Annotated in this window: 46 protein-coding genes; 18 read left to right on the top strand and 28 right to left on the bottom strand. The window is 56.6% G+C overall.

Annotated features, from left to right (window positions below; translation table 11 throughout):
- The first annotated feature begins 153 nt into the window (after window positions 1-153).
- Complete coding sequence (locus ACAW74_RS16220) at window positions 154-978, top strand: aminotransferase class IV (RefSeq protein ID WP_370699252.1); 825 nt, start codon at window positions 154-156, stop codon at window positions 976-978.
- Between the two features lie 23 nt (window positions 979-1,001).
- Here the strand turns inward: ACAW74_RS16220 and ACAW74_RS16215 are convergent, their stop codons facing one another.
- From ACAW74_RS16215 to ACAW74_RS16200, 4 genes are all read right to left on the bottom strand, one after another.
- Complete coding sequence (locus ACAW74_RS16215; RefSeq protein ID WP_370699251.1) at window positions 1,002-1,472, bottom strand: lipocalin/fatty acid-binding family protein; 471 nt, start codon at window positions 1,470-1,472, stop codon at window positions 1,002-1,004.
- Between the two features lie 171 nt (window positions 1,473-1,643).
- On the bottom strand, window positions 1,644-2,729 hold the full coding sequence (locus ACAW74_RS16210) for an isoaspartyl peptidase/L-asparaginase family protein (protein ID WP_370699290.1): 1,086 nt from the start codon (window positions 2,727-2,729) through the stop codon (window positions 1,644-1,646).
- Between the two features lie 202 nt (window positions 2,730-2,931).
- Entirely contained in the window at window positions 2,932-3,441 is a 510-nt protein-coding gene (locus ACAW74_RS16205) for an anthrone oxygenase family protein (protein ID WP_370699250.1), read from the bottom strand.
- A gap of 65 nt (window positions 3,442-3,506) precedes the next feature.
- Entirely contained in the window at window positions 3,507-4,025 is a 519-nt protein-coding gene (locus ACAW74_RS16200; RefSeq protein ID WP_370699249.1) for a KdsC family phosphatase, read from the bottom strand.
- A gap of 27 nt (window positions 4,026-4,052) precedes the next feature.
- Here ACAW74_RS16200 and ACAW74_RS16195 point away from each other — a divergent pair, with 27 nt between their 5' ends.
- The 3 genes from ACAW74_RS16195 to ACAW74_RS16185 all read left to right on the top strand — a co-directional run bounded on the left by ACAW74_RS16195 (window position 4,053) and on the right by ACAW74_RS16185 (window position 6,817).
- Window positions 4,053-4,643 carry a Crp/Fnr family transcriptional regulator gene (locus ACAW74_RS16195; RefSeq protein WP_370699248.1) on the top strand — a complete coding sequence of 197 codons (591 nt, stop codon included), beginning with the start codon at window positions 4,053-4,055 and terminating at the stop codon, window positions 4,641-4,643.
- A gap of 91 nt (window positions 4,644-4,734) precedes the next feature.
- Window positions 4,735-5,388, top strand: coding sequence for a DUF8737 domain-containing protein (locus ACAW74_RS16190; protein ID WP_370699247.1), 654 nt, complete (start codon window positions 4,735-4,737; stop codon window positions 5,386-5,388).
- A gap of 40 nt (window positions 5,389-5,428) precedes the next feature.
- Complete coding sequence (locus ACAW74_RS16185; protein WP_370699246.1) at window positions 5,429-6,817, top strand: methyltransferase RsmF C-terminal domain-like protein; 1,389 nt, start codon at window positions 5,429-5,431, stop codon at window positions 6,815-6,817.
- Window positions 6,818-6,951: 134 nt separating this feature from the next.
- On the opposite strand, the gene ACAW74_RS16180 is transcribed toward ACAW74_RS16185, so the two are convergent.
- Window positions 6,952-9,117: a 3-hydroxyacyl-CoA dehydrogenase NAD-binding domain-containing protein gene (locus ACAW74_RS16180; RefSeq protein ID WP_370699245.1), complete on the bottom strand. Its 2,166-nt coding sequence runs from the start codon at window positions 9,115-9,117 to the stop codon at window positions 6,952-6,954.
- 257 nt (window positions 9,118-9,374) lie between these two features.
- Between ACAW74_RS16180 and ACAW74_RS16175 the strand changes: the two genes are divergently transcribed.
- Window positions 9,375-9,830, top strand: a complete 456-nt coding sequence (locus tag ACAW74_RS16175) for a type II toxin-antitoxin system VapC family toxin (protein ID WP_370699244.1) — start codon at window positions 9,375-9,377, stop codon at window positions 9,828-9,830.
- Here the strand turns inward: ACAW74_RS16175 and ACAW74_RS16170 are convergent.
- A complete protein-coding gene (locus tag ACAW74_RS16170; RefSeq protein ID WP_370699243.1) occupies window positions 9,827-11,035 on the bottom strand; it encodes an acetyl-CoA C-acetyltransferase in 1,209 nt (402 codons plus the stop codon). The two genes, ACAW74_RS16175 and ACAW74_RS16170, sit on opposite strands and share 4 nt — an antisense overlap.
- A 184-nt stretch (window positions 11,036-11,219) precedes the next feature.
- Between ACAW74_RS16170 and ACAW74_RS16165 the strand changes: the two genes are divergently transcribed.
- On the top strand, window positions 11,220-13,343 hold the full coding sequence (locus tag ACAW74_RS16165; RefSeq protein ID WP_370699242.1) for a helix-hairpin-helix domain-containing protein: 2,124 nt from the start codon (window positions 11,220-11,222) through the stop codon (window positions 13,341-13,343).
- A gap of 196 nt (window positions 13,344-13,539) precedes the next feature.
- Here the strand turns inward: ACAW74_RS16165 and ACAW74_RS16160 are convergent, their stop codons facing one another.
- Both ACAW74_RS16160 and ACAW74_RS16155 read right to left on the bottom strand, forming a co-directional pair.
- Window positions 13,540-14,283: an acyl-[acyl-carrier-protein] thioesterase gene (locus ACAW74_RS16160; protein WP_370699241.1), complete on the bottom strand. Its 744-nt coding sequence runs from the start codon at window positions 14,281-14,283 to the stop codon at window positions 13,540-13,542.
- A gap of 47 nt (window positions 14,284-14,330) precedes the next feature.
- Window positions 14,331-15,056, bottom strand: coding sequence for an MIP/aquaporin family protein (locus tag ACAW74_RS16155; protein WP_370699240.1), 726 nt, complete (start codon window positions 15,054-15,056; stop codon window positions 14,331-14,333).
- A 199-nt stretch (window positions 15,057-15,255) separates the two neighbouring features.
- On the opposite strand from ACAW74_RS16155, the gene ACAW74_RS16150 reads away from it, so the two are divergent.
- The gene (locus ACAW74_RS16150) at window positions 15,256-16,227 is read left to right on the top strand and encodes a zinc-dependent alcohol dehydrogenase family protein (RefSeq protein WP_370699239.1); all 972 of its coding nucleotides are present in this window, start codon (window positions 15,256-15,258) and stop codon (window positions 16,225-16,227) included.
- Window positions 16,228-16,299: 72 nt separating this feature from the next.
- On the opposite strand, the gene ACAW74_RS16145 is transcribed toward ACAW74_RS16150, so the two are convergent.
- Window positions 16,300-16,725, bottom strand: a complete 426-nt coding sequence (locus tag ACAW74_RS16145) for a hypothetical protein (protein WP_370699238.1) — start codon at window positions 16,723-16,725, stop codon at window positions 16,300-16,302.
- 141 nt (window positions 16,726-16,866) lie between these two features.
- Here ACAW74_RS16145 and ACAW74_RS16140 point away from each other — a divergent pair, with 141 nt between their 5' ends.
- On the top strand, window positions 16,867-17,991 hold the full coding sequence (locus tag ACAW74_RS16140; RefSeq protein ID WP_370699289.1) for an NAD(P)/FAD-dependent oxidoreductase: 1,125 nt from the start codon (window positions 16,867-16,869) through the stop codon (window positions 17,989-17,991).
- A gap of 102 nt (window positions 17,992-18,093) precedes the next feature.
- On the opposite strand, the gene ACAW74_RS16135 is transcribed toward ACAW74_RS16140, so the two are convergent.
- Window positions 18,094-18,552 carry an Lrp/AsnC family transcriptional regulator gene (locus ACAW74_RS16135; RefSeq protein WP_370699237.1) on the bottom strand — a complete coding sequence of 153 codons (459 nt, stop codon included), beginning with the start codon at window positions 18,550-18,552 and terminating at the stop codon, window positions 18,094-18,096.
- 195 nt (window positions 18,553-18,747) lie between these two features.
- Between ACAW74_RS16135 and ald the strand changes: the two genes are divergently transcribed.
- Together ald and ACAW74_RS16125 are read left to right on the top strand one after the other, a co-directional pair.
- Window positions 18,748-19,881, top strand: coding sequence for an alanine dehydrogenase (gene ald / locus ACAW74_RS16130; RefSeq protein WP_370699236.1), 1,134 nt, complete (start codon window positions 18,748-18,750; stop codon window positions 19,879-19,881).
- 99 nt (window positions 19,882-19,980) lie between these two features.
- Window positions 19,981-21,255, top strand: coding sequence for a metal-dependent hydrolase family protein (locus ACAW74_RS16125; protein WP_370699235.1), 1,275 nt, complete (start codon window positions 19,981-19,983; stop codon window positions 21,253-21,255).
- A 6-nt stretch (window positions 21,256-21,261) separates the two neighbouring features.
- Here the strand turns inward: ACAW74_RS16125 and ACAW74_RS16120 are convergent, their stop codons facing one another.
- The 6 genes from ACAW74_RS16120 to ACAW74_RS16095 are packed head-to-tail and all read right to left on the bottom strand — an operon-like array spanning window position 21,262 to window position 28,843.
- Window positions 21,262-22,473 (bottom strand): glycosyltransferase family 4 protein, encoded by a 1,212-nt coding sequence (locus tag ACAW74_RS16120; protein ID WP_370699234.1) that lies wholly within the window; start codon window positions 22,471-22,473, stop codon window positions 21,262-21,264.
- Window positions 22,470-23,999 (bottom strand): heparinase II/III domain-containing protein, encoded by a 1,530-nt coding sequence (locus tag ACAW74_RS16115; RefSeq protein ID WP_370699233.1) that lies wholly within the window; start codon window positions 23,997-23,999, stop codon window positions 22,470-22,472. Before ACAW74_RS16115 ends, ACAW74_RS16120 begins: the two co-directional genes overlap by 4 nt.
- 8 nt (window positions 24,000-24,007) lie before the next feature.
- Window positions 24,008-26,161, bottom strand: a complete 2,154-nt coding sequence (locus ACAW74_RS16110) for a bi-domain-containing oxidoreductase (RefSeq protein WP_370699232.1) — start codon at window positions 26,159-26,161, stop codon at window positions 24,008-24,010.
- Between the two features lie 59 nt (window positions 26,162-26,220).
- Window positions 26,221-27,327, bottom strand: coding sequence for a non-hydrolyzing UDP-N-acetylglucosamine 2-epimerase (wecB, locus tag ACAW74_RS16105; protein WP_370699231.1), 1,107 nt, complete (start codon window positions 27,325-27,327; stop codon window positions 26,221-26,223).
- Entirely contained in the window at window positions 27,324-27,995 is a 672-nt protein-coding gene (locus ACAW74_RS16100) for a class I SAM-dependent methyltransferase (protein ID WP_370699230.1), read from the bottom strand. Before ACAW74_RS16100 ends, wecB begins: the two co-directional genes overlap by 4 nt.
- On the bottom strand, window positions 27,983-28,843 hold the full coding sequence (locus ACAW74_RS16095; protein WP_370699229.1) for a glycosyltransferase family 2 protein: 861 nt from the start codon (window positions 28,841-28,843) through the stop codon (window positions 27,983-27,985). Before ACAW74_RS16095 ends, ACAW74_RS16100 begins: the two co-directional genes overlap by 13 nt.
- Window positions 28,844-28,899: 56 nt before the next feature.
- Between ACAW74_RS16095 and ACAW74_RS16090 the strand changes: the two genes are divergently transcribed.
- Window positions 28,900-29,631 carry an FkbM family methyltransferase gene (locus tag ACAW74_RS16090; RefSeq protein WP_370699228.1) on the top strand — a complete coding sequence of 244 codons (732 nt, stop codon included), beginning with the start codon at window positions 28,900-28,902 and terminating at the stop codon, window positions 29,629-29,631.
- A gap of 7 nt (window positions 29,632-29,638) precedes the next feature.
- Here the strand turns inward: ACAW74_RS16090 and asnB are convergent, their stop codons facing one another.
- From asnB to ACAW74_RS16030, 12 genes are all read right to left on the bottom strand, one after another.
- On the bottom strand, window positions 29,639-31,492 hold the full coding sequence (asnB, locus tag ACAW74_RS16085; RefSeq protein WP_370699227.1) for an asparagine synthase (glutamine-hydrolyzing): 1,854 nt from the start codon (window positions 31,490-31,492) through the stop codon (window positions 29,639-29,641).
- A complete protein-coding gene (locus ACAW74_RS16080; RefSeq protein WP_370699226.1) occupies window positions 31,480-32,613 on the bottom strand; it encodes a glycosyltransferase in 1,134 nt (377 codons plus the stop codon). Before ACAW74_RS16080 ends, asnB begins: the two co-directional genes overlap by 13 nt.
- A 3-nt stretch (window positions 32,614-32,616) precedes the next feature.
- The gene (locus tag ACAW74_RS16075; RefSeq protein WP_370699225.1) at window positions 32,617-33,618 is read right to left on the bottom strand and encodes a glycosyltransferase family 4 protein; all 1,002 of its coding nucleotides are present in this window, start codon (window positions 33,616-33,618) and stop codon (window positions 32,617-32,619) included.
- 4 nt (window positions 33,619-33,622) lie between these two features.
- A complete protein-coding gene (locus tag ACAW74_RS16070; protein WP_370699224.1) occupies window positions 33,623-34,357 on the bottom strand; it encodes a class I SAM-dependent methyltransferase in 735 nt (244 codons plus the stop codon).
- Window positions 34,354-34,659 (bottom strand): lipopolysaccharide biosynthesis protein, encoded by a 306-nt coding sequence (locus ACAW74_RS16065; RefSeq protein WP_370699223.1) that lies wholly within the window; start codon window positions 34,657-34,659, stop codon window positions 34,354-34,356. The genes ACAW74_RS16070 and ACAW74_RS16065 overlap by 4 nt, the downstream gene beginning before the upstream one ends.
- Window positions 34,660-34,749: 90 nt before the next feature.
- A complete protein-coding gene (locus ACAW74_RS16060) occupies window positions 34,750-35,649 on the bottom strand; it encodes an MATE family efflux transporter (RefSeq protein ID WP_370699222.1) in 900 nt (299 codons plus the stop codon).
- Window positions 35,642-36,643: a CgeB family protein gene (locus tag ACAW74_RS16055; protein ID WP_370699221.1), complete on the bottom strand. Its 1,002-nt coding sequence runs from the start codon at window positions 36,641-36,643 to the stop codon at window positions 35,642-35,644. The genes ACAW74_RS16060 and ACAW74_RS16055 overlap by 8 nt, the downstream gene beginning before the upstream one ends.
- Window positions 36,640-37,842, bottom strand: a complete 1,203-nt coding sequence (locus ACAW74_RS16050) for a glycosyltransferase (protein WP_370699220.1) — start codon at window positions 37,840-37,842, stop codon at window positions 36,640-36,642. Before ACAW74_RS16050 ends, ACAW74_RS16055 begins: the two co-directional genes overlap by 4 nt.
- Window positions 37,843-37,937: 95 nt before the next feature.
- Complete coding sequence (locus ACAW74_RS16045; RefSeq protein ID WP_370699219.1) at window positions 37,938-39,278, bottom strand: DUF8712 domain-containing protein; 1,341 nt, start codon at window positions 39,276-39,278, stop codon at window positions 37,938-37,940.
- Between the two features lie 29 nt (window positions 39,279-39,307).
- Window positions 39,308-41,683 carry a GumC family protein gene (locus ACAW74_RS16040; protein ID WP_370699218.1) on the bottom strand — a complete coding sequence of 792 codons (2,376 nt, stop codon included), beginning with the start codon at window positions 41,681-41,683 and terminating at the stop codon, window positions 39,308-39,310.
- A 48-nt stretch (window positions 41,684-41,731) separates the two neighbouring features.
- Complete coding sequence (locus ACAW74_RS16035) at window positions 41,732-42,544, bottom strand: polysaccharide biosynthesis/export family protein (protein WP_370699217.1); 813 nt, start codon at window positions 42,542-42,544, stop codon at window positions 41,732-41,734.
- A gap of 21 nt (window positions 42,545-42,565) precedes the next feature.
- Window positions 42,566-43,846, bottom strand: a complete 1,281-nt coding sequence (locus ACAW74_RS16030) for a nucleotide sugar dehydrogenase (protein WP_370699216.1) — start codon at window positions 43,844-43,846, stop codon at window positions 42,566-42,568.
- A gap of 571 nt (window positions 43,847-44,417) precedes the next feature.
- Here ACAW74_RS16030 and ACAW74_RS16025 point away from each other — a divergent pair.
- The 7 genes from ACAW74_RS16025 to ACAW74_RS15995 form a co-directional block, all read left to right on the top strand.
- Window positions 44,418-44,861, top strand: a complete 444-nt coding sequence (locus ACAW74_RS16025; protein ID WP_370699215.1) for a YkvA family protein — start codon at window positions 44,418-44,420, stop codon at window positions 44,859-44,861.
- A gap of 89 nt (window positions 44,862-44,950) precedes the next feature.
- On the top strand, window positions 44,951-45,151 hold the full coding sequence (locus tag ACAW74_RS16020) for a Sec-independent protein translocase subunit TatA/TatB (protein WP_015330686.1): 201 nt from the start codon (window positions 44,951-44,953) through the stop codon (window positions 45,149-45,151).
- Between the two features lie 143 nt (window positions 45,152-45,294).
- Window positions 45,295-46,737: an Asp-tRNA(Asn)/Glu-tRNA(Gln) amidotransferase subunit GatA gene (gatA, locus tag ACAW74_RS16015; protein ID WP_370699214.1), complete on the top strand. Its 1,443-nt coding sequence runs from the start codon at window positions 45,295-45,297 to the stop codon at window positions 46,735-46,737.
- Window positions 46,738-46,823: 86 nt separating this feature from the next.
- Entirely contained in the window at window positions 46,824-48,428 is a 1,605-nt protein-coding gene (locus ACAW74_RS16010; protein WP_370699213.1) for a lytic transglycosylase domain-containing protein, read from the top strand.
- A gap of 104 nt (window positions 48,429-48,532) precedes the next feature.
- Window positions 48,533-49,120: a Holliday junction branch migration protein RuvA gene (ruvA, locus tag ACAW74_RS16005; protein WP_015330683.1), complete on the top strand. Its 588-nt coding sequence runs from the start codon at window positions 48,533-48,535 to the stop codon at window positions 49,118-49,120.
- A 211-nt stretch (window positions 49,121-49,331) separates the two neighbouring features.
- Window positions 49,332-56,885, top strand: coding sequence for a T9SS outer membrane translocon Sov/SprA (gene sov, locus ACAW74_RS16000; RefSeq protein ID WP_370699212.1), 7,554 nt, complete (start codon window positions 49,332-49,334; stop codon window positions 56,883-56,885).
- Window positions 56,886-57,233: 348 nt separating this feature from the next.
- The coding region (locus ACAW74_RS15995) for a PKD domain-containing protein (protein ID WP_370699211.1) at window positions 57,234-57,671 on the top strand (438 nt) is incomplete at its 3' end.

The raw sequence follows: 57,671 nt of genomic DNA, 5'->3' as shown, positions 1-57,671 counted from the left end.
GCCAGACGCTAAGCAAATGGTCACTGCTGCGAATTTCCCGGCGATCAGTACTGACAAAATATGCCCGATGTTTGTAGCTTGACGGCCATGTTTGTTTGCCCTGACCCTAAGGCAACGAAATCTCAATCCCGGTAAACCATTATACTGCATTTTATGCCTTACTATGGCTATTTCAACGGAATTATCCAACCCGTAGAACAGATTGGCGTGGGCGTTACAGATCTAGGCCTATTGCGTGGATTCGGCTTATTCGACTATTTCATAACCTACAACGGACGACCCTTTCAGTGGGATGGGTACTGGGAGCGCTTTGCCAATTCGGCCCGGCGCATGACCCTGCAACTGCCCGTTGGTAAAGAAGAGGTGTACGCCATTCTGCTGGATTTGATCCGCCGATCGGGGCAGCCCGACGTGGCCTTTCGGTTTTTATTAACCGGCGGTTATGCCCCCGACAGCATCAGCATCGTTCAGCCAAACCTAGTGATCCTGACCGAGCCGATCCACAACGTACCTGAGTCCCAGTACGAAGAAGGCATCCGGGTGATGGTCGACGATTACGTCCGCGAGATGGCCGAGGTCAAAACGACCGACTACAAACGGGTGATCCTGCTTGCCGGGGCTATGCGTAAAGCCAACGCGAGCGACATTCTCTACCAGAAAGACGGAGAAATCAGCGAGCTGAGCCGTAGTAACTTCTTCATCGTGAAGGGCAATCAGCTCATTACCCCCAATCAGCACATTCTGTACGGGATCACCCGCCGCGTGGTGATCGACCTTGCCCGCCCCGATTTTAGCGTCGATGAGCGCGCCGTGATGCTAACCGATTTGCAGGATGCCGACGAGGCCTTCACCACCAGCAGTACCAAACAGGTGTTGCCCATTGTGCAGGTCGATGATCTCGTGATTGGTGATGGTAAACCCGGCCCCATTTCCCGCGAATTGCTCAGCCGATTCAGAGCGATGACGAGAAGGTGGTAACCCGCAAACGCGTTTGCTGACAATTACGGGTTACGAAGCAGCGTTAGCGACGCCAGGTGTGGGCGCAACTGCGCATCCTGCCTGATCTGGCTTTTGATCTGGTCGACAACGTCGGGCGATAACGTTGATTGCCGACTGATGATGTCAATGCCCTCTGGTGTGAATAGCGTTTTGGAAAACCAGATGACCGCCCACTGCCCATCGGGGTCCTGCAAAGCCACTCGCCAATGGCTACGCAACAGGCTCATCAGACCCTTGCCCCGCCAGATAAACGCCGTGCTGTCGTTTGGGTCGGGGTAGTCGTAGCCCGCTATGGTTCGGGACCGGCCGTTTTTCACGTACCTGACTTCATCCAGCAGGATCGCTGTACCATCGGGCTTCGTGATGAGCGAATAAGTAAACGTCGGGTGGGTTTTATCGCCCTTTAGCCACATAGGGAAATTGGTCCCGCAGATGATCCACGTACCAACCAGCGTATGCATCAGTGTTTTCATGGATGAAGAATCAGAACAGGCACGAAAAGGGCGCCCGAGAGCGCCCTTTTCAATAACCAGTGTAACCTGCGTTTTGTGTTATACTGTGGTAAAACACGAAGCCTGCGCGTTCAAGATTGATGTTGGCGTAATTGCCTGCACCTCAGCAACATCGTTAAGACATACGTTCATCTAATCTTTGTAAATCAATACGTCGCTGCTGCCGTCGGCTTTGATGTAGCCGCGATACATACCCTCTGAGTTGAAAGGCATAGCAAAATTACCGTTGCGGTCGAGAGCGATTACGCCGCCTTCGCCACCCCGCTGCACCAGTTTCCGCATCACCACTTCGTTGGCAGCATCGCTCACAGTCAGGCCTTTATACTCCATCAGCGCCGAGATATCGTAGCCCACCACCGACCGGATAAAGAATTCCCCATGGCCCGTGGCCGACACGGCACAGGTTGCGTTGTTGGCATACGTACCGGCGCCAATGATGGGCGCATCGCCCACGCGGCCATACCGTTTGTTGGTCATCCCCCCCGTGGATGTGCCCGCCGCCAGATTGCCGAACCGGTCCAGCGCCACACAACCGACCGTGCCATACTTTTTGCCTTCGTCGAAAATGGCCGGGTCGGGTGCCCAGCTGGTTTTGATCGGCCGGGCCCTGGGTGTTTTGACGGGTGCCTGCGTTTTGTCGGGTTTAGCAGCCGGCTCTGAGTGGTCGAGTTGTACTTTTTCTTCGGCCAGCGCTTTCTGAAGGCCTTGCCAGCGAGCTTCCGTGTAAAAATACGTCGGGTCGACCAGCTCCATACCCTGCACTTTGGCAAAGGCTTCGGCGCCGCGCCCCACCATCATCACGTGTTCTGAGTGCTCCATCACCCGGCGGGCTGTGCTGATGGGGTTGCGGATAACGGTCACCCCGGCGATGGCGCCAGCCTTCAGATTGCTGCCGTCCATGATGCTGGCATCGAGTTCGTTTTTGCCCTCATGCGTAAATACCGCGCCTTTACCCGCATTAAACAGGGGCGAATCTTCCATCACCCGGATCGTCGCCTCGATGGCGTCGAGGCTGGTGCCCCCCCCCTTCAGGATGGCGTAGCCCGTTTGCAGGGCCTGATTCAGCACGGCTTTGTAGGCTTTCTCCTTTTCCGGGGTCATGTTTTGCCGGGTGATCGTGCCCGCCCCGCCATGAATAACGAGGGTGATCTTCTGGCTGTAATCGGCCGGGGGCGTGTCCTGCGCCTGAACGGGCAAATGCGCCACCAGCAAGGCCATTGCTGCCGCCGACAGATACGACGGTTGCACGTTCAATCCACGATCTGACCAGTCACGCATGAGGTGGGTAATTTTACCCGTCAATTGTGCAAAAATTGCGCCGATATTGCTCATAATCATAAGGTTAGCTGATTATACCTTGTTTCAATCTGGATAGTATACACGTTTGGAAACATTGGGCGGATAAAGTAGTACAATGAGGCTATGGTTCAACGAGTTTAGCGGGCTGAAAGCAGGCAAGCACAACCAATACAAGGGCGATGACTGCCGCCACCGTCCGGACGGCGTGCAGTCGATTCCAAGGTTGCTCAAAAGTCGCGCGGGCGGTTGCTAATTCCGATTCCGAAGCCGCTGGCAAATTCACGGTATCCAGCGCCTCATTGAGGGGGACGTTACCCATCACCGTCACGCCGAACACAGCAGTAGCATACAAAACCGTGGCGGCCAGCAGGAGCCAGAACCGGTTTGAAAGCGGCTGCGTGTAGTGTAGCCACGTACTGACCGGCAGCAACATCAACGTACCCATAAAGCTGACAAAAAAGACCGGGTTTAAGATGGCGCGGTTGATCGACTGCATAGCGGCCAGGTACTGCGCATCGGTCAGCCGCCCCAAACCCGGATTCACCGAGCAGGAATAGGCATAAAAAAGTCCGGCAATCAGTGCGGTACAGACAGCCGTTGCGCTCAACACAAGATTCGGCAGAGTTAGCATATATACAGGCCCGTTAGGCTACAGGTTCAACGCAAGTCGGGAGGATACAGGCAGGAGCGGGTCGATTAAAGCCAGCTGGCCCAGACGCCCTGCGCTTTCATCACCTGCTCGATTACATCGCGGATAGCACCGCGGCCGCCGGGTTTGGGCGAGATGTAATCACAAACGGCCTGAATTTCGTCGGCGGCATCGGCGGGGCACGTACTCAGCAGCGCCGTGCGGCTCAAAATGGCGTAATCGGGCAGGTCGTCGCCCATGTACAGCACTTCGGCTTCGTTGAGGGCATCGCGGTTGAGGTAGCCGAGGTAGGCGTTCACTTTCTGGTCGGTGGGGCCGCCCATAAACACGTCTTTGATGCCCAGGAAAGCGAGCCGTTTCCGAACGCCATCCTGGTTGCCCGCCGATACCACCGCCACCCGGTAGCCGTTCTGAATGGCTTTCTCGATGGCGTAGCCGTCGCGGATATTAAATGTGCGGTACATTTCGCCCGACGCCAGCGCATTGACGCTGCCATCCGTAAAAACGCCGTCGACGTCGAAGATAAAGGTTCTGATCTGTTTGAACCGGTCTGTTAGTGCAGTCATGCTACAAAGAAACAGTTACTTTACAGCATGAACAATGCCCATTTTCTGGCGCAGGTATTTAGCCAGCCGACGTTCAGCGCTGACGAGCAGGATACCATTATGGCCGCGTTCCGGCGAGTCGAGTTTGGCCGCCACGATTGCCTGCTCAACGCGGGGCAAACGGCGGCTTACTATTGGTTTGTCGAGCAGGGTGTGGTGCGGTCGTTTGTGATTGACGTGGCAGGCAACGACATCAGCACAAATTTTTATACGCCGGGCGATGCCGCTATCGACTGGCCTTCATTTTTTCTGCGAAAACCCGCCCGCGAAACCATGCAAACCCTGACTCCCTGCGTGTGCTGGCGAGTCGATTTTGCGCAGTTTCAGCAGTTATTCCATACCATCGAAGCCTTCCGGGAGGCGGGTCGGCGGCGGCTGGTGACCAGTTATTCGGCCCTGAAACAGCATCACCTCGCGCTGATTGCCGACCCCGCCAAAGCGCGTTACCAACAGCTACTGGCCGAGCGCCCTCAACTGGTGCAACACGTACCCCTGAAACAACTGGCAACGTACCTGGGCATCACGGCGACCTCGCTCAGCCGCATCCGCAACGAACTGGCTCGCGAAAGTGCTGCGTGATTTCTTGCCATAGGGCAAGTGCCGAACAACGGGGGCACGCTAGTTTTGACCCTACCTGAGCCTTCATAACTCCCGCAGGCGACGCGCACTTATGGTTTGGTTATCCGTTCTTTTTGTGGCCATTACGCTCCTGGCGTTTGTGTTTATCTGGCTGGCTACCCGCCGCAACCGGCTAGTCGGCCTGCTGTATCCTGTCTGGATAGTTGTCGTAAGCGGTGTAGCCTACAGCGGCTTTTTCAGGATAACCACGGCCTTCCCACCCCGGCTGATTTTTGTGTTGCTGCCCGCTATCGGGCTGGTCACGTACCTGTATCGGCATCTGGATGCCCGGAACGTACCCACAACCTGGCTGCTGGCGATTCACGGCCTGCGAGTGCCGGTCGAGTTGGGGCTACATGAGCTATACAAGCAAAAACAGATTCCGGTCTTCATGACGTTCGAGGGCTGGAATTTCGACATTCTGAGTGGATTGTCGGCCCTGTTGCTGCTGGCGTATTGTTTGCTGACAAAACGCGAACTACCGCCGCGTCTGTTTCGGGTCTGGAACGGGCTGGGCCTGCTGCTACTGGCGATTATCGTGCTGACGGCCCTCCTCTCGGCACCGTCGCCGCTACAGCAACTGGCCTTCGATCAGCCCAACGTCGCCATCCTGTCGTTTCCGTTCACGCTGCTGCCTGCCGTAATCGTGCCGACGGTTCTGCTGGCGCATCTGCTCGCTTTAAAACGGCTTAGGGCACTAAAGTAAGGGTGGCGATGGTTCGGGAAGAAGAACCCCTCTGTTTTGTATGCCCCAACTACCCGACGCGTTTCAGCACCAAATGCAGCATCTGCTCGCTGCCGATTACCCTGCTTTTGCCAACGCCCTGGGTACGTTGCCCCCGGTAAGCATCCGCCTGAATCCGCGTAAACCCGCCTTCGACACCACTGGTCTTCAACCGGTTCCGTGGTGTGCTGATGGTTTTTACCTGCCCGAACGACCCGTCTTCACGCTCGATCCGCTGTTTCAGGCGGGAGCTTATTACGTGCAGGAAGCCTCATCGATGCTCTTGGCGGAGGCGATTCGGCAAACGGCAGGAGCCCGTAAACCCTACGCCGGACAGCCGCACCTGCGCGCGCTCGATCTGTGCGCGGCACCGGGCGGAAAAAGCACGCTGATGGCCTCGGCCCTACCCCCCGACAGTCTGCTGGTGTGCAACGAGGTCATTCGCAGCCGGGTGCCGATCCTGCGCGAAAACATCGACAAATGGGGCTATGCCAACGTAGTCGTTGCCAACCACGACCCCGACGATTTTGCCCCGCTGACCGGCTTTTTCGATCTGGTGATGGTCGATGCGCCCTGTTCGGGGGAAGGCTTGTTTCGGAAAGACCCAAGAGCTGTGGATGAATGGTCGCCCGATCACGTGCAACTGTGTTCGGCGCGGCAAAAGCGTATACTGTCGGCGGCGGCCCCGCTGGTGGCCGAGCGGGGTTGGCTCATCTACAGCACCTGTACGTATAACGATGCCGAAAACCTCGACAATGTGCGGTTCCTGACCCAGAACGGATTTGAGAACGTACCCCTCGCGCTACCCGATGATTGGGGCGTGGTGACGCGCACCGTCGACGGCAGCGAAGGCTACCAATGCTACCCGCATCAGGTACGTGGCGAAGGCTTTTTCATCAGCGTGTTCCGCAAGAAACTTGGCGGTGAATCGGGGCCAGTCAGCAAGGGGCGGGGGCTTAAATCGGCCCGACCGGTGCACCACAAACAGTTGGGTACGTTGCGCACCTACCTGCGTAACCCCGATGCGTTTTCGTTCTGGCAAAAACCCAACGACGAGCTGATCGCCGTACCGATTGCGCTCGAAAAAGACCTGGTGCTGATCGACAGTGCTCTCCGCAACAAAGGCTTTGGCATCGCGATGGGGCAATTCAAAGGCACCGATTTCCTGCCCGATCATGCGCTGGCCCTAAGCACCGAACTCACGCCCGATCTGCCCGGCCTCGACCTGGATCGCGATGATGCCCTGCATTACTTCAAAAAAGAAAATCTGACCGTCACCAACGTGCCCAAAGGCTGGTTATTGGCGCGGCATCAGGGCCTGCCGCTCGGCTGGCTCAAAGGGCTGGGCAACCGCGTCAACAACTACCTGCCGAAAGAGTGGCGCATCCGGATGGACATACCGGAGTTTTGAGCACCGCCTGACCGATACTTGGCGTAAAGCCTGCCGTTTCGGGGCTACTACGCGCTGAATAGCCTAAAGCCGTACCTGCTGTTTGTGCGTCACCAATAGCAGGTACGGCTTTAGCGTACAATCTAAACTTATAACTAAGCAGCGGCTTTCAGACCTGCTCGTTCGCGCAGCTTATCGGTGGGCCGGAAGCGTTCGCCATACTGATCGGCCAGCCGGTCGAGCGTGCTGACGAACGTACCTACACCCACGAAATCGACAAACGCCAGCGCCCCGCCCGTATACGCCGGGAAACCCCACGCCAGAATGGAACCCAGGTTGGCATCGAGTTGGGTACGTATCACGCCTTCCTCGAAGCAGCGCACGGCCTCGATGGCCTGCCGATACAGCAGTCGGGTCTTTACTTCGTCGAGCGTTGGCTGTTGGTCGGCCAGCGGAAACAGCTCCGATAGCCCCGGCCAGAGTTGTTTGGCGCGGCCATCCTCGGGGTACTCATAAAAACCGGCTTTGGCTTTTTTGCCCAATCGGCCCAGTTCGACAAACTGTTTGGCCACCTGATAGCTGGTGTCGGCCTCGGCCAGAACGCCGTCTTTGATGCTTTGGCCCGAAATCTTGTACACCAGACCGAGCGCCACTTCATCAGTAACGGCCAACGGACCAACGGGCATTCCGGCGGCTTTTCCCGCGTTTTCGATCAGGATCGGGTTGACGCCGTCGCGCAGCAATTCCATGCCTTCGGCCGTGTAGGTACCGAAACAGCGCGACGTGTAAAAGCCTCGGCTGTCATTGACGACGATGGGCGTTTTGCGGATTTTGCGCGTGTAGTCCATCGCCACGGCCAGCGCGTAATTCGACGTTTGGTTACCCACGATGAGTTCCACCAGCATCATCTTGTCGACGGGCGAGAAGAAGTGAATGCCGATGAAGTTGGCCGGGTTCTGCGATGCTTCGGCCAGGCCAGTGATGGGCAGCGTCGACGTGTTGGACCCAAAAACGCCCCGGGCTGGATGGCCAGTGTCGGCCAGCATCGGCTCGGCTTCTTTCGTGACGGTAGCTTTCAGCTCACGATTCTCGAAAACGGCTTCGATAATCAGGTCACAACCCTGCATATCGGCGTAATCGGCGGTGGGCCTGATGCGGTCCAACGTCGTATCGACGCTCAGCGGATCGACCTTGCCGCGCTCAACGCCTTTCTTTAACAGATTGCGTGAATAGTCTTTGCCTTTCTCCGCTGCTTCTATCGATACATCCTTTAATACTACTTCGATACCCGCCACCGCCGACACGTAAGCGATCCCTGCGCCCATCATGCCCGCGCCCAGGATACCCAGTTTCTTTACGTCGGTTTTGGGTACGTCCTTCGGCCGGCTTGCGCCTTTGTTGGCCTCGTTCATGCCCAGAAACATCGTCCCGATCAGATTTTTGGCCACTTTCGAAGTCGCTACTTTCACAAAATGCCGCGCTTCGATGGTCAGCGCCCGGTCGATATTGACCTGCAGGCCTTCGTACACGCAGGCCATAATTTCGAGCGGCGCGGGGTAGTTGCCTTTGGTTTTCTCCATCAGCATGGCCGTGCCCGCCGCGAAGGTCTGTGCCCCCACCGGGCTTTGTACGTTGCCACCCGGCACCTTGAAATTATCGCGCGCCACAATCTTGCCCGTTTTCTTGTCAATCTGATCCCACGGCTTAATCGGCTGCGGGTTGGCCAGAATCCAGGCGCGGGCCTTATCCATCATGGTGGTGGGCGTTTCGGCGATGTCGTCGATCAGGCCGTTTTTCAGTGCGTCGGCCACATTCAGCTTTTTGCCTTCCAGCAGCAACGGCAGCGCGGCCTGCATCCCGATCATGCGGGGTAGGCGTTGCGTACCCCCGCCGCCCGGCAACAGGCCGATCGTAACTTCAACCAGACCGATCTGTGTTTTCGGGTTGTTCAGGGCAATTCGGTGATGGCAGGCCAGACAGATTTCGTAGCCCCCGCCCAGCGCCGTACCGTTAATGGCCGCCACGATCGGTTTGCCGCTGGTTTCCATCCGCCGGAAAATTCGGTTCAATTCGGCTGATACCTTCAGCATTTCGGCCGGGTCTTTGTCGTTGTTGCGCAGGATCATTTTCAGATCGGCACCGGCTACGAACTCGGGTTTGTCGGAAGTAATGATGATGCCTTTAACGGCTTCGTCGGCGTAGGCGCGGTTGAGCGCGTCCTCAAATTGTGGGATCGATTCGTCGTTCAGCACGTTCATCGGGCTGCTGGTCAGATTCCAGCGGATGACCGCAACGTTTTGCTCGACCGTGTAGTTAATCATTAGAAAAAACGTTTAGTAGATTTACCAAAAAACAGGGTATACAATGACAGCTATTCGATTGATTCAAAAGCCAGTAGATGGCAAGATCATATTCGACGTACCTGAGGATATGCGGGACGAAACAATTGTTATTGACTTTCGGCCCGCCCGCGAAACCGAGCCCCAAAAGACGTTATCTGAAGTGTCAGATACTTTTTTTAACCGACTAAAACGACCCAAACCTGATCCTAACTTCGACTTGGACTCTTTAACCCCCTATGAGCAGTAGCCTCTTTCTCGACAGCTCAATTCTGGTCGAAAAGTTGAAGGGCAAACGTGTTGACCTATATGATTGGTTGATAGCAGATCCGTCGCTTACGCTTTGCATCAATCAGATCGTGTTGAGTGAGTTCGCCTTCTATTTGGTAGCTGAGGAGGGGGGCAAGTCGCCGCTTACGCTAAAGCGGGATCAACGAATTCCAGCTATACTTCGCGAAAATGACCCCACTGAACTGTTAGAACGGTTTACGTACCTTGATACGGATCACTCTGTCATTTCACTTTACTTTTTCTATATGCAGCAGTACAACCTACTGCCCAACGATGCGCTCATCCTGGCGACTTGCAAACTGCACCGCATCACCCGAATCGCTAGCTACGACGCCGATTTCGCTACGGCCTGCGCGGGTGAAGGCATCCAACTGATTCAGCAGGTAACCGACCTGACCGTCTAATTCAGCCGCTCGAAGATCGTGGCGATGCCCATGCCGCCACCGATACAGAGCGTCGACAGGCCAAACTGCTTATTGGTCCGCTCCAACTCATCAAGCAGCGTGGCCGAAATGATGGCCCCCGTAGCTCCCAGCGGATGACCCAGCGCAATCGATCCGCCGCTGATGTTGACCTGACTATGGTCGACGCCAAATTCGTCCATAAACAGCATCGGTACGGCCGCGAAGGCTTCGTTCACCTCGAACAGATCGATGTCGCGGATACTCATCCCCGCTTTTTTGAGCACTTTATAGGTTGCCGGCACGGGGCCTGTCAGCATGATCGTTGGCTCGGAACCCACAATCGCGAAAGCCACAATGCGGGCGCGGGGTTTGAGGCCCGTCGACTGCCCGAAGGTTTCGCTGCCCACCAGCACACCCGCCGCCCCGTCGACAATCTGCGACGAATTACCGGCATGGTGCACGTGGTTGATCTGAGCCAGATCGGCGTATTTGAGCAGGGCCAGCGCATCAAGCCCCATCTGCCCCATCGCTTCAAAAGCGGGTTTTAGTTTACCTAGGCTCTCGGCGGTCGTACCGGGCCGAACGCCCTCGTCGCGGTCAAGCACGGTTACGCCGATGTCGTCTTTCAGCGGTACCAGTGTCTTCCCGAATCGGTTTTCGCGCTGCGCCACTTCGGCCCGCCGGTACGACTCTGCCGCAAACGCATCCACGTCGCTGCGGCTGTAGCCCTGCCGGGTGGCAATCAGGTCGGCCGAAATGCCCTGTGGCACAATGTTATGCTGCGCCACAATCTGCGGGTTCATGAAAATGGCACCGCCATCGGAGCCCATCGGCACCCGCGACATCGACTCGACGCCACCAGCAATGACCGCATCAACTTGCCCCGACATCACATAGGCCGCCGCCTGATTAATGGCTTCCAGCCCCGACGAGCAGAAGCGATTGAGCTGCACACCCGCCACCGACTCGGCATAGCCCGCCTCTAGCACGGCCGTACGGGCAATATCGGCCCCCTGTTCGCCAATGGGCGTTACGCAGCCCATGATCACGTCGTCGACCAGACGTGTATCGAGGTTATTGCGGTCGCGGAGGTTTTTCAGCACGCTCGTCAGCAACGTGATCGGTTGAATATCGTGGAGCGACCCGTCGCTTTTGCCACGCCCGCGCGGGGTTCTGACGGCGTCGTAAATGAAAGCGTTAGCCATGTTTAGTCTAAAGTTTGGCGTTTTTGAGGCAAATTAGTATGCATGCATACGGTTCGACAAATGTAAGCAAGGCAGGATAAAGTTGTACGGTGGGGCGATACGAGCAATCGCATAAGTCACCATTAAACTTGATTTATATCAACTAAGCTAGTAGCTTTCGCACTCCCACCGAACGCTATGCTCCTTGACTGTCCGTACCTATCTACCTACGCTAGTGGGGTGGCTGCTGCCCCTTGCCGTTGTAGCGCAGTTGCCCACTTCATCCACCACCGTTACAGCTCCTCCCCCAGCTACCCGTACCGACGATGCGCTGAACCGACTCTTTCAGGAGTTATTTCCAACCCAGGCCGAGGGCATCGATTATCAGGCGCTGTTCGATAATCTGGCGCAACTCTACAGCCATCCGCTTGACCTGAACACCGCCACCCGCGACGAACTGTCGGCAACGTACCTGCTCAGCGAGCGGCAGCTTACCAGCCTTCTCGCCTACCGGGCCGCCAACGGACCGCTGCTCGACGTAGCTGAACTACAGGCAGTACCCGATTTCGACGTACCCACCATTCAGCGGATGCGGGCGTTCGTCACCGTGCGCGCGGCTACGCTCACGGCCGACCTGCCCAGCCCGTCGGACCATTATTTGCTGGCCCGCTACGAGCGCGTGCTGGAAACGCAGAAGGGGTTTTCGGAGGCCATCCCTAACAAAAATGGCACGCTGCCGATGCGCTATCTGGGCAGCCCCGGCCAGTGGTATCTGCGCTACCGAAACAGCCGCCCCGGCGTGTACAGCGTAGGCCTGACACTGGAACAGGACCCCGGCGAGCCGTTTCGCTGGAACCCCGCGACACGCCAGTATGGGCCTGATTTTGTCTCGTTTCACGCCCAGATTCGGCAGCGGGGGCGGTGGAAGAATATCATCATCGGCGATTTTCAGCAGCAGCTTGGGCAGGGCCTGATTCTGTCGGCCGGTTTTTCGTTGGGTAAAAACGCCGAAACGATCCTGACTGTCAGGCGGCCAACGCTGGGGGCACGGGCCTATACGTCGCTGAGCGAATACGGCTATTTACGGGGCCTATCGGCCACTTACGCACTTACGCCTCACCTTGACCTCACCCTCTTCGCGGCCCGCAACCGGCGCGATGCCAACATAGCCCTGGGCAAAACGCCCGCCGATGCGGATGTCGTCACGTCGTTTCTGACCTCAGGCCTGCACCAGACGCCGGGCGATCTGCTCGACCTACGGGCGGTGGCAGAAACCAATCTGGGCGGTCATCTGCACTACCAGCGCAACAACCTGCAACTGGGCGTAACGTACCTGCAAACGACGTTCGACAAACCCGTTCAGAAACGCGACCTGCCCTATAACAACTACGAATTCAGAGGGACACAAAACCGCCTTGTGGGCCTGCATGGTGGGTACGTCTGGCGCAACCTCAATCTGTTTGGCGAAATGGCCTATAGCAGTGGCTCCCTCACCAACAGCGGCGGGGTGGGTGCCGTGCTGGGTACGTTGGTGGGCGTCAGCCGTCGCCTCGACCTGGCCGTTCTGGTGCGACATTACGACCGAAACTTTCACAGCTTCTACGCCAATTCGTTCAGCGAAAGCAGCCGCCCCATCAACGAAACAGGTGTGCATGGCGGGCTGAAATACAGCCTTTACCGAAAGCTAACGCTGAGCGGGTTTGTCGACTGGTTTCGCTTTCCGTGGTGGAAATACCTCGTCGACGGGCCATCGGGTGGGTTCGATTACCTGCTGTCGGCGGTGTATACACCCAACCGGCAAACCCACTTTTCGCTCATTTTCCACGACGAACACAAGCAGAAAAACAGCCCGGAGAGCAAAACGTCACCCAAAGCCCTGACCGAAACCACCCGCCGCAACCTCGCCCTTACGGCCGATTACAGCCTACTACCCGGCCTGACGATGCGGTCGCGGCTACAGTCGGGTACGTTTGGGTACGCGGCGCTAGCAACCAGTTCGCGCGGGTTTGCGCTGGTGCAAGACGCCACCTACGAACGCGGTCGCTGGAGCCTGAGCGGGCGCGTGGCGCTCTTTGGCACCGACGATTACGACAGCCGCCAGTATGTTTATGAGCGCGACGTGCTGTATGCCTTTTCGTTTCCGGCCTACTTTGACCGGGGTGTCCGGCATTACCTGCTCGCCCGCTACACAGCCAGCAAACACCTCGATCTCTGGTTTCGATATGCCCGCACCGACCTGACCAACCAGCCCGACCTTGGCTCCGATCTCGACCTGATTGCTGCCCCTCACAAAACCGAGTTGAAGCTACAGGCCCGTTGGCGATTTTAGACGATTGTGTGGTAGGGGTGCTGTTGACTGTGCTGTCAGTTCGGGGGAACTGACAGCCTGCGGGTCCCCGACCCAGGAAAACAAACACAATCAGCGCGTTTTTCAATGGCTCTTCCATCGTTGGCTCTTCTTCGGCTGGGTCGGAGACCCCAAAGCTGTCAGATCGGGGATCTGACAGCACCGTTGCTAAGCCCTTTCAATTACGCCACCGGGTTTTGGCCAGCAATACATCTTTGCCTATTTCGGCCAATGCAAGGCGGTGGCGGAACGTACCTGCGTCGTCGGCCTGATGTTGCACCAGCACCCGTTCGTGCCAGTGGGTTTCGTTTCGATAAACCACGTCGAGTTCGGCCAGTTCCTGGGTTTGCAGCACAGCATCCGGCAGTTGTTCGAGCAGCCACCGGATATAGACGACATTATTAACGTGCTGATTACTATCAATATCAAACCAGCCTACGGTAACGGCCTGAATTTCTGTCGTGGGAACTTCGACCGACTGATACGGGGGCTTGAGCGGCAATCTGGGCAATGGCTGGGCAACGTCGGGGCACACCAGTGAGCGGATGAAGTCGGGCGTGGGGACCATGGTGCGCTTACTCGTGTCGAACACCAGCCACGTACTGGTCGCTTCGGCCAGCAACTGCGCTTCGGCATACACCCGAAAATCGCGGTAGACAAAAAACTTCTCTACGCCCGTTGGGTACGTTACAATCCGGATCGTCTGCCCGCTGCGCGGGTAATGGTGCATAATCAGGCCAAAGCGCATCAGCATCCAGCCCAGCCCATTGGCCTGCAAGGTTTCGCTGTCGATGCCGTAATCGTAGGCGTTGCGGTTGGCCGACTCCTGCATCAGGTTCATCAGCGCGGGGATACTCAGTCGGCCGGCCGCGTCGCACTCGTAGTTACGCAGTGTATAGGCGTCTGTCTGGATAAAAGCCATAAGCGCAAACGTACGGCAAGATGCGTTCGGCACTACCGACAGGTACGTTACAAAGCAAATAACTGAATCAGTATGCCCCCTACCGCAGCGCCAATCAGTGGCCCGGCTACGGGTATCCAGGCATACCCCCAGTCAGACGACCCTTTGCCCGGAATCGGCAACAGCGCATGCGCCACGCGCGGCCCCAGATCACGGGCCGGGTTGATGGCGTAGCCCGTGGGGCCACCCAGCGACAGGCCAATACTCCAGACGAGTACACCCACCAGATAAGGGCCAACACCCGTAGCCAGCACGCCCAGCGCTTTCGATGAAATCCCCGATAAGCCGAGGATCAATACGATGGTAGCGATGGCTTCGCTCAGCAGGTTAGGGCCCATTTTGCGGATGGCGGGGCTGTTGCAGAAAACAGCCAGCTTATCGCCTGGGTCGGGCGTAACGCCCCAGTGCGGCAGGTAGAGCAACCACACCAGCACTCCACCCAGCACGCCGCCCAGCATCTGAGCCGTAAAAAAAGGGATTACGTTGCTATAATCATTGGTGGCGACGGCAAACGCCAGCGTGACGGCGGGGTTCAGGTGAGCGTCCAGGCTTCCGAAGGCCTTGGCCACAAAAATGGCGATGGTCACTGCGAAAGCCCAGCCGGTGGTAATCACGATCCAGCCACCATTATTACCTTTTGTTTGCTTGAGCACCACGTTAGCCACAACGCCATCGCCGAGCAATAGCAGCACCATCGTACCAATGAGTTCACCTAAAAATGGAGAGGTTTGCATGTAAATGAACGAGTTTAGGAAAGCCGCGCGCCACGAAGGGCCGGGCTATGTTTCAATTTGCCAATTGTAGCAAATATTCGTGCAATTTCCCGACAAACATAGTGGGCCCTCGTGGGTTGCTATGTGAACATTGCCGCCATTCGGCACAAACCATCTTTTTTCAACCAACGCCACGTGCTGGCTCGTTGCTCCTTTTACGATGAAAAGCATTCAGTTTGAACAAACCGGCAAACCGGCCGATATCCTCGCCGTTGTCGAGAAAGACCTGCCACAGCCCGGTCCGGGTGAGGTACGTGTCAAAGTCATTGCCAGCCCCATCAATCCATCAGACATCATGTTCGTACAGAACTTGTACGGTATTCGCCCTCAGCTCCCGTCGGGCGCTGGTTTCGAGGGCGTGGGCGTGATCGATGCATTAGGCGATGGCGTGTCGATGCCTGTTGGTCAGCGGGTTAGCTTTACGGGCCTGGGTACGTGGAGCGAATACACCATCACGCATCACAAAGGCATGATTCCCGTTCCCGACGCCATTCCCGACGACGTGGCCGCGCAGCTCTTCGTAAACCCGTTTACGGCTTTCGCGATGGTGGAAGCCTCGGGCGTGCAGGCCGACGGGTGGCTGATGCTGACCGCCGCCGGTTCGGCTTTCGGTAAAATGGTTATTCAGCTTTGCCAGCAGCGGGGTATCAAAACCATCGGCACGGTGCGGCGCGACGACCTGAACGACGACCTCAAAAAACTGGGTCTGACGGAGGTGATCAACACCGAAACCGACGACATGGCGGCCCGCGTCAAACAGATTACCGACGGGCAGGGCGTGCAGTGCGTGCTCGACGCGGTGGGTGGCCACACGGCATCCGAGGCAATGAAATGCCTTGGCCGGGGCGGTACGATGCTGATCTACGGCTTGCTGAGCAGGCAGGACCCAATGCTTAACAGCGGCCTGATGATTTTCCGCGAGCTGACCATCAAAGGCTTCTGGCTCACGGACTGGATGCGCCGCGCCACGCCCGAAGCCCGCCAACGGGTTAGTAGTGAAGTACTTGAGGCGCTCTCTTCGGGAACGATTCAGTTACCGATAGAAGCCACCTACGGGCTGGATGAAATCAAGAAAGCCGTCGAGCACGCCGACGCACCCGGCCGCTGGGGCAAGATTCTGGTAAAGCCGTAGTGGAGGTAAGTTCCCTTCAAGCAACAAAGCCCGCTGTAGTCGCAGCGGGCTTTGTTGCTTGAAGACGGATAGTTATTTTTTCGCCGTAACGATTACACGAATTCCCTGACCAGAAGCATCAATATTTAGGTCTGTGCCATCAGCTGTTCCGACTTTAGTCGTGCCCTGATATAGTTCTGACCCTTTTATATCGGCAGTACCGAATTCAGTGTTTTCATCCGCCTGCCCGGTTATCTTCTCAATCAAGACCATCGAAACGCTTGTTTCCGTCTGTTTGGTTACCACCACGGTTGCTGAATAGGTGACAGTTGCGCCGTTTAACGTACCTGATTGAGGAAGCTTGAAATCAAAATCATTCGCGCCGGTTCCCGACACGGCAAAGCGGGAAACTACATACGTACCTGCAATTTTAGCCGCTGCATCCGGGGCGACAGTGTCATTCTTTTTGCCGCAGGCTGCAATGAACAGTACCAAGGCTATGTATAGCAATTTTTTCATAGTCACTTCTGATTTTAGCGTTGTCTCTCCAAAGTAGCTGTAGATAAAGGATACTGCTTATCTAATTGATTAACTGGCTCTTCGCTGCTGATTTTCGCACCTTATTGTAACCCTTTCACCCGCTTACCGTTTACTATGCATATGCACGACGTGATCATCATCGGTGGTGGGTTGGCGGGACTTGTCGGCGCGCTTGAACTCAGGCGGGCGGGCTTTGATGTGCTGCTGATCGAGCGTAAAACGTACCCATTTCATAAGGTCTGCGGCGAGTATGTGTCCAACGAGGTACGGCCTTACCTGACGGCCTTGGGCGTTGATCTCAACGCGCTGGGAGCAGCCCGCATCAGTCAGTTCTGGCTATCGGCACCATCGGGGCGGGTGCTGACGGCGCCGCTCGATCTGGGCGGATTTGGCATCAGCCGCTACACCCTCGACGATGAACTCTACCAGTTGGGGCTCATGGCTGGCGTACAGTTTCGGCTGGCGCAGACGGTCACCGATGTGCAGTTTGCCGACGAGCGGTTTACGGTATCGCTGGGCAACGGCGAAACAAACACCGCCCGACTCGTGCTGGGTACGTTCGGCAAACGAACCAAGCTCGATAAAACCCTTGATCGGGCGTTTATGCATGCGTCGTCGCCCTACGTGGGGGTGAAGTACCACATCAGCGGCATCGACTTTCCGAAGGACGTGATCGCACTGCACAACTTCCCGGATGGCTATTGCGGTATGTCGGCCATCGAAGACGATAAATACTGCCTCTGCTACCTGACGACCCGCGCTAACGTACGGGCGCATGGCAACATTGAGGCGATGGAACAGGCCGTACTTTGCCAAAATCCACACCTGCGAGCCGTTTTCGATCAGGCCACCTTTCTCTACGACCGGCCTGAGGTCATCAACGAGGTGTCGTTTGCCCCGAAACAGGCCGTCGATAACCACATCCTGATGGCAGGCGACGCCGCCGGGCTGATTACGCCCCTCTGTGGCAACGGCATGGCGATGGCGATTCACGGCGCGAAACTGGTGAGCAGTCTTTCCACACGCTTTCTACGCCACGAACTGGACCGGCCCGCCCTCGAACGGACCTACCAGGCCGACTGGTCGCGGCTGTTTGGGCGGCGGCTATGGGTGGGGCGAACGGTGCAGCAACTCTTTGGCCGGGCCTGGCTGAGCGAAGCCGCCGTCGCCACCTTCGGCTTGCTGAAACCCGCCCTCCGCACCGTGATGAAGCAGACGCACGGAGAAGTAATAGCCGTAACGTAGTTCACTGTTTACAGTCGTCTGTCCGCTGTTACTCTGCAACAACCTATTTCTAGTGGAAACGCGAAGCAACAGCGGACAGAGGACTGCAAACAGTGAACTCCCTCACACCGGCACCACCGTTGTGTTTTTCACCTCGGCCATCACGAAGAAGCTGCTGATGTGGACGATGCCCGGAATAACCGAAAACTGGTCCTGATAAAAGCGGTTGTAGTCGTCCATGTCGGTCACGATCAGCTTGATCAGGTAATCGAACGCCCCCGACACCCGGCAGCAGTCGAGCACTTCGGGCAGCGTGGCAATCGCCGCATCGAATGCATCGAAACTATCGCGGTTTTGCTTGTCGAGCGTGACCTGGCAGTAGATCTGCAACCGACTTCCCAGCTTCTTTTTATTCAGCACCGTCACGTACCGATCGATAATCCCCTCGCGTTCAAGCCGTTTGATGCGTTCGTGTACGGGCGTTTTAGACAGGTTGATTTGCTGCCCGATTTCCTGAATGGTGAGTTGGGCATTTGTCTGTAAAAGCGCCAGAATTGCCCGATCGATTTTATCAAGTTCCATAAACCACTCCGATGAAGGCGGAAAGAAAACTGTCCTGTCAACCGCCGCTCAGCCGATCCTTTTCAGACCGATTTCCTGAGAAAACAGTTATATAATGCTATTTATCCCAAATTTTCAGCAAACACCATCCTTCTATTCTATCTTCTTACTTTTGTACTACTTCTTGTACCCAACAAACAAAATAGCCATATCGTCATGGTCATTGGTGTTCCCAAAGAGATTAAAAACAACGAGAACCGCGTAGCACTTACGCCAGCGGGTGTTGCCGAATTGCGTAAACACGGTCATACGGTTTACGTACAGGTCAACGCCGGGGTGGGCAGCGGTTTTGAAGACGGTGAATACATTACAGCAGGTGCGCAAATGCTCCCCACCATCGAAGACATTTACGGCATCGCCGAGATGATCATGAAGGTGAAGGAACCCATCGCGCAGGAGTACAATCTTATCAAAGAGAATCAGCTGCTGTTCACGTATTTCCACTTCGCCTCGTCGGAGGAACTGACCCACGCCATGATCGAGCGTAAGGCGATTTGCCTCGCCTACGAAACGGTCGAGAAAACCGATCGGAGCCTGCCGTTGCTGGTGCCGATGTCGGAAGTAGCCGGCCGGATGGCGATTCAGGAAGGTGCCAAATACCTCGAGAAACCCCAAAAAGGGCGGGGTATTCTGCTGGGCGGCGTTCCGGGTGTAAAACCCGCGAAAGTGCTGGTGCTCGGCGGTGGAATCGTGGGGGCGCAGGCCGCCCGCATGGCCGCCGGTCTGGGGGCGCATGTGACGCTTATGGACATCAGCCTGCCCCGCCTGCGTTACCTCGCCGACGTCATGCCCGCAAACGTCGACACCATGATGTCGAACGATTATAACATTCGGGAAGAAGTACAACATGCCGATCTCATTGTGGGTGCTGTGCTGATTCCGGGTGCCAAAGCGCCGCACCTCGTTACCCGCGACATGCTGAAGCTAATGCGGCCCGGTACGGTGCTCGTCGACGTGGCTGTTGATCAGGGGGGGTGCATCGAAACCTGCCGCCCCACTACCCACGAAGATCCCACTTACGTCATCGACGACGTGGTGCACTACTGCGTGGCCAACATGCCCGGTGCCGTGCCTTACACCAGCACCGTTGCGCTCACCAACGCGACCCTTCCCTACGCGCTTCAACTGGCCAACAAAGGCTGGCAGCAGGCGTGCCGCGATAACGCCGAGCTGCGTCTCGGTCTGAACGTGGTGGAAGGTAAGATTGTCTACAAAGGCGTTGCCGATGCGTTTGGCCTGCCCCTCACCGCCGTCAACGACGTGCTGACCGAAGAGGCAGTAGCCAACTAACCGATATTACCCATTCATCGACAAACGGGGCCGCTTTCTATTGAGAGCGGCCTTTTTTTGTATGTTTAACCAAACGATGTTCTCGCTGAATTTCTGGTTATGACCGCATTTTACCGCCTGCTTCACAGCACCCTGTTTATCGCCTGCTGCTCACTGGCACAGGCACAGCCCACCACGCTGTTGCGCCCGGCCCGCGTCTTCGATGGCGAGCAGCTTCACGAAGGCTGGGTGGTGCGGGTACGTGGGGAGCGGATCGAAGCAGCCGGCCCGCCAGCCTCGCTACCCAAAACTACCAACGTACCTGAGACGGTCATCGACCTGCCCAATACCACGCTGCTGCCCGGCCTGATCGAAGGCCATTCGCATCTGTTACTGCATCCCTACAATGAAACGCCCTGGGACGATCAGGTGCTGCGCGAAGCCCGGTCGCTGCGGGTAGCGCGGGCAACCGTGCATGCCGAGAAGACACTCCGGGCGGGTTTCACCACCGTACGCGACCTGGGTACCGAAGGCGCTGATTACGACGACGTTGGTCTGAAACAGGCGATCAATCAGGGCATTATCCCAGGTCCCAGAATGGTAATTGCCACACGGGCGCTGATCGCCACGGGCAGCTATGCACCCAAAGGGTTCAGCCCCGATATCGACGTACCCCAGGGGGCCGAAGAAGCCGATGGCCACGACCGGCTCATCATGGCCGTGCGGCGGCAGATTGGCAAAGGAGCCGATGTGATTAAGGTGTATGCCGATTATCGGTGGGGCCTGATGGCCGAAGCCCGCCCCACGTTTACGATTGAGGAATTAAAAACGATTGTGGATGTTGCCAAAAGCAGCGGACGCGGCGTGGTGGCTCACGCCAGCACAGCCGAGGGCATGCGCCGGGCCATTCTGGCCGGTTGTGAGACCCTGGAACACGGCGACGCCGGTACGCCCGATATTTTCGCGCTGATGAAACAGCATGGAACCGCCCTCTGCCCTACCCTGGCGGCGGGCGACGCCATCGCCCAGTACCGGGGCTGGAAAAAAGGCGCTCCCAACGTACCTGAACCAGAACGCATCAGCCAGAAACGGCAGACCTTCCGGCAGGCCTTGCAGGCGGGGGTCACCATCTGCGCCGGGGGCGATGTGGGCGTTTTTTCGCACGGCGACAATGCCCGCGAGCTCGAGATGATGGTCGACTACGGCATGACACCCACCGAGGTGCTGCGATCGGCCACCGCTACCAATGCCGACGTGTTTCACCTGACCGACCGGGGCCGCGTGAAAGCGGGTTTACTGGCCGATCTGATCGCCGTAGAGGGCGACCCGACCAAGCAGATCAATAGCCTGCGCAAGCTGAAGCTGGTAATGAAAGGCGGGCAACGGATCAACTAAGGCCCTTCAGGAAAGCAGGTCGGCTTTTTCCAAAATGGCTTTTTGTGATAAACCGGCGGTTTCCAACGCCAGGCTCGCCAGCGCCTGAATAATTGCCTGACGGCGAAACTGCTCGATAAACGCGGTGCGTACCTCATTCCGATACGGTGTTTGGCGCAATTGCTCAACAAACGCAGCTACGTCACCGGGCGCAAACACGATACTGTTGGGTACGTGCTGCCGAACAAACTGTGCCGCATAGCCTGCTACACCCGCAATAAGGGGCTTATCGGTAGCGGCATATTCAAACAGTTTTGAGGGCAGGCAGCGTTCAAAGGCCTTTAGGTCGTTGAGGTGCATAAACAGATAATCGGCTTGCTCATATTCGGCCAGTAAGGCGCGGCGGCTCATGGGCGGGCGTATGTCCACGTTGGTCAGTTGCCGCTCCTGCACCGTCCGTTGAAGCCGGGTTTGGGTACCACCATCGCCGATCACGACAAACCGATAGGGGCTGCCCAGTTGCTGCGCCGCCGCCGGGATGATCTTTTCCAGCCCCTGCCCCTCCCCGATGTTACCGGCGTACAGGATAACCCGTGGCCGGTCAGCCGAACGCATTGGGGTGGCCGGGAAATTCAGAAAATGATCGTCGATGCCGTTGGTGAAATAGCTGTAGGTGGCCTGCGTGTAGCGACTGAAATAATCAACGAAACCAGCCGACACCAGATTGATATGCCGGGCTGCCCCAAACGTATACTGCTCTACCCACTTCAGGGCCGGGCTTAACCCCAGCTTCACGACTGGGTTTCGGAGCAGTTCCAGAATGTTTTCCCGAAACAGATCACGAATGTCGAGCACCAGCGGCACCCGCTGCCGACGGGCCAGATAGGCCCCCAGGAAGCCCGAAAACAGCCGCGATGAGGAGGCAATGACCAGATCGTATGACTGATGGCGGGTCAGCGCCAGCGCGCCTCGGTAAAAGTGGCTATACGAACGAATCTGATCGGCAAACCCGCTGTCGTGGTTAGGCACCGCTATCCGGTTGATACGCAGATTGTTGTGCCACTCTTCCGCAGCAGCTTCCGCCCGAAACGACTGGTACCGGTTTGGTTGAGTTGTAATTACATGCACTGTCCCGGCGTCGCCAAGCTGCCGGGCCAACTCATAAGCAAGCGGTGTATTTCGGAAGGACCCGGCGCTGAGATCGGGCTCGAAATAATAACTCAATAAAAGTACAGTCACGGTACGATACGAATGGTGGTGGTAATAGACTGGTCAAAGCGAATGGTAAGACAAGACGCCGCCTGACAGCGATTGAAACCAACAACCCGTTCATATGTACTTTTTCTCAACTCATAATTAGACTCCGTAAACACGTTGAGTCTAAGTTGTTCGGTTTGTATACCATTGTCTAGCAAAACTAAATTTATTACTTTATCAAAATAAAATCGTTGATAAGTCATAAATTTTTGCGCATCGATGCGATCCGTAATGGCCAATGTGTTTTCATCAAGTAAGTGCCAGGTTCGCCAGTGCCACGTACCCAGCGTGTTTTTGTAGCCATCATGGCGAGCCACAACCTGCGTTGGTGTGTCGGTGAGCACCTCGACGGTTGCCCGCCGCCCCACCCGGAAGCCACCCCATACTTCCGATGAATTCTGTCCAGCGACCGTTACTGTATTGTGGGCTTCGGTGCTCCGTTCCCAGTCTCGCCGTGGGCCAATCAAATAGGTCGATGTCCCCGGATCGACTATAACGGGTTGGTTGTCGGCATACAGCACCCATGAGAACGTATCGGCGTGTGCGTGGCCAGGCTGATGATCGGGACCTACCGGACCAATATCGATAAAGCACTCGAGGCGCGGCGTTGTCAGCATCCGGTAGCCGCTTTCGCCCAACGCTACAGGTGTCGCCTGGAGGTTCAGGTACGTTGCCCGTTGGCACAGTTGGGCCGTCGAAGGGGCCACGCCATAAGCCGAGTCGTTAACCATCGGCACATCGCCATTCCGAAACGTAATCGCCTCCAACCAACCCAGCATCAGACACACCTTCTCTTTTACCAGATCAATCAACGTCGTGTCGGCCCGGTAAAGTTGGGCGTGGCGTGTTTCATACACATCGAGCAGCCGGTCGGTGAGTAGTTGATGATACACGGGGCTGCGTTCGTAGTGGCCACCGTCGCTCAGAATCTGCTCGTTCAGTTCGGCCCGAAGCAGGTTGGCCGCTTTCCTGAACCAGATCTGCTGCCGAAAATGAACGGCCATGATAAGCAGTGCACAGGCGTTTTCGAGCAGGTGATTGCCACCCAGATGGTATTCGAGCCGCGACGCAAGCAGAGCGGTTTGGGCATACAGATGCTGGTCGATAAGCGGGTCGCACAATTGGTGCTGCTCCAGAAACCGACGCCAGTGTAGCACCCGCAAGGAGGTCGGATACGGCTCCAGCCCATCGCGCAGTTGCCGGGTTTGCCGGATAAAATCGTGCATGAGCGCCAGTCCGTCCGGCCCGGCTACCTCGTCCAGAAAGGCGAAGTAATTCAGGTTATACGTCCACAGTTTGCCGTTGGCGGCATAATTCCAGTCGATCGCCCTGTCGAAGGTGACCGACTGATTCAGGAAGGTAAACGTAATGGGCAACGGCACCTCAGGTACGTTGTATTCCGGCTGATTGCGCCAACGCAGCCGGGGCCGACCGCGCAGCCGGTTCCAGACCTGAAACACCAGTTGCCGCGCAGTCAGGTGCCGGATCGTGCGCCAGTAGCGACCCATTGTATTGATCATACGCTCACCCACCGCCCTTCCTGCAAACTGCGCAGTGCCGCCAGCGTAGCCTGCGTGGTGTTGACGATCTGCGGAAACGGAATAGGCGACGGCCCACCGCTGCGCAGAGTGTGCATCAGTTGCCGAAACTGCTCGGCATGCCCTTTATCCTGCCGCCCCGACATCCCGGAAAACCTCCGAAAGCCGTAGCCTTTGAGCGATTTGAAATTGTCGAGAATCAACGTGCGTTCTTGTGAATAGACTTCGATGCGCTCTTTGGCGTAGGCCTTGCTCCCGTTGGCGAAGTAGTTGATGACGCCCGTGGCCCCGTTTTCATACCGTAGCAGTATCGATGCCGAGTCGGTCGCTTCGGTGGGTTGCTGCCCCATGGCGTTCAGGCACACGCCAACCACCCGGCTGCCAGTCAGGTACGTAATCAGGTCGATGTAATGACAGGCTTCGCCCAGAATGCGCCCACCTCCCACGGCCCGGTCGTGCACCCAGGCGTTGGCCGGAATCGCACCGGCGTTCATGGTCGCAATCACGTTCATGGGCACGGCTCCAGCGTTGTCGCCACCAAGCAGGGCTTTGGCTTTTTGGGCCGTTGGCGAAAAGCGGCGGTTGAAGCCCACCAGCACCAGGCGGCCGGCGGTTTGCTGCGCGGCCACGATCGCCGTCAGTTCGTCGTCGTAGATGGCCAACGGTTTTTCAACAAACACATGCTTGCCCGCCCGCAAGGCGTCAATGGTCAGTTGGGCGTGGCTGTTGTGGCGGGTGGTAATCACGCACAGGTCGATGGCTGGGTCGGCCAGCACATCGTGGTAGTTGGTGGTGCTGCGGGCGATACCAAACTTTTTAGCCAATAGTGTTCCGTTCAGGCCATTGGCGCTGGCAATGGTTTGTAGCGTGGCCCCAGCTTTGTGCAGGGCTGGCACCAGCGTGGAAGCGGCGAAATGGCCCGCGCCAATAATGCCTATCACCCCAGCCGCTGGCTCAGGAACCGGCTCATGCAACGTCACCAACGTACCCAGCGCATCGCCCGCTTCGGGGTAGCTTAGCAGTGAAGCGATGCGGCCCGGCAACCCGGCTGAACGGCCCATCTGCCCATAAATCTGCTGGAAGTCGGCGAGGGGCACCACCTCGGTAATGAGCGGGTTTACCTGCAACTGGCCGGTGTGCAACAGGTGCAAAATCGTCTGGAAGTTTCGATTCTCGGTCCAGCGGACGTAGGGGAGCGGGTAATCGTGGCCGTGCTGTTCGTAATCGGTATCGTAGCGGCCAGGCCCGTAGGAGCACGACACCTGAAAAGTCAGCTCTTTTTCGTAAAAATCGGCGCGATTGAGGTGTAGCCCCACCACGCCCACCAGTATGATCCGCCCGCGTTTCCGGCTCATGCGGGCGGCCTGCGTCATGATCTCGTCGGTTCGGGCCGCGTTAGGCTTGGCAGATGCCGTGATGACCACGCCGTCGGCACCAACGCCGCTCGTCAGTTCGCTAACCGCTTTTACAGCATCGGTATCGGTGGGATCGAGCGCGTCGACGCCCAGTTGCCGGGCCAATGCCCGTTTGCTTTCGTCGGGGTCCAGCCCGATCACGTGGCATCCGTTGAGTCGCAGCAGTTGGGCCGTTAGCAGGCCGATCAGGCCCAACCCCACTACGACCACCGTTTCGCCCAACGTGGGGCCGAGCAGCCGAATCCCCTGAAGGCCAATAGCCCCGATCACGGTAAAGGTCGCCTGTTCATCGCTCACGCCATCGGGAATGCGGGCCACCAGGTTACGCGGCACGCAGACCACCTCGGCATGAGGGCCGTTGGACGCCACCCGGTCGCCAATGGACAGATCGGTGATGCCCGCGCCCACGGCTACCACCTCGCCCACTTGGCAATACCCCAGCGGCAGCGGCTGATCGAGCTTTCGGAAGACGGCTTCGAGCGTCAGCCTCAGGCCATCGATACCGATTTTTTCCAGCACCTGCTTTACCCGGTCAGGCTGTTGGCGGGCTTTGCTGATGAGGTTGGCCCGGCCAAACTCGACCAGCATCCGTTCAGTACCCAGCGACACCAGCGACCGCCGTGTGCGGATCAGCACTTGCCCGGCACGTACCTGCGGCGCAGGCACGGTTTCCAGTATAGTCTCGCCGGTTTTTAAATTCTGAATCAGTTGACGCATGGGCGGCGCTTCGGCTTAGTTAGGAATGGCATACACGAGGTGGGGCGGGCAAGGCGCAATCAGCCAGCCGTTGATTGTCCATTTTGTAAGATCGTTGCAATGCGGTTGGCCGCGTGGCCGTCCCAAAGCGGCGGAATAACGCCTTGTTTGGCGTTGCCAGCGAAGATGCCCGCCAATGCCGCCTGCACTGTGGCGGGGTTCAGGTCGGCCAATAGGGTATTGGTGCCCAGTGTCACCGTGGCGGGGCGCTCGGTGCTGTCGCGAAACGTCAGACAGGGTACGTTCAGGTACGTTGTCTCTTCCTGCACACCGCCCGAATCTGTCACCACTACCGTGGCATGTTCCATCAGGTTCAGAAATTCCAGATAGCCCTGCGGTTCCAGCAGGCGAACATTCGGAATACCCGTCAGGGATTGCATTAGGCCGAATCGATGGAGGTTGGCGGCGGTACGCGGATGTAATGGGAGCAGGACCGTCTGCTGCCGGGCCGTGTCGGCGACAATCTGCAAGATGGCCCGTAGTCCATCGGGCAGGTCAACGTTGGAGGGCCGGTGCATGGTCATCAGCACATACTGCCGGGGCGTCAACCCCAACGTACCCACCGTGTTCAGTGCCGCTGCCTGCGCCTGGTACTGCATCAGCGCGTCGATCATCACATTCCCGACGAGGTGAACCCTGTGAGACGCGACACCCTCATGATGCAGGTTATCGAGCCCAGCCTGCTCCGTCACAAACAGCTTGTCAGCCAGGTTATCGGTCAGGATTCGGTTGATTTCTTCCGGCATACGGCGGTCGCCGGATCGTAACCCCGCCTCTACGTGCGCCACCCAGATTCCCTGCCGAACGGCCACCAACGCGCAAGCCAGCGTGCTTGTCACGTCGCCCACCACCACGACCCAGTCCGGTTTTTCGGCCAGCAGCACCTCCTCAAACTTGGTCATGATGTCAGCCGTCTGACGCGTTGGCGACCCACTGACCACGCCCAGGTAATAATCGGGTTGCGGGAGGTTTAGCTGATTGAAAAACACCTCACTCATTTGGGCATCGTAGTGCTGCCCGGTATGAACAATCTTCGACACCAGGCCTGGCATTTGCCGAAAAGCCCGATGCAGAGGTGCTACTTTCATGAAATTGGGTCGTGCCCCAACGATACTGAGTATGGTCATTGTTTACGAAAAACTGCCACGAACAACGTGTCAGCGTGGTGGGTGGGCAGGCACAGCCGCAGCAAACGGGCATAGGCATTGGTGCCGCCATAGGTTCGGTGGGAAATCAGTTGGTAAGCGGGTAGTTGCCGGAGCAGTGTTGCGGGCGTGGCGTAGTGCAAAACGTGCCGGAGGTAAGCAGGGCGGCCAGTAAGCCAGTACACGATGCGTTCGAGTTTTCGATAGACCGAGCGGCGATTAGGCATCGACACGATCAGCAATCCCCCCAGGGCCACATGCTGGTCGAGGGAATGCAACGTACCTGGCAGGTCAGGTACGTATTCCAGCACGCTTGACGACAGCACGACGTCAAACGCGCCCCGGTTGTGCGCAAACGGTAGCCAGTCTACCTCGGCGCAGATAGTCAGTTGTGCCCGTTGGGCAGCCTGCCGGGTCAGGTCGATCATGGCGGCGGACCCGTCAATGGCCGTTACGATGGCCCCACGCTGAGCAGCATACAAGCTAAACACCCCCGACCCGCAGCCCGCGTCGAGAAGCCGGTCGCCGGGTCGTAGGTACCGGTTTAGCAGAGCCGACCAGACCCGGTAGCGCTCCTGAAAATCGGGCGACTGCCTGTAGCGCTCATCGAATGCCTGCGCGATGTCCGAATGGTAGGTTACGGCGTCCATTGGGGCTGAGCAACAGGAACGGGGCTCTGTTTTTGCGGATCGAGATAAACGGCGGCAATCATAAACTGATACAGAAATGCATGGCTGACGTGGTAGATAAAACCCGCGCGACCATCCAGAAAGCCCAGCAGCAACACGTAGCGATACGCGAAGTAGAGAAATGGACGAAGCAGGGGCGGGATACGTACCCAGACCTGTTCTTTCACCCACCGTTTTCGCTCCCGCTGGCTTGTGGCATCGGCCCAGCGCAGGGGTGGCCGTTGCTCTTTTTTGGTCAGATCAGCGAGTTGATAGGGTACGTACCGAACGTGTTTTTCGTACCAGAACAGCAGGGGTTTGCGATCGTGGTGAATGAACGGGGTTTGCAGGTACCCCACTGAGCCATTTACCGTAATCTGCTCGTCCATAAGCCGGTCGATCTGCCGCACCGCCGCCCGTTTGAACAGCCGCAGGATATAGGTCGGGTAGTAGCCGCCCCGGCGTATCCAGCGATTCATGAAGATGAATTTGAAGGCGATGAAATAGCCCGCGTGGCTGTTGGGGTGCGCCATAACCTGCCCAATTTCCTGCTGAAGCGCCTGATCGATGTATTCGTCGGCATCCAGAAACAGCACCCACTCCGTGCGGATTGGCAGCGCCTGAACGGCATAGTTTCGCTGAGCGGCGTAGTTGTCGAAATCGCGGTAAAAAACCGTGGCCCCGGCCGCCTCAGCCAGTTCGACGGTGCGGTCAGTCGAGCCTGAGTCGAGCACAAAAACGGCGGTCGCCCAGCCCACCACGCTACGAAGGCAGTGGGGCAGGTTCGGCTCTTCATTTCTGGTCAATACCAGTACGGTTACGGGCAGCATGAACGACAGGTATATTCCACTACTTTTGGCATATACTTACCTTTATGTAATAATTGATGACATTTCTGGAAAAAATTGCGGCCTTACCAGCAGCCGTGCAGGGATATCTATTCACAGACCCTGGTCGAAATGGCGAGTATCATTTCCTGAAAAGGCTACTCAAGTATAAGCATAAACCTACTGTCATTGATGTAGGTGCCAATATTGGCGAGTATGCCCGATACGCCTTGTCAATCAACAATTCGGCACACATTCACTGTTTCGAACCAGTTAGCTCTACGTTCCAGAAACTAAGTAAAAATCTTATTAACACGAGTGCAATTTTGAACAACGTTGGTCTGTCGGATCAGCGCACCGAAGCCTCAATTAATGTGTATGGCGAGACATGGGGAATCAACTCATTGTATGCCCTTGGGGAACGCGTGGCCGATCTGGCGCCACCCCGCCTGGAATCCATTCAGCTTTCAACGCTCGACAGGTACGTTGCCGAAGCGGGTCTGACAACCATCGATTTCCTGAAAATCGACGTGGAGGGTCACGAGTTGAATGTCTTGCGAGGCGCTACACGCACGCTGGCAAACAAACAGATTCACGCGATCCAGTTTGAATACAACTACCTCTGGAAACAGACGAGCAACACTCTCGAAGGGGTCTTCGACCTGCTCGGCAGCGACTTCGCCCATTACCGCCTGACTCCCTGGGGCAAGTGGCCGGTGGGCCGCCGTTTTTCGGCTTCACTGGAAAATTACCCCGCTGCAGCCAACTACGTAGCACTACTACGGCGTTAAGCGCTGGTTAGAACCCATGCCGCTCAAGCCAGTCGTCGAGCGTAACCAGCAGCCAAAGCTGATTCCAGTGGCAACCGGGTTCAGCCTGCAGAAAACCGTTCCACAGGGCCTCGATCGTGCCGGGCAGAAACAACTCCCGCTGCGCCAGTTGCCTCAGTCGGTTCTGGCAAAAAGACCGCAGGTCAGTCCGCAGCCAGGACGCCCACGGAAAGCTGAAGCCCATTTTAGAACGTTGAAGCAAGGTATCGGGCAACAGGGGCTGTAGGGCATCGACCAGCAGGCGCTTCGGCGGTGAGGCGGTTTTGTAGGCATCGGGCACCTGCAACAGAAACTCAATCAGCGTGTAGTCGAAAAAAGGAACGCGCAGTTCGAGCGCGTGAGCCATGCTCATCTGGTCCGAATCCCGGAGCAACAGCGGCATGGCGTAGCTCACCAGTTCGCTCACACTCACCTGACTCAGGATGGGCAGGCGACCCAGCTCGGCGTCGTGCCGGGCCAGCCAGTTGGCCACCGGGTTAACCCCCGATTGCCCCAACAGGGCTATCACGTCGGACTCGGTAAACGACTGTCGAAAAAGCGGGAATAGCTGAGCCGGGGCAAGCGAGGGTAGCTGTGCCAGTGCCTGCCGTTTGGCGGGGTTCATCGTTTGCAGCGCCGTGTTCAGTACCCACCGCCGCAGCCCGCCGGGCAGTTGCCACAACCCGCGCAACTGCCGCAGGCGCGCGTAGCGGCGAAACGTCGAGTAGCCCGCAAACAACTCATCGCCACCCAGACCACTGAGCGCCACCGTAATGCCCGCCGCTTTGGTCAGCTTCGATACCATATAGGTGTTTGGTCCATCGCCGCTTGGCTGATCCATACTGGCCAGTAGCTGCGGTAGTTCGGCCAGCAGGTCATCGGGCCGTAAGCACAGATCGGTATGGCGCGTGTTGAAGCGCCGGGCCAGTTGCCGGGCCTGCATCGACTCATCGAACTGTTTTTCGGTGAACGTAATCGTGAACGTGTTGACGGGCTGTTCGCTTTGCTCGGCCATGAGCGCCACTACGGCACTTGAGTCGATGCCGCCCGACAGAAAAGCACCCAGCGGCACGTCACTGACCATCCGGCGGGCAACGGCGCCCTGCATCAGCCGACGTACCTCCGCTCGTACGGCCAACGTGTTACCGAGCAGCGCCGGATCGGCGAGGGTGGGTTTCAGTAAGTCCCAATAGGGTCGTTCGGTCCACTGATCATTGTCAAACAGAGCATATTGCCCCGGCACCAACTGACGCACATCTCGCACCAGCGTTTCGGGGCCGGGCACGGTCTGGTACATCAGGTACGTTGGTAGCGCGTCGGTATGAAGCTGGCGCGGCACCAGCCCGGTTTGCAGCAAGGCGCGTACTTCCGAGGCGAACAGCAGGTACTGGTCATCGAGGTAATAGTAGAGCGGTTTCTTGCCGAGGCGGTCGCGGGCCAGCACCAGTTGCTCCATCTGCCGGTCCCAAAGCGCAAAGGCAAACATCCCGTTCAGGTGCTGAAGACAACCGACGCCCCAGCGCGTGTAGGCGGCCAGCAGCACTTCGGTATCCGACTGAGTCCGGAACGGGTAGCCGGACAACTGGGCGCGGAGCTCGCGGTAGTTATAAATTTCCCCATTGAACACAATCCGGTACCGACCTGATGCGTCGGCCAGCGGCTGATTGGCCGTTTCGTTCAGGTCGATGATCGACAGGCGGCGATGGCCCAGCGCAATGGAGCCTTCGCACCAGAGGCCAGTGGCGTCGGGACCGCGGTGATGCATGGCCCCGTTCATGCGCTCAACCAGTTGCGGGTCGACCAACGGCTGCCGACGAGCCAGCAGACCCGCTATTCCGCACATAAGGCTACGGGATTAAGTATGCGTTGGTAAGCCTCGACCCAGCGCCAGGCGTTCGCTTTGCTGTCGAATGTATCCTGCGCGAGCTGGTGGGCATTCTGGCGGTAGGCGGCGTAGGTTGGGGCGGGTAACGATAGGCAGGCGTCAATGGCAGCGGCCAGCCTGTCGGGTTGATTACTGACCCAGAAACCGGCCTGCCTGTCGGCCACTACTTGCCAGGGGGTGCCCGTTGCCGCAATGACCGGCGTCGCCTGTGCCAGTGCTTCCACGACTACGTTGCCGAAGTTCTCGCTGTGTGAAGGCAATAGCAACGCGTGCGCATTGGCCAGAAGCTGCGTTTTCGCCACGCCGGTAACAGGCGCTTCGATCTGGATTCGTTGGGCTATTCCCAGGTACGTTGCCAGCTCGCGCAGGTGGTTGCCATACTGGTCGGGATCGGGCCCCACGATACGAAATTGCCAGTTCCCCTGCACAAACGCTCTGCTTTGAGCCAGTGCCCGAAGCCCGTTGTCCAACCCTTTGATGGGGTGTAATCGGCCTAAAAACAAGAGGTAGCGCCCGGCCACTCGCGGCATGAGCGGTGGCAGGTCGAGGTAGTTGGGCAGTTGGACGATGGTCGCCTCTGGCCCAAATACGGCCTGCACGTCGGTTGCTTCGGCGGGTGAGGTTACGTGAAAAGTGATGCGTGGCGCCTGCCGTTTCAGCCAGTTCAGGACAACGTTTTTTAGCGTTGACCGATGGGTACGGGCGGCGGAGGCCAGCTCACCCCGTGGCGACCACACGATCCGTTTCCCCCCTCGCAACGCTACCCAGCCCACTACCAGCGAGGTCGTGTAGAAGAGGCTGGTCAGGTGCACTACATCGGCGGTCGGCAGTTGGCTCAGGGCAGCCCGGATGGCCCGAATAGGTAGCCGATGATGCCGGGTTTGGGCATACAGCACCCGCCCGGCGTCGGTATCGAGCCATTGATTGCGCGGCGTATCGGCAGGCTGATCGGTATCCGTCGACACGACCGTTACCTGCACACTCTGTTGCCGCAGCGCCCTAGCCAGCCAGTAGACCGAGTTGCTTGGCCCGCCCGACTGCGCCGGATAATAAGTACCGATGGGATAGAGAATGTGCATACTTTAATCGATAACCGATTGATAAACAGCTTTATATTGCTCCGACACAGCATCTATTCGATACCGGGCAATGTTCTGATACCCCGCAGCAATGAGTTGTTCTCGCAGCGCCGAGTCAGCCATTAATCGTTGAACACCCGCCCGAATCGCGGCTACCGAGGTTGGGTCGACCAGCAGGGCAGCCTCGCCGGCCACCTCCCGTAACGGGTCGATAGCCGACGTTAACACGACGCGCCCGGTGGCGTTGGCTTCCAACACAGGCAGGCCGAATCCCTCGTAGAGCGACACGAAAACGAGCATATCGCAGGCCTGATAAGCCGCCACCATCTCCTCGTCGGTCAGGTTTGTTTTTTGTTCGTACATAATACCCAGCGCCGTCAGTTGCGCCACCCGTTCGGCGGTCAACTGTCCGATAATCAGCAGCCGACACGGAAGGCCCTGTAAGGCCACGGCCAGCCGGGCGAGGTTTTTGTGTGCCCCGTTTTCGATGTGAAGCAGAGTCGGGTTGGTGTCATTGAAGGGCTTAGGCGTAGGCTGAAAGCGGGGGTTATACGGATTGGGAATGACGGCAACCCGCTCGGCCAGTGGCCCCATGTGCCGGAGGAGTTCCTGCCGCGATTTTTCTGAAACCGTGGTGATGCAGGCCACGCGGCGCATGGGCAGGTAATAGAACAGGAGCCAGAGGGCATAGTACCGCCAGCGGTTGCCCTGTTGCCGTTCGCGCTCCAGCGAAATGCAGTCGTGGATGGTCAGCACTGTACGGCGAGGCGGCAAGGCCAGCGCCAGATAATGCACATCGCCGCTGATGTGGTATACGTCGGCACGTTGGCGGCGGGCTACCCGCAGGTTCTGCCAGAGCGCCCCCGGCCTGATGGCCATGTTGGGTACGTGGACCTCCCTGACCGTAAAGGCATGGTGCGTACGCAGGTACGTTGCCAGCAGGCCAAAGATACCTTCAATGCTGAATCCGGCGCCTTTCTGGCGAAATAGGAATGAAACAACCAAGGCGTTATCTGGTGGCTACAACCAACATATTTTGAGATAAAATGGCCCCACGCGTGGCGGTTTCGGCCAGCAGCATCAGCCGGTAGCGCAGTGTTGTGAGTTCCCAGATGACCCACCGTAGCAGCGATACCAACCCGAAAACGACCGGCTTATCTTCGTAGCAGACCAACCGACTAAAGCCTACGGTTTGCAGCAATTGCCGCATGGAGTTGGGTGTAAAGCATTGCTCGTGCGTGAGGTCACCGTAGCGGATGCGCATCCCAAAAATGCCTTCGGCGTTGGGTACGTGAATCAGCACCCGCCCACCAGGCTTGAGCACGGCATAGACGGCATCGAGCAGCACGAGGGTTTCGGCGAGGGTCAGGTGTTCGAGCACATCCATCAGCAGCACGAGGTCCGTGGGGTCGTGATAGGTAGCCAGAAACGAATCGATGGTTTGCTGGCGGACGTCGGTCAGGCCGATTTGATGAGCCAGTGCCACCTGCTCTGCCGACGTATCGACGCCAATCAGGTTGGTGTAGCCATACTGTTTGGCATGATACAGGTAGCAGCCATTACCACAACCCAAGTCTACAATACGGGCGTCGGGCTGCGGAGGCAGCAGTGGCCGGATGACCTTGTCGATATACGGGCGATTCAGCCGGAACAGTTCGTCGCCGTCTGGGGCAATGGTGGCTAGCGCGGGGGCTTGCCCGCTGCGTACATAGGCCTGATAAAGGCGGTCTTTGGCGGCGTTCATCGGTCTGTTGTAGAAACGTTTCTTCGGTTGCAGTGATACATGTACATGACCAGCCCTAATTGCAGCAGGCAGCTACAAACGGTGGCTATGGCGGCGCCCGGCAACCCCCACCATGGAATCAGCAGGCCGTTCAAGGTGATATTGACAATGGCTCCGGCGGCGTAGTGCCCCAGGATAAACGTCGTTTGGCCGTAGACGTACCATTTGATTTCGTGCAGGTGAATGAGTGTGAGAAACAGGTAACCAAGGGCTACGGTGGGGGCGATCAGAAAAGCGGGTCGATAGGCTTCCGACAAGAGCATTTCCCCGATCAGGTTTCGGCCAAGGAAAAAGATGAGGCACGCCACCAGCCCAACAGCGGCATACCGACCGATGTACTGCCGTTGTAGTTGCTAGGCCGCGTTACTATCGCCCCCCTCGCCCCGCAGGCGGTACAGGCGGCTACTCAGATGGATCATAAACGGGCTCACCAGCAGCGTCATCTTAGCGCCCAAGCCGTATCCCACGCTGTAGATTCCCACATCGGCTCTGGTCAGGTAATAACCGATGAGGTACCGGTCGGCATAGTTGATTAGCCATGACCACACGGCTAGCCCCACCAGCGGCATGGCGTAGGTACATAGTGCCTTCATCAACGCAGGCGCACTCGGTACAGGCTCGAACGTGGCCTCGTCAACAACAGGCGTCATTGACAGATTAAGTCGCCAAACCAGCGTGGCGAACAGACCGTTGAGCAGCGCCAGCACCAGCCATAACCCCGTAACTGACCGAACGCCCATACCAACCACTAGTCCAATAAACAGCAGCAAGTTGACCAGCCCATAAGCAGCCTGTACCAGCGAATAGGTGTTGAATCGACCCTGCAAATTCAGGTACTCGCCACGGGCGGCATAGAACCCCTGCCCCACCAGAGCCAGCAGCATCAAAGCCGCGTCGGGTACGTTGCCCGTCAGGCTTCCATACAGCGCTGCGCCTATTGCCATTAGCCCATAGATACCCAACAGGACGCGGCAGTAGCTGGGAAACACGGCGGCCCAGCCGTATTGAGCCTGTGCCGTTTTTAGCGCTTGCAGTACGGGCGCGATGAGCAGGCTATGGCCGAGGGTCGTAGCGGCAAACCCCAGGCTATACGCCCCAAAAACCGCCGCCGGTACGTAGAGCGCAATGGCCTTCCCCAGCAATAGCCCCGAACCCGCATTGAGCAATTGACCACTCAGCAGGCTCGACAGGGCCTGCACCGCCGGGCGTGCCTGTAGCCCCTGTAGCCAAGGCGGCGACGCGAGCCTACGCATGACCAAAAACAATGCTTAGTAGTTGTTGAACGCGTTTCTCGTAGGTATGATGCACCTGAAAGTGGCCATACTGCTGATCGGAAAGGGTGTAGCGCTCGGTGGGCTTGTCCAGGTAATACCGAATCTGATCGATGGCCTCGTCGATGCTGTTAAACGTTATCTTCTCGACGTGTACCCCACTGTATTCCGCCAGTGTGGGTTTGTAATCACAAAGCTGAAAGCCGCCGATACCATTGATTTCAAAGTATTTCTTGTTGGCCGACGACACCTCGGCGTAGTGCAGATTATTGAAAACAATTTTCGCTCCGCTGATAACCCGGTTTTTCTCATCGCCGGTCAGGTATCGCCCCACGAAGGCCCGTTTGACGCTGGGCGGCATGTAATTGGCGGGCAAACCAAAGATGGTTGGGCGAATGCCCGCCTGAATCAGCCGCTCGACCATCCGCGCTCGGTATGGATACAGGTTTCCGTACAGCATCACGTCTATATTGGTTTCGGCTTCCAGCAGCGCCCGATTATCGGCGGGCCGAACGTTTACGTGCGGGTTGAAGGCTTCGGGCAGATAAAACACGTTGAGGCCCGCTTTCTGCCGAAACACCTCAGCCAGATAAGGTTCTTTTGTAAAGTAAAAATCGAAGGGTGAGGCCAGGATCTGTTGCCGCTCCAGGTTGGTCAGGGCATCGGGGTTATATTGAGCAATGGGGCAATGGGGCAGCCTTTTTTTCAGCTCTACGATTACCGACGGGTGGATATGCCGGTAGACAACCAGCACAAAATCGGGCGACAACTGACAGATATAATTAACCAGACTCCGGCTGATGGCCCGGTCGTATCGCTCGCTGAACCGTGATAGCCAATACTGCGCTTTCTCGGGCAGATGGGTTACGTTTTTGAAATCGACAATCGTAGCCTGATGGCTCAGCCGGTTGAACGTATCCCGAAAATGCCACTCCAGCGATTCATAGCCGTCGCGGCCAATAAGCACGATTTTCATGGAGCAGAAGGTCGGCTAAGTGCATCCTGTAAATTCCGAACCGTCTGCCCGTAGCTGTACCGGTCGACGATTGCGCGCGAGCAGGCCCGAAAGCGCAGCCAGTCAACAGCGGGCATGTCGAGTAGTTGGTTAAGGGCCGCGGCCAATGCAGGTACGTTGCCACAAGGGTAGCTGTAGCCATTCTGCCCTGACTGCACCAGATCGTCGGCGCAACCAACGGCCTGCGATAGCACCACCGGCAGGCCCGCGTTCATGGCCTCATTGGTGACCAGCCCCCAGGTTTCGGCCTCATCCGAACACAGCACGAATACATCGGCCAGCGCATAATAGCGGACGATTTCGGACTGATTGACGAACCCCGTCAGGTGCACGTTGGCCAGTTGCTGTTCGCGACAGAACGCCTCGAGCGCGGGCCGCAACGGCCCATCACCTACCAACACCACCGCCACGTCGGCCCGGCGCAGCACGGCAACGGCCTTCAACAGGTCGACAGGGCGTTTTTTGGGAATGTACTTGCCACAGTAAAGCAGCACTTTTTGGGTTGGAGAAATGCTCAGCCGACGACGCAGTTCAGCCCGGCAAGATACCTGTTCAGCCGCCGCCTGTTGAAAGCGGGCGTTGTCGACGGCGTAAGGGCAGAAAATCAGTTTCTGTTCGGCCACGCCCATATGCCGGTAAAAGGCTCGGTTCTGCTCACCAATATAGAGGGCATAGTCGACCAGGCGTAGCAGGCCCTTACCCAGTACCCACCGCCGTATTTGTTGCCGGAATAGGCTTTTGCTGGTTTCGAGCCGTAGCGGACTTTCGGCCCGCATACAGACCTGATGCCCCATGAGTTTGGCGCTCAGGATGGTTAACCAGCAAACAGCATACGCCCAGCCGTACACCATCACCACGCCACGCGGCGATTGCCACAGGGCTTTAACGACAGACAGATTGAGCAGCCCCCAAAACGAATAGATGGATGGATTGGGCGACTGATTCGACAGGAACCGGTGCCGGTAACCCTCGAGCAACGGAATATCCCACTGCACCGGCTGCCCGAATTGCCGATCGGTTTCACCGGCCAGGCCATGCCGCGAGCAGTAAAGCACATCCAGATCGAACTGCTCACTGGCGGCCAGTTGCCTGTAAAGAGGCGCGAAATATTGAATCGGATGGCTATTGATGATCAGTAGCCGGATGGGTTTTGTAGGCAACTGACATTTTATTGTTTTACGATACATTTTTTAGCCACGATCACTATAACTATAAATTGTCTGTTGCTTTACGTGTTGTCATTTTAATCTACTGATTACAACTGTAGTTTCATACGTTTAGTAACAAACCAAAAGACAACCAAGAACATAGACATTGTCACAAAACTACCCCAGGTCGAGAGCACATCTGTCTCAAGAGAAAGACAGCCCGTGAACAAGCAGGGAATCCAAAGCAGAAGAGATGGCCTAGACTCTGCTATCTTTATGACGTTTAGAAAACAGTAGTTAAACAACATGCCAAAAAAAAATAAAAAAATCACACCTCCTATTCGACCAAAATTAACATACCCTTCGCCGAAAGGCGATATATTAGAACTCGTGATTCCATCCGGCACCAGCGGCGTGAATCGGGTTATATTCGCTGCGCCACCCGTTATTGGCTTTCCGCTCCAGATGATCCGGGGGATAAATGGGTAGATGAAATGTGCTAACAACTCTCCATTAGCGAAAGGCTCGTAATGAGGCACATAAGCCATCGTCTGCGCAATTAACCCGCCCTGATTCAGCCGATGATAAGTCGCGTACAGATGGTTTTTGCCAAATAGGAAGTCAGGGTCATTAATCCGTTGTACGAATAAATTGACCATCAGATTTAAATCACCTTTTCGATTTTCCGGACTATCGCCCCATGTTTTTATTCGATACTCCATCTTCACAGATTGAGCCAATAAAACAAAAAGAGCACAAGAGCCTATCAAGGTTAGTTTTACGATTAGGCTCGTTCCTTTTTTTGTACCTACTAAGACAACTAGTACGTATAGCGTCACCCATAAAATCATGTGCCCGAACATACCATCGCGCACGGTTATGTATAGCAATAAGCCCAAGGCGATTGCCAACGTCACATACTTAAATTTGCTTCCTGAATAATGTGCATACATTACAGAGGCATACAAACAAACGGCAAACAAATAGACGAGCGCTTTTATTTGAACAGGAGCATAATTAAAAAAGAAAGAACCTATAATACCGAGAATCAACAAAATAAAACTCGTTTTTTCTTTCCCCTTCACATAATCTTTTACAGAAGCTAGTAAATCAATATGAGATTTGGTCTTGATCAGTGGCCAATTCAAACCAACCGAAAAAGCAACAACGGCCGGCAACGCATAACTCAGATAATCGGTCGATGATACTGCCATACTATTGGGCGCATCAGCCAGTTCCAGTGACGGTGCTAGCACAACTTGTAGGGCGGCCACAAATGTCATCAACTCGCGGATGGCGATGGTTCGGCCAACGTTGTGAACAAAAATTAGAAACGTGTACAGCGAAAAACCGATTGACAGCACCTCCAACCCTGTAAACTCAGAGAAGACGTTTAGAAGGATGATACCGAGCAGCGAAATGAGGATGAATCGTACATCAAACGCCATGGGGATACGATGCCTGATTGGTTGCGTGTTTATTTCCTGTTCCAGAAATTGAAGCTGAATCCTTTTCTGGCCACCTTTCTCACCCTGTCAGTCTCCTCCCCATACGTCGATCGGTACATGTAGCCGTAACCGGCATCGTACCCGTAGCCATAATTGTATTCGTAGTCTTTCTCGGCCCTGATGCCGTTGATGATCAGGCACATGTTTGGGAAGCGCTTTTCCTTGTAGAGGGTATCGATATTTTTCAAGTATCCCTTAGCCGTATACAGGTGCCGCACGATGTAGAGCGTCATGGTTGCGTGCCGCGCCAGGATATTGGCATCGGTGACCAGCCCTACCGGCGGTGAATCGACAATAACCGTATCAAAATGCTCGCGCAGGTTTTCGAACAGGTAGCGCATTTTTTCACCCCCAATCAGTTCAGCCGGGTTGGGCGGAATGATGCCGCAGGGAATGAAAAATAAATTCGGGTATCCTTCTACGGGCTTGATGATTTCGTCGAGCGTAGCCTGCCCGGCCAGATAACTCGATACCCCTTTAGGAGTGGCTTCGTTGATGTAGCGGTGCAGTTTAGGCCTCCGCATGTCCAGTTCCAGCATGACCACCTTCTTATCAGCAATGGCCAGACTAGCCCCCAGATTAAGCGAGATAAACGATTTACCCTCGCCGCTGATGTTTGAGGTTACCAGAATCGTCTGTTTATCGCCGCCATCGGCGTTAAAAAACTGAATATTGGTCCGCAACGCCCGGATTTGCTCTGCGAGCAGCGATCGGCTTTTGGCCGTAACCAGCAAGGGTGACTGAGCCGTGTCGGATTGGCTCACCTCGCCGATAATGGGTGTGTCGGTGGCGGCTTCGACCTGCGCTTTCCGGCTGATTTTGTTATTGAAATAGTCGATCAGCCAGAGCACCAGCACGGGCAGTAGCAGCCCAATCAGCATGGCCACCAGGTAGTAGTTGCGCTTGACGGGCTTGACGGGCTGTGGTTCGGCCTGCGCATCATCGATCACGCGGAGGTCGGATACCGTCGAGGCGAACGACATGGCCGTTTCTTCGCGTTTCTGCAACAGGTACGTATACAGATTTCCCTTAATGCTGGCCTGCCGGGAAATGTCGAGCAGTTGCCGTTCTTTGAGCGGTATGGTACGGATTGTCGACTCAATCCGCTTGTTGTTGGTTTGCAGGCTGCTCTGCGTAGCCAGCAGAATCCGGCGCAGTGTCTGCACGTTGTCGGCAATGTTGCGCTTGGTGCTCCGAATCTGCTCGTCGATCGTTTCGATGGGAATCGACTTTTCCGGTACAGTCCGAATCAGCGTTGAGCGTTGCCCTTCCAGTTCAAAGAGGTTACCGATCAGGGCCGTCAGCGTGGGGCTGTCGAGGCCAACCGTAGCGGGTGCCACCACTCGCGTGCCGGGTTTGCTGGCAATGTAGTTTTCGACTTCTTTCAACGTACCCAGCTGAATATTTACCTGCCCCAGCTGCGCGTCGTTCTCCTTGACTTTATCGAGAAACAGCGCCGATTCGGAGCTGAGGTCAACGATCCCCGAGTTGGTTTTGTAGCGCTGTATGTCGCTCTCGACGGCGGTGAGTTCGCGGGAAATGATGCCCAGCCGATCTTCGACAAACCGTAGCGTGTTGGCCGCCACCCGGTTCTTATCCTGCAACGACATCAGTTCGTAGAAGTAAATCAGCCGGTCGAGGTATTTCTCGGCCCGGTCGGGCGCGTGGTCTTCCATTGTCAGGAACAGCACCGAGGCCGATTTATTGGGCTGTGACACCCGCAGGCGCTTTACAAACGACTTGATCACATCGACCGGGTGCTCCATGGTCACCGTAATCTGGTCATGCCGGGTCGATGCGCTGTCGCGGCGGGTGACAATAACCAGACCCAGTGGCGAGGTCGTGGGCTTTCCGAATGGACAGCTTACGCCGTCGATAATCGCTTTGTCGGCCACAACGGTTACCGGGTATGGAATGTCGTAAGCCGAATTGATGGGTTTCAGCACGTTGACCACAATGGGGGCATCCCGGTAAATGTCACGTACCCGCCAGCGGTCTTTGTAGGAATAGACTATATCGAGGCCCAGATCCTCTACTACCTTTTTGGCCAGCTTGAACGACTTCAGCACTTCGATCTCGTTCTCGACCTGTTTTTTGGGGCCGAACATGTCCAGTTCCTGCATCAGATCCTGCTTGGCCGACCCGCCCGAGTCGTCTTCGTCTTTGATCAGGATGCTGGCCTGCGCGCTGAACGTGTGTTTGACCGTCGTGAGGTACGTAAACATACCGATAACGCTCAGCACCAGCGCCAGCACAAACCAATACCAGTTACGCAGGTATTTGGTAGCCAGAAACTTGATGTACTCCTGACCAAACTGATTCGTGTCGGTTTCCTGGTTTGCCATGATGCGTATCGACGGGTAGCGCAGGGGTTAAGAATTGAGGAAATACATCTACCTTATCAGATTCAAAACAACGGTGGCAATGAGGGTAAGCCCACTGACGATCACAGGTACGTAGGGAAACAGCTTGCTGGCCTGTATTTTCTTGCCATTTTTCGCTTCTACGTAAATCATATCGTTGGGTTTGAGGTAATAAGCCGGCGAGTCGAACAAGGATCGGTCGGTGAGATCGACCCGGATAAACGCCCGTTTGGTGGCGGTCTCGCGCACGACCAGCACATTCTCCCGTTTGCCGTAGACCGTCAGGTCACCGGCTAAGCTGATGGCCTCGGTCAATGTGATTTTCTCGTTTTGGACCGTGAATACCGACGGTTGCTGTACCTCGCCCAGCACCGAAATTTTGAAGTTGAGCAGCCGCGCCGAAACGTAGGGTTCCCGAAGAAACGCCTGTAGCGTATCGCGCAGCATGGTTTCCAGTTCGCTCAGCGTGCGCCCCGCCACCGGCACCTGATTTAGTTTGGGGAAGTGGATCGTGCCGGCCTCACTTACCCGGTAGCCGATAGGCAGGTTGTTGCTGTTTTCGCGGCCAGCCACGCTCCCTAGCGACGCGACACCGGGACGGCTAAAGGGATTGAACGTCATATCGGCATCGGCATTCAAACTCGACACCGATATGGCCAGGATATCCCCCGCCTGTAGTCTGTAGGTATAGGCAGGCACATGGCTGGGCCTTACAGACGCGCTATCCTGATCGGGCTGCTGAAAATAGGTCATCACATCGCGGCGCGTTTGCTTTTTCGATTGCGCCCAGGCGATCGGCGAGCCGACGAGACAACAGAGAACGATAAGGATAAAAAGACGCATTCAGTATTGAATTAGAAGAACTTAGATTCGCATCGACACTTTCGTCCGGTCGAGTACCGACTTCAGATCATAAATAATCGACAACTCGCTGCGGCATAATTCCTGTAGGTCCAGGGTCAGGAATTCCTCGTGCGCCACGGCCAGAACGACTCCATCGTACTGGCAGCGGCCGGGCTGCTCTACCAGCCGGATGCCATAGTCGGCATACACGTCATCGGCACTGGCCCAGGGGTCGTGGATGTCGACTTTCATGCCGAAGCCCGTAAGTTCCTGGTAGATGTCAATGACTTTGGTGTTACGGATGTCGGGGCAATTTTCTTTGAACGTCACGCCAAGCAGCAGCACCGACGAGCCCGCTATCGACAGGCCCGCCCGGATCATGGCCTTAACCAGTTTGTTGGCTACATAAATGGGCATGTCGTCGTTGACGCGCCGCCCCGACAGAATCACCTGCGGATGATACCCGACACTTTGGGCTTTATGAGCCAGGTAATAGGGATCTACGCTAATGCAATGCCCCCCCACCAGACCGGGCCAAAACTTCAGGAAATTCCATTTGGTGGCGGCAGCTTCCAGCACGTCCATGGTGTCGATGCCCAGCCGGTCAAAAATCAGAGCCAGTTCATTAACAAACGAAATATTGACGTCGCGCTGCGCGTTTTCGATGGCTTTGGCAGCTTCCGCCACTTTGATCGATGGGGCCAGGTACGTTCCTGCTTTGATGATCCGGCTGTATAACTGATCGACATAGCGGGCAACGGCAGGTGTTGACCCCGACGTAATTTTCAGGATCTGCGATACATTTCGCTCCTTGTCGCCGGGGCTGATCCGCTCGGGCGAATAGCCACAGAAGAAATCCTCATTGTAGCGCAACCCGCTGGCAGCCTCCAGCACCGGCACGCAGTCTTCTTCAGTGCAGCCGGGATAAACGGTTGATTCATAGACAACCAGATCGCCTCGTTTCAGGTGTGCCCCCACCATGCGAGAGGCAGCCAACAGCGCCGTCAGATCGGGCGATTTGTATTTATCGATTGGTGTGGGCACGGTTACGATGTAAACCGTACAGTCGGCCAGATCGGCTACATTGCCCGTAAATCGAACATGTGCACTGTCGCCGAAAGCGGTTTCAGACACCTCCCGGGTGTGATCAGTTCCCTTTTTGAGTGCGTCGACACGAGCCTGATTGATATCAAATCCAATGGTGGGCCATTCTTTCCCGAATTCGATCGCCAAGGGCAAACCAACGTACCCAAGGCCGATAATGCCAATTTGCAATTGACCAGATGAAAGCTGGAAAAGCATATAGTTGTTGAGCGTTACGGCAAGCTCAGGCGTACAGCAAATCTAACCTCAAAGTTAGACGAAAAATACTCATATGAAACCTGTAGAACCAAAAACTTGCACTATTGACATACTAACTAGTAAGAACCATGACTCTTGTTGCCTTTTTCATGGATTTATGAACTAATGATAAAGGCGATAATCCACACAAGCTGATAGCCCTGAATAACCGGACAATGGAGTGTTCTGGGGCATCGGGCTAGTGCCGGCACCTGTGAATCTATGGATTCACTCTTTGTACGCCGAATAGACGGGTATCGTTCGGAACGCCTCCAATCGCTCTTCGTCCTCTCTGCTTGCCCAAGAGCATCGGCAAACCTGGATACGTTACCGGCTACAAGCTGGTGAATGAATCGATAAAACCGGTCTCTATGCGAGCCTCGTTCGTCGGAATTTCAGCGCTTGAGGGGGCGGGTCAATCGAAAAGGCCAATGTGATCTGCTTTTCGGAACACTTTTTCGCTGGCAAACTTGTTATACGTCTGTTCTGTCATCGGTGACAGTACACATTCACTCGAACAACACTTAACTCAATGGCCAAAAGTAGTCTTATTGCCAAGGTACTCAGTTCTATTTTCTTTCGCCGCTCAACTCGTCGGGCGGGTCGTTACGCTAAAAATGGCCTCGGCATGCTGGCGTTGATCCGGGAGGCGCTCAACAAAAGCAAAAGCGTGTCGGGCGATGATGGCGTCGGGTTTCGGGAGCAAATTGGCTTGCTGAGCCGCCTGGTAAAAGCTTACGCATCAGGCGACTATCGCCAGATTTCGACCAAAACCATTGTTTCGGTGCTGGCATCGCTGGTTTATTTCGTATCTCCCATCGATGTGATCCCCGACGTGCTGCCGTTTGTTGGGTTCGCCGACGACATCGCCCTGATGGTGTGGCTGTTCAACTCCTTGCAGAACGAACTGATCAACTTCCGCAGTTGGGAACGCGAACAAGCCCGGGTAACGGGAAAAGTTATTGACCTTGAGTAAGGACAACCGTTTTTTCAGTTTAATCTGAGAAAGAATCCATACCCAAAACATTTTCGTATTTTTGTCAACGTGTTAAAACAAACTCAATCATGATTACAGCATCCATTTATGCAATTATGGGTCTGGGCGGTCAAGAGATGCTGCTCATTTTCTTAGCGCTATTATTGTTCTTTGGTGCCAAGAAACTGCCTGAACTGGCCCGTGGTCTTGGTAAGGGTATCCGCGAGTTTAAGGATGCTACCAAAGACGTCCGCGAGAACATCGAAGACGGCCTTAAGGAAACGAAGTAACCGCTCATATAGCCATATGCTCACAACCGGACGCCCCCAGGACGCCCGGTTGTCTGTTTTTAAATTAGTCTGGGATCTTTCAACGTTTCCGGTTAGCCCCTCTTCAGCAGGGAGCCCATCGCGGTAAACGGAACCTCTTTTTCATGCCTTCACTGTACCGTTCTTTCCGCGCTGTTCAGGCCGATCTGGCCACGGGTACGCTCACCTGCCGCCAATTGGTCGAGCAGTACCTCACCCGCATCAACGACCATCAGCACCTCAACGCCTTTACCGAGGTCTACGCCGACGAAGCCCGGCAGCGGGCTGATGAACTCGATGCCCGACGCCTCGCCGATCCCGCCTTGATTGGGCGACTGCACGGAATGGTTATCGGCATCAAGGATGTGCTGAGTTACGCCGGGCACGGCCTTCGGGCCGGTAGCCACATTCTCGACGGTTTCAACGCGCAGTTTACGGCAACAGCCGTAGAACGGTTGCTGGCCGCCGATGCGATCATCATCGGGCGGCAAAACTGCGATGAGTTTGCGATGGGGTCCGCTAACGAAACATCGGCGTTTGGCCCCGTACGGAATACCGCCGACCCCGACCGGGTGCCGGGCGGCAGCAGCGGCGGCTCGGCGGTGGCAGTGCAGGCAGGTCTTTGTCTGGCCAGTATTGGCTCGGATACGGGTGGCTCGGTGCGGCAACCGGCAGCGTTTTGTGGCGTTGTTGGCCTGAAGCCTACCTACGGCCGCATCAGTCGCTGGGGGTTGATCGCCTACGCTTCCTCGTTTGATTGCATCGGTCCCATTGCCAACGATGCCTACGACGCCGCGCTCCTGCTGGAAGTGATGGCCGGCCCCGATGCATTCGACAATACGGTAGCCCAGCAGGCGGTGGAAGCCTACAGCACGGCAACCCTGCCCGATCGGCCGTTGCGCATTGCGTATCTGCTCGATGGTGTAGAGAGCGACGGGGTGGCTCCGGCTATCCGCCAGGCAACCCAGGCCGCGATCGATCGCCTACGTACCCAGGGCCATGCGGTCGAGCCGGTGTCGTTGTCATTGCTAAAGCACCTTTTACCAACCTATTACATTCTGACCACCGCCGAGGCCTCGTCGAACCTGTCGCGCTTTGATGGCGTGCGGTATGGTCACCGGACCCAGGCCCCCGTGGCCGACCTCGTAGCGATGTACAAACAGAGCCGCACCGAAGGTTTTGGGGCTGAGGTACGTCGGCGGATTCTGCTGGGTACGTTCGCGCTGAGCGCCAGCTACTACGATGCCTATTATACCAAGGCGCAGCAGGTACGTCGGTTGGTGCGCAACGAAACCGAGCGGATCTTTGCCGAGTATGACTTGCTGCTGATGCCCACGACGCCCACAACGGCCTTCCGGCTGGGCGAAGAAAACGACGATCCGGTAGCGGCATACTTAGCCGATATTTTCACCGTTCAAGCTAATGTGACGGGGTATCCGGCCATCTCGATTCCGAATGGCACAGACCTTGATGGGTTGCCCATTGGCCTGCAACTGCTGGCACCTCCTTTTCAGGAAGGATTACTAGTGGCTATGGCCGACGCCCTGGAGCCAACCGTCGCGGTTTGATGATTAGTCTCTTTGAGCTATTGGCTTTGCTTACCAGTGCGCGTACATCCTTCCTCCAACGAACTCGTAACACGTAAATGACCCACATGACGAAACGACTGTACCAGCTTGGTTGCGGCTTTCTGATGAGCTTCACCGCCATGCTCCCCCAGATGGCACAGGCTCAAGCCAACCGGCCCACACCGAAAGTGACCGTTCAGGAGGCCATCGCCGATACCATGCAGCTCGACTCTGCGTTTGTGGTTGAAGAAGTACTGAACCTGCCATCGGTACCGGAAGCACTGCTTCGGGAACGGCTGCCGCGGCTGCAACGCCAGATTCCGCTGCCGTACAACCGGGTCGTCCATAATTTCATCGATTACTTCACCTACCGGAAGCCCAGCTATACGCGCATGGTGATGGAGCGGATGCCGTTCTATTTTCCGCTCTACGAAAAGACGCTCGCCAAGTACAACATGCCCGACGAGCTGAAGTACCTGTCGATCGTCGAGTCGGCTCTGAATCCGCGGGCGATGTCGAGGGTGGGTGCGGGTGGCCTCTGGCAGTTTATGCCCTACACCGGTCGTGATTTCAACCTTAATATCGATGACTACGTTGATGATCGGATGGACCCCGTGAAGGCCACCGAGGCGGCTTGTCGGTACCTGAAAGATCTGTATCGCATTTTTGGCGACTGGGAATTATCCATGGCAGCCTACAACTGCGGGCCGGGGGCCGTGCGCCGGGCCATGCGCCGCACGGGTGGCACTACCTTCTGGACCTGTTACGAAGGCCTGCCCAAAGAGACGCGCTCTTACGTGCCGCAGTTCATCGCCATGACGTACATGATGAACCATGGCCCCGACCACGGCATTCACCCTGAACGGCCCGACTACCCGCTGGCCTTTGATACCATTCAGGTTAACAGCTACCTAAACCTGAAAACCCTCGCCGATCTGACCAATATGTCGCTGTCGGCCATTCAAAAGCTCAACCCTGCCATCGTCACCGGGATTCTGCCCGAATACACGCGGGGCCACGTGCTGCGTCTGCCCAGCGAGCGGTTCCATCAGTTCGAGACACAGCGGCAGGCCATTATGGATTCGGCGTCGAAAATGCCGGTTATGATGGCCAATATGCTGCTGGCTCATAGCGAAGAGCTTACTCCCACCCGCGACTCCGTCAACGACCCGACCAACTGGCGGGTTGCCAGCCGCTGGAGTGACCCCACCCTGACGGCCAGTGCTAGCACGGCAGCAGCGGTGGTGGCCGAAAACGACATACCCGAGGCTGACGATCTGGAAGCCGTCGTCTTGAAAAAGCCCCGCAAGCTGACGCATACCGTGAAACGTGGCGATAACCTGGGGGATATTGCCGACCGCTACCACGTCGAACTCTATGACCTGAAGCAATGGAATCACCTGCGCTCTACCAAAGTGCGCGTGGGGCAGAAGCTGCTCATTCTGCGTGAAGCGGGTGAAACCCACACCGAGCGCATGGCTCAGCAGGGTTCAGACCACAAGGGGCATCGAAAAACGGCTGCCGACGAACGGGGTGGCCGGGTCAAAGCTAAATACCACCGTGTGCAGAGCGGCGATACCCTCTGGAATATCTCACAACGCTACGGCGGCATCCCGATCGACAAGCTCAAAAAGATGAATCACATCAAGGGCAACAGCGTCAAGCCGGGCATGAAGCTAGTAGTGGGGTAATTGATAGTGTACAATGTATAATGAACGATGTACAATGGCTATGCGCTACTGTACAACTGCGTCAGCCCATTGTACATCGTTCATTATACATTGTACATCAAGTTATGATCGCTTATCTCGACGGCACCTTGTCGTATAAAGAGCCTGCCTATACCATTATCGACGTAAAAGGCGTTGGCTACGAAGTCTTTATCTCGCTACAGACTTACTCGACGTTGCCTGGCGGCGGCGATAAGGTAAAGCTGTTCATCCATCATCATTTTCGCGAAGACAACCAGACACTGTTCGGTTTTGCCAACGCCGACGAGAAAACGCTGTTCCGCGAGCTCATCAGCGTCAGTGGCGTTGGGCCCAATACGGCGTTGGGTATGCTATCAGCGATGTCGCCACAAGACCTGCGCCTGGCCATTATGAGCGAGAACGTTCGGGCTGTGCAGGCTATCAAAGGCATCGGGGCGAAAACCGCGCAGCGTATTATTTTGGAGCTGAAAGACCGTATGAAAAAAGCCGGGCTACTTCCCGACGTACCTACCTACCGGCAGCAGGCGGGCAACCCCGTTCGCGAAGAGGCCCTTGCCGCGCTGGTCGCCCTGGGTTTCCCCCGCCCATCGGCCGAGAAAAGCGTGGACGATATTATTCGCGCCGAGCCCGAGCTGAGCGTGGAAGACATCATCCGGAAGGCGCTTCGATAAGTGTCTGGTAGGGCCTTCAGGGGCTAAACTTATCCCCTTTCGGTACGTAAGTCAACCCTTTGCGCTTAACTTTTAATTCTTATCTAATACCTGATACGATTGGCCCGGTTTTAGCCGTTGTGTTAACGGCTAAATCTACTGCCTTGTTTATTCTTTTGATTATACACCAGACATGGTGAAGCGTTTTACCGGCCAACCCTTTTCATTTTCAATGCATTACGCGCCTATCCTATACCGCGATGGGCGTTGGCAATATACCTTTTGCCTGTTGGCAACGCTCACCTTGTTGCTAACGCTGGGCAGCAAACCGGGTCGGGCGCAGCAAACACCCCGGCGGGGACGCAACACACCAACCGCCCCAACCCGAACACCCGAGCAAATCCGGGCGGCCAACGACTCGGCGCGGGCTGCCGCCAGAGCCGCTGCCCAGGAACGGCAGGATAGCCTCCGGGCCATCAAAAACGCCAACCGCCGCCCCACCCTGAAATGGAGCGATCGCTACGCCACCCGCTTTTCGGAACGCCTGCCCCGATCGCCTTACCAGCTGCGTGACCCGCGCTCGCTGAACACGGATTTTCGCCTGCAGCCCGACAAGTCGATGACCATCAACGAGCGGCTTGCTCCCCGTCCTGGCATCGGCAACGTAACCGGCGATTCGCGTAATAACGTACCGGCGGCTCCCAGCCCAATCATTGCCGCGCCGATCACGACGCCGTCTAATAGCCTGACTGGCAGCCCCACCCGCCCCATTGGCCTTCCCTACCGTCCCGGTGAGGCAATTCCTTATTCAGAGTTCAACCGGTTACAGAACGAGCGCATCGAAGACCGGCTCTTTCGCGAATATGCCGCCCGGCGCGACGGGCAAAGTGCCGTCAGTGGCCGTGGTTTGATCCCGAAGCTGGAAATGCCCCCCATTCTGGACCGAATTTTCGGCGGGAATAATATCGACTTCAAACCCAACGGCTTCGTATCGCTCGACCTGGGTTATCTCCACCAGTTTATCGACAACCCGGCCATTCCGGTGCGACTGCGGAGCCAGGGAAATATCATTTTCAACGAGCAGATCAGCATCAACTTCAATGGGCAGGTTGGTGAGCGGCTGGGGCTGTTGGCCAACTTCGATACCAAAGCCAGCTTCAACTTCGAGAATGCGCTGAAGGTCAACTACCGCCCGCAGGGCCTAATACCGGGCATTGGAGCCAACGGCCTGCCCAACTTGCCGCAGGTACCGGGCCTGCCCAATCTGCCCAGTTTTGGCAGTGTGCAGCCCAATCAGCAGTTGCCGTTTACGCCCCAAAACGAGAGCATTCTGCAAAACGTGGAAGTCGGCAACCTGAGTTGGAACATCAACAGTCAGCTGATTCCCGGCGTGCAAAACCTGTTTGGGATTAAGCTGCAAACCCGCTTCGGCAAGCTGAATGCCACCACGGTGCTCTCGCAGCAACGGTCGAAACGACAGGAGATTGTCCTGCGCGGCGGGGTGGCCAACCGTCAGTTTGAGATTCGGGCCGATCAGTACGACGAAAACCGGCATTTCTTCCTGTCGCAGTTTTTCCGGGCCAACTACGAGCGCTCGCTCCGCAGCCTACCGGTGCCGACCTCCGGTGTGACGGTGACGCGCCTTGAAGTGTATGTGACCAACCGCACCAACACCACCGATCAGCTGCGTAACATTGTCGGGTTTGCCGATCTGGCCGAACCGGCTCCGTTCAACAGTAGCAACCCGGCTATCGGCAATGGCTTGGGAAGCGGCTCGCCCGCCAGCAACGGGGCCAACGCGCTGTTTACGTCACTGCGCAACAACCCCTCCGCCCGGCAGGTCGACCAAACGACTGACGTGCTCGACAACACGCTCCGGCTCCAGAAAGGAACGGATTATGACCTGCTGCGCGGGGCCAAACGCCTGACCGAGCGCGAGTATCGCTTCAACCCCGAACTTGGCTATATCTCGCTGGTAACAGCCCTGCGAAACGACGAAGTACTGGCCGTTTCGTATGAATACACCTTTCAGGGCAAACGCTACCAGGTGGGCGAACTCACGGAAGATTACCAGAGCGAAAGCGAAGACCGGGTCATTTTCCTGAAACTCCTGAAATCATCGACCATTCGGAACAACCTGCAAAATCCGATGTGGAACCTGATGATGAAGAACGTGTATTCGCTGAACACGAATAACATAGCACGGCAGGGATTCCAGTTTCGGGTGATCTACAAAGACGATCAGACGGGGATCGACAACCCGACCTTGCAGGACGTGCTGGTGGGTATACCACTGGTGCAGGTGTTCAACCTCGACCGGCTCAATCAGCAGTTGGACAATCAGCCCGACGGTAACTTCGACTACGTGGAAGGGTTCACCATCGACAGCCGCAACGGTAAGATCTATTTCCCCGTGCTGGAGCCGTTTGGCAACTACCTCGCGCAAAAGATTGCCAATGCTGCCGACAACGGTGGCAACCCGGCGCAGTTGCAGAGCAAATACGTATTCAGCGAACTTTACCGCACCACACTGGCCGATGCCCAGCAGATTGCCGTGAAGAACAAGTTTTTCCTGAAAGGAGCTTTCCAATCGGCGCAGGGGCAGGGCGTTGATCTGCCCTACGGTGTCAAGCCCGAATCGGTGCAGGTATCGGCCGGCGGGGTGCCGCTGGTACCGGGGCAGGATTACGTGGTCGACGCGCAACGGGTACGTATCCTGAACGAGAGCGTCAACAATTCGGGACGCGAAATCCGGATCAGCTTCGAACTACCCGACCTCTTCCAGAATCAGGTACGTACCCTGATTGGCACGCGGCTCGACTACCGGCTGACGCCCGAAATCAACTTCGGTGTGACGGCCATGAACATGCGCGAAACGCCCGCGGGCTTCCTGACGCGCGTGGCCATCGGCAACGAGCCAGTTAACAACACCATGCTTGGGTTCGACGTGAACCTGCGCCGCGACTCGCCCGGCCTCACCCGCCTGCTCGACCGGCTACCGCTGATTCAGACCAAAGAGCCATCAGCTGTTCAGTTTACATTCGAAGGAGCCGAGTTTATCCCCGGTGTGTCGAAGCAGGTGAACAACAACGCCTTCATCGACGATTTTGAAGCTACCCGCACCATCTTCGACCTAACCCGCCAACCAAACCGCTGGCGGCTGGGCGCGACCCCGCAGGATTTCCCGCAGGGCAGTACCAATTCGCTTGAATCGGGTTTCCGGCGGGCGCGTATTTCGGCCTACAGTATCGACCAGACCCTGTATCTGGGAGCCAACGCCACCGGTGGTGTCGACGTCGGGAACGTACCCAACGACGGCAACATCTTCGAAAAGCCGTTTTTGCCCAACGAACTGTTTCCGGGCCGGTCGATCCGGCAGATTCAGTTGCCCGAAAACATCCTCGACATCGCCTATTTCCCGGCGGAACGAGGCATGTACAACTACAACCCCGACCTGAATTCCGACGGGACGCTCAAAAACCCACGGCAAAATTTCGGGGCCATTACGCGGGCCATCACGTCGGATGCCGATTTCGACAATGCCAACGTCGAGAACATCACGTTCTGGATGATGAACCCCTTTAGCGGGCAAAACAACCTGGTGCGCGGCAACCCCGACAACACCATCCCGAACCAGCGGCCCGGCTCAGGTACGTTGCATTTCAACCTCGGCGACATCTCGGAAGACGTTGTCAAAGACGGTCGTTACAACTTCGAGAACGGCATTCCCATCGACAGCAGTAACGTACGGCTGGGTGGCGGTACGGTCGAGACGGTTTGGGGGAAAGCGCCCCGGCAGCAGTTCGTCACGCAGGCGTTCACCAATCAGGAGGGGGCGCGGCCCAAGCAGGACGTGGGTCTCGATGGGCTGAACAACGCCGAAGAGCAGGCCAAATTCAAGCCGTTTCTGGATGCGGTGCGTGCCAACGTCACCAATCAGGAAGCACAGCGGCGCATCCTGGCCGACCCCTCGGGCGATGACTTCCAGTTTTATCTGGGGCAGCAGGCCGACTCGGTACGTTACATTGTAGCCCGCTACAAGCAGTTTATGGGCATGGAAAACAACTCGCCCGAAAGTGCCAACGACCTTAACAACCTGACCACCCCCGCCTCGTCGATTCTGCCCGATATTGAAGACCTCAATACCGACAACACCATCAACGAAAACGAGGCCTATTACGACTACCAGATCGACATCAACGAAAACTCGTTTCAGGTCGGTAACCGCTACATCATCGACAAGGTGACTGCTTCCGGGGCCGACTGGTACCTGTTCCGTATTCCGGTGCGCGAGTTCAACCGGCGGGTGGGTAACATCAATGGCTTCAAGTCGATCCGGTTTTTCCGGATGTATCTGACCAACTTCGAGCAGCCGGTAGTGCTTCGGTTTGCGCAGTTGCAGATGGAAGCCAACCAATACCGGAAGTATAACGGCGACCTCACGCAGGTGGGCTTGCAGGAAGTGCCCGAACCCTACGACGCCCAGTTTAAAGTGTCGGCGGTCAACGTGGAAGAGAACAGTCAGGGTGGCGCGACCAAATACAAGTATGACGTACCGCCGGGCTTCATCCGCGACGTCGATTACACGCAGCCCAACAACAACGTGCAGCTCAACGAGCAGTCGATGGCGCTGAGCGTAACCAACCTGCGCGACGGCGACTCGCGGGGCGCGTTCCGTAACACCAACTTCGATTTCCTGTTCCGCGAACGGCTGAAGATGTTCGTGCACATGCACAGCCCCGATCCGCAGATTGACGGGCAGGTATCGGCCTTTATCCGTATCGGGACCGACTACACCGAGAACTATTACGAGATTGAAGTTCCGAATCTGAAATCATCGCCAATCGGCGACATTCCGTCGGATCAGATCTGGCCCCTACAGAACGAGCTGGACATTGCCTTCACCGAGTTGACGGATCTGAAAGCCGCCCGTAACAAAGCCCTGACGCGCCAGACCCGATTACCGTTCACGCAGCCGTCGCAGTTGCCGGGCCCGTCCGGGCAGCGTTACCAACTCACGGTGGTGGGTAACCCCGACCTGAGTTCGGTGCAAAGCGTCATGATCGGGGTACGTAATCCACGGGTTGCCGGGGGCGATGAACAGGCCAAAACCTTTACGATCTGGGTCGACGAACTGCGGGCTTTTGGTATCACACAGAAGTCGGGCCGGGCCGCCATTGGCGCGCTGAACCTGCGCATGGCCGACGTGGCCACGATCACAGCCTCCGGGCGGTATTCGAGCGCGGGCTTCGGCGGCGTACAAACCAAACCGACCGACCGGACCCGCGAAGAAACGACCGAATATGGCCTATCGGCGGCACTGTCGATCGACAAATTTTTGCCCGCCAACTGGGGGTTGAAAATTCCCGTTTACGTTAATTACGACGCCCGCCTCGTCACGCCGCAGTTCAACCCACTTGACCCCGACACGCCGCTGGAACAATCGTTGGCAAGCCTGCCCGAAGGCAACGTACCCAGCCCGGCTGAATACCGGAAGCTGGTGCAGGACAACACTATCCGTCGCGGGATTAACTTCTCGAACGTACGGAAGATCCGGCTCAATCCCGACGCCAAAGCCCGGCCCTGGGACATCGAGAATTTTGGCTTCAACTATGCTTTCAACGACATTCGCCGCAGCAACATTCTGACGGGTGAGTACTTGCAGGAACAGTACCGAGGTGGGTTTACGTACAACTTCACGAGTCAGCCACGGGCGTTCGAGCCGTTCCGCAACGTGAAGAGTCTGGAACGAAAATACCTGTATTGGCTGCGCGATTTCAATCTGACGCTGCTACCGACGGTGGTATCCGTGCGGGCCGATGTGGACCGGAGTTTCATCAAAACCCAGCTTCGCAACAGCGACCTGACCACCAATGGCATTCCGGCGCAGTTTGAGAAGTACTTCCTCTTCAACCGCTATTACGACATCACCTGGAACCTGACCAAAAACCTGGTGGTGAGCTACCGGGCGGCGGCCAACGCCATCATCGACGAACCGCAGGGCGACATCAACACCGAAGCCAAGCGCGATTCGGTATGGCGCAGTGTGAAGGGTCTCGGCCGGATGAAAAATTACCAGCAAACGATTAACACCACGTACCGCGTACCGTTCGACAAATTTCCGATCGTCAACTGGATGCAGGCCGATCTGGCGTATAATATCGGCTACCAGTATCAGGCCAATTCGTTCGGCATCAGAGATTCGCTGGACATTCCGTTCGGGAACACGATCCGCAACAACCGCGAAATCGGCATCAACGGGCGGGTCGATCTGGTGCTGCTCTACAACAAGATCAAGTCGTTGCGCTGGGCCAACACGCCCAATGCGCCGAAGCTGAACTTTGCCCGGAACCCCGGCAGTATTCAGGAGATCAACCCCGGCGGCAACCGGCTGGCCAAAGCGTTTGTGCGCGCGCTGCTCACGGTACGGGGTATCAACGTCAATTACAGCATTCAGGAAAACACAGTGCTGCCGGGCTTCCTGTCGTCGCCGAGTCTGTTCGGGCTCGACAGAGGCGGCGAGCCGGGGCTACCCTTTGTGCTGGGCGATCAGAACCACGACATTGCCGCCCGGCTGGCCCGGAAAGGGTTGCTGTCGCCGAGTATCGTGCAGAACGCGCCATTTACGCAGTCCATCACCCGGAAGTTCACGGCCAATACTACGCTGGAGCCCTTCCGCGATTTCCGCCTAAACGTAAACGCCAACTACAATCGCTCGGACAGCTACCAGGAGTTTTACCGGCCAGCCTTGCAGGGTGCCCAGTTCAGCAGTCAGGCGCCGTTGCGCAATGGCAGCTACAGCATGTCGTACCTGTCGTTTGGCACGACGTTCGTAAACCTCCGCCCCGACAATACCTCGCCCATCTTCGACCGGTTTGAAAGCTACCGCGATATTATCCTGCGCCGCCTGCAAGCCGATAATCCGGCCGTGCGCGAAAACCCCGGCGCTTACAACAAAAACTCGCAGGACGTGCTGATCCCGGCGTTTTTCGCAGCCTATAGCGGGCAGAATCCGCAGTCGGTGAAGTACTCGCCGTTCTACAGTATTCCGTTCCCCAACTGGGACCTGAACTTCAGCGGCCTGAACCGGGCGAAGCCGTTCAACAAGCTGTTCAGCTCGTTTAACCTCGTACACCGGTACGTATCGAACTATAGCGTGGGCAACTTCACGTCGTCGCTCAGTTACGAGGCGCAGTACGTGAATCTGGCAGTGTCGGGTTACCCGCTGTCGCGTTACATCAGCAGCGGTGATCCGGTCAACCCCACCACGGCGGGCAACTTCATTCCCGTGTTTGTGATGAGTCAGATCAGCATGACCGAGCGGTTTGCGCCATTTGTGGGGGTACGTTTCCAGACCCGCAACCGCTGGAATGGGGCGCTTGAATACAACCGCTCGCGCGATGCCGCGCTGAACCTCTCGAACGCGCAGGTGGCCGAAGTCACGACCAAAGACGTGACGGCCTCGCTCGGTTTTACCAAGCAGAACGTACGCCTGCCGTTCCGCATTAACGGAGCCGTGCGTCGCCTCAAAAATGACCTGACGTTCAACCTGGCCCTGACCCTGCGCGACACCCGCACGATTCAGCGCAAGCTCGACGCCGAGCAGACGATCGTAGCGGGTAACGTCAACTTCCAGTTGCGCCCGCAGTTGAGCTACGTGGTAAACCGCCGCCTCAACGTCAACTTCTACTTCGACCGCACCTTCAACGACCCGCTTGTGTCGAACAACTTCATCCGGGCCACTACGGCGGGCGGCGTTCAGGTACGTTTCAACCTGGCCGAGTAAGCCGACCGATTTTGGTATCACCAGCGATTTTCGTCTCAAAACGAGGGCCTGTCTGCTGTAGTGTGGATCAGCTCTCGTTTTTTAGCCTTTATGCGCCCTTCTGCCCCTGGCATCAGCCCATATGATATGTACCGCTGAGTGACTTTTCTTGACTGCAACTGTCTAGTTACTAGATTTATGATGTTAACTAACCATTTGTATACAAACGTTGTCAGTTGGTTGGCTTAGCCTGCTTACCAGTGTGAGTTGGTTTTTTGCGCTTCAGTAACCCTATCACCCATACTAGTTTCTATCGATCAAATGTCTACGCACTTCTCGAAGTTGTGTCCGTCAGGTTACAGCTTATCCATGAGCCTCCTGTTCCTATGCTGGTTGGGAAGCGTCGCTGGGTTTGCCTTTACACTTCCTACTGGCTCTGGCAAGGTATCCACTTCAAACCTGGCGGCCAATCTGCCACCGGTCGTTGTCGCCACGTCAACCTCACTAACGGGTGCCTCGCCTCTGAGTGTAACCTTCACGGGTAGCGGTAGCAGCGACCCCGATGGTGACGCGCTCACTTATGAGTGGCGGGACGCCGATAACTTCAGCACCCTCTCCACCCAGGCCAACCCCGTGCTGACGTTCACGCCACAAACACCCCGGGCCAACACGGTCATCACCAACTTCAACGTCCAGCTCGTAGTGCGGGACAGCAAGGGGCTGGCCACGTCCAGCCAGGTGTTCAAGGTGTCGCTCACCGCCGCCAACCGACCGCCCGTAGTCGTCGCCACGTCAACCTCACTAACG

The organism is Fibrella musci, from assembly GCF_041321105.1.
Lineage (GTDB): Bacteria > Bacteroidota > Bacteroidia > Cytophagales > Spirosomataceae > Fibrella > Fibrella musci.
Note: the sequence above shows the minus strand (reverse complement) of the source record. Positions and strands in the feature narration are given on the sequence as shown.

Bases quoted from the DNA above. Each gene is read 5' to 3' on its own strand.
- ACAW74_RS16150 (WP_370699239.1), top strand. From the start codon at position 15,256: ATGAAAAGCATTCAGTTTGAACAAACCGGCAAACCGGCCGATATCCTC.
- ACAW74_RS16025 (WP_370699215.1), top strand. From the start codon at position 44,418: ATGGCCAAAAGTAGTCTTATTGCCAAGGTACTCAGTTCTATTTTCTTT.
- ACAW74_RS16060 (WP_370699222.1), bottom strand. From the start codon at position 35,649: ATGCGTAGGCTCGCGTCGCCGCCTTGGCTACAGGGGCTACAGGCACGC.
- ACAW74_RS16110 (WP_370699232.1), bottom strand. From the start codon at position 26,161: ATGCGTCAACTGATTCAGAATTTAAAAACCGGCGAGACTATACTGGAA.
- ACAW74_RS16140 (WP_370699289.1), top strand. From the start codon at position 16,867: ATGCACGACGTGATCATCATCGGTGGTGGGTTGGCGGGACTTGTCGGC.
- ACAW74_RS16020 (WP_015330686.1), top strand. From the start codon at position 44,951: ATGATTACAGCATCCATTTATGCAATTATGGGTCTGGGCGGTCAAGAG.
- ACAW74_RS16065 (WP_370699223.1), bottom strand. From the start codon at position 34,659: ATGCTCTTGTCGGAAGCCTATCGACCCGCTTTTCTGATCGCCCCCACC.
- wecB (WP_370699231.1), bottom strand. From the start codon at position 27,327: ATGACCATACTCAGTATCGTTGGGGCACGACCCAATTTCATGAAAGTA.
- ACAW74_RS16210 (WP_370699290.1), bottom strand. From the start codon at position 2,729: ATGGCCTTGCTGGTGGCGCATTTGCCCGTTCAGGCGCAGGACACGCCC.
- ACAW74_RS16030 (WP_370699216.1), bottom strand. From the start codon at position 43,846: ATGCTTTTCCAGCTTTCATCTGGTCAATTGCAAATTGGCATTATCGGC.
- ACAW74_RS16175 (WP_370699244.1), top strand. From the start codon at position 9,375: ATGAGCAGTAGCCTCTTTCTCGACAGCTCAATTCTGGTCGAAAAGTTG.
- ACAW74_RS16205 (WP_370699250.1), bottom strand. From the start codon at position 3,441: ATGCTAACTCTGCCGAATCTTGTGTTGAGCGCAACGGCTGTCTGTACC.
- ald (WP_370699236.1), top strand. From the start codon at position 18,748: ATGGTCATTGGTGTTCCCAAAGAGATTAAAAACAACGAGAACCGCGTA.
- ACAW74_RS16125 (WP_370699235.1), top strand. From the start codon at position 19,981: ATGACCGCATTTTACCGCCTGCTTCACAGCACCCTGTTTATCGCCTGC.
- ACAW74_RS16160 (WP_370699241.1), bottom strand. From the start codon at position 14,283: ATGGCTTTTATCCAGACAGACGCCTATACACTGCGTAACTACGAGTGC.
- ACAW74_RS16180 (WP_370699245.1), bottom strand. From the start codon at position 9,117: ATGATTAACTACACGGTCGAGCAAAACGTTGCGGTCATCCGCTGGAAT.
- ACAW74_RS16145 (WP_370699238.1), bottom strand. From the start codon at position 16,725: ATGAAAAAATTGCTATACATAGCCTTGGTACTGTTCATTGCAGCCTGC.
- ACAW74_RS16170 (WP_370699243.1), bottom strand. From the start codon at position 11,035: ATGGCTAACGCTTTCATTTACGACGCCGTCAGAACCCCGCGCGGGCGT.
- ACAW74_RS16190 (WP_370699247.1), top strand. From the start codon at position 4,735: ATGGTTTGGTTATCCGTTCTTTTTGTGGCCATTACGCTCCTGGCGTTT.
- ACAW74_RS16055 (WP_370699221.1), bottom strand. From the start codon at position 36,643: ATGAAAATCGTGCTTATTGGCCGCGACGGCTATGAATCGCTGGAGTGG.
- ACAW74_RS16080 (WP_370699226.1), bottom strand. From the start codon at position 32,613: ATGCACATTCTCTATCCCATCGGTACTTATTATCCGGCGCAGTCGGGC.
- asnB (WP_370699227.1), bottom strand. From the start codon at position 31,492: ATGTGCGGAATAGCGGGTCTGCTGGCTCGTCGGCAGCCGTTGGTCGAC.
- gatA (WP_370699214.1), top strand. From the start codon at position 45,295: ATGCCTTCACTGTACCGTTCTTTCCGCGCTGTTCAGGCCGATCTGGCC.
- ACAW74_RS16220 (WP_370699252.1), top strand. From the start codon at position 154: ATGCCTTACTATGGCTATTTCAACGGAATTATCCAACCCGTAGAACAG.
- ACAW74_RS16200 (WP_370699249.1), bottom strand. From the start codon at position 4,025: ATGACTGCACTAACAGACCGGTTCAAACAGATCAGAACCTTTATCTTC.
- ACAW74_RS16215 (WP_370699251.1), bottom strand. From the start codon at position 1,472: ATGAAAACACTGATGCATACGCTGGTTGGTACGTGGATCATCTGCGGG.
- sov (WP_370699212.1), top strand. From the start codon at position 49,332: ATGCATTACGCGCCTATCCTATACCGCGATGGGCGTTGGCAATATACC.
- ACAW74_RS16040 (WP_370699218.1), bottom strand. From the start codon at position 41,683: ATGGCAAACCAGGAAACCGACACGAATCAGTTTGGTCAGGAGTACATC.
- ACAW74_RS16100 (WP_370699230.1), bottom strand. From the start codon at position 27,995: ATGGACGCCGTAACCTACCATTCGGACATCGCGCAGGCATTCGATGAG.
- ACAW74_RS16070 (WP_370699224.1), bottom strand. From the start codon at position 34,357: ATGAACGCCGCCAAAGACCGCCTTTATCAGGCCTATGTACGCAGCGGG.
- ACAW74_RS16010 (WP_370699213.1), top strand. From the start codon at position 46,824: ATGACGAAACGACTGTACCAGCTTGGTTGCGGCTTTCTGATGAGCTTC.
- ACAW74_RS16185 (WP_370699246.1), top strand. From the start codon at position 5,429: ATGCCCCAACTACCCGACGCGTTTCAGCACCAAATGCAGCATCTGCTC.
- ACAW74_RS16195 (WP_370699248.1), top strand. From the start codon at position 4,053: ATGAACAATGCCCATTTTCTGGCGCAGGTATTTAGCCAGCCGACGTTC.
- ACAW74_RS16135 (WP_370699237.1), bottom strand. From the start codon at position 18,552: ATGGAACTTGATAAAATCGATCGGGCAATTCTGGCGCTTTTACAGACA.
- ruvA (WP_015330683.1), top strand. From the start codon at position 48,533: ATGATCGCTTATCTCGACGGCACCTTGTCGTATAAAGAGCCTGCCTAT.
- ACAW74_RS16115 (WP_370699233.1), bottom strand. From the start codon at position 23,999: ATGGGTCGCTACTGGCGCACGATCCGGCACCTGACTGCGCGGCAACTG.
- ACAW74_RS16035 (WP_370699217.1), bottom strand. From the start codon at position 42,544: ATGCGTCTTTTTATCCTTATCGTTCTCTGTTGTCTCGTCGGCTCGCCG.
- ACAW74_RS16155 (WP_370699240.1), bottom strand. From the start codon at position 15,056: ATGCAAACCTCTCCATTTTTAGGTGAACTCATTGGTACGATGGTGCTG.
- ACAW74_RS16090 (WP_370699228.1), top strand. From the start codon at position 28,900: ATGACATTTCTGGAAAAAATTGCGGCCTTACCAGCAGCCGTGCAGGGA.
- ACAW74_RS16045 (WP_370699219.1), bottom strand. From the start codon at position 39,278: ATGGCGTTTGATGTACGATTCATCCTCATTTCGCTGCTCGGTATCATC.
- ACAW74_RS16095 (WP_370699229.1), bottom strand. From the start codon at position 28,843: ATGCTGCCCGTAACCGTACTGGTATTGACCAGAAATGAAGAGCCGAAC.